Source organism: Aquimonas sp. (assembly GCF_044377145.1).
Lineage (GTDB): Bacteria > Pseudomonadota > Gammaproteobacteria > Xanthomonadales > Xanthomonadaceae > Aquimonas.
In genome coordinates, this window is the sequence record NZ_JBILJQ010000044.1 from 1 (window position 1) to 43,928 (window position 43,928).

Consider the following 43,928-nt stretch of genomic DNA (forward strand, 5'->3'; position numbering starts at 1 on the left):
GATCGACGATCTGCATGCTGGTGCCGATGTGCTGTTCCGCCAGCCGGTTGACGCCGCTGGCCATTTCGCCGAACGCGCCCGGATAGCGCTGCGCGTCGATGCGCAGGCTGAGCTCGCCGGCATCGTGGCGCGCAGTCATTTCGGTCTGTTCGGTCATGAAGTTTTGCAGCGCGCTACGCATGTCGAGCAAGGAAGCATTCAGCGTGCCGATCTCGTCGACTCGGCTGCTGTCGATGCGCGCGTCGAAGCGCCCGGCAGCGAGTTGACCCACGGTATGCACGGCTTCGGCCAGCGGCTGGCCGACCATCCGCCGCAGCAGCAGAACCGTAGCGATGACAACCAGCACCGATAGGAGCAAAGCGATCGTGAACACGGTCCAGCCGATCCGACGTGCACCCGCCAGAAGTTCATCCGCAGGCAGCTCGGCGCCAAGCGCGTAGCGGCCGGCGAACGCGCCGACCCGAATCGGGTAGTAGACCTGCACGGCTTCCGCGTCCCCGTCGCCGCCGATCTCGAACGGCCTGTCTTCGCGAATGCTCGCGAGCAGATCCTTGGCAAACTCGGCCGCGAAGGGTTTGCCCAGCAGCTCATCATTGCGGTCGGCCAGCAGATTGCCTTCGGGTGACACCAGGCGCAGACCGCCGCCCGCACCGACCCGGGCGCCGCCAAGCTGCGCCTGCAGCTCGCTCAAGCGGAAGTCGACCGAGACCTGGCCGACAAAGGCACCATCGCGCAGAACCGGAGTGACGAAGGTGGTCATCAGCACATCGACACCGTCGACCGGATACACGTAGGGCTCCAGCATCACCTCGGCGCGTGCGGCTCTTGGCACGACATAGTAGGCACCGTTGACCGGGTCTTCGTAGCCCTCGGAGCGGGCGCCCTCGATACCGCGCGGCGTGTGGTACCAGTACGGGATGTAACGCCCGCTGGCATCGTGCATGGCGTCGACGTCGGCGAACTCCGCATCGCGGCCGTCATAGGCATCGGGTTCCCACAGGGTGGCGATGCCGATGAACTGAGGGTGCGGGCTGAGCGCGGCTTTGAGGGTTTCGTTGGCGCGTGCGCGATCGGCGCGGCCGCCCCGTGATTCCGCATCGAGCACCGCCGCGACAGCTCGGGTCATCAGCGGCGCCTGGTTGAACTGGCCGGCGATGCGTTCGGCTTCGGCGCGGGCGGTCAGGTGCAGGTTCTCGAGCGCCGTGCGTCGCGCCACCTCGGCGGCCACCCGGTAGATCGCGATGCCGGTGACAGTGAAGCCTGCCACGGTCAAGAGGCCGATCAGAAGAGCCGCCTTGGCGCCGATACCGAGTGTGCGCATACGCATCTCCGTGGTCCCCACGAAGCCGCGTGCAATGCGTATACCGATGGATTCCCGGCGCGGGTGGCGGCGCGCCGGGTAGCGCAAGCCTTCAGGCAGGCGGTGGCGGTGGCGGCATCTGCGCGCGCAACCGATTTGCGGTTGCGCCAGCGCGGCGACGCGGCAGCAGGAACACCACCGCGCCGATCAGCAGCAACAAGCCCACAAGCCACAGCGGTCGATGCCACAGCCAACCGGTCGAGATCGCCAGCAGGCTGAATACGGCCGCCAGACAGAACGACACCACGGCCGCCAGGCCGCCGACCAGACGGCCGAGTAGAGGCACCCACTCGGCCAGCCGCACCAGCGGCCGCATGCACAGACCAAAGCCCAGCCAGAGCAGACCGAAACCACCGACCCGCAGTACCCAGGCCAGCGCGCTGTTGGCGCTGCGCGCGTCTTCGATCAGGGCCGGTGCGCCCTGCTCGCCGCGCGCGATCAGGAAGAAGGCCGAGTCCGATGCCACCGTTGCCGGGCGCAGCTGCTCGGATTCAAGCGCCGCGAGCAGGCTGACCGGGCCTTCGGGGATCTGCTCGAAGCGGACCCGCACATCACCCAGCGCCGGGCTCCGGATGGATTCGCCGCTGAACAACCAGCCGTCGGCCGCGCTGAAGCTCGCAGACAGATTCGGCGGCAGCTGGTCCGGCGTGACCGGCAGCGCATCCCAGCCGTCGATATCGGCGGCGATCAGCGGATCCAGAGGCCGCGCATCGACGCGCACCTCGGCGACCTTGAACTGTTCATTGCTGAACATCGGCGCCGGCGGATTGCGATGGCCGTCGGGCTGGTTGAAGTCGTTGCTGTTCTGGTAGTCGTCGCTCCAGGCCTGCTCGTAGCGGAACACCTCGTACTCGCGGGTGCTGCCGTCAGCGCGCTTTTCGCTGCGCTTCTCGCGCCGCTCGACCCACTGGTACATCTCGACCGTACGACGCAGGCCCAGCGCCTGCGCGCTGACTTCGAACACGGGGTCCTGTACCGGAGACGCGGCCGTCGCGCGGCCGCTGGCGTGGACCAAGGCCGCGCTGCCCTTCGCCTGAGCGACTGGCACCGACATCTGCGCGGCCGCCTCCAGCACGGTGGCGCGGCGCTGGGCGCGGCCTTCGTTCCAGAACTGCAGGCCGATCGCCACGGTGATGCAGGCGAGGCCAAACAGGGCGCCCGCGAACAGACCTTTCGGCGCGCCTTCGGCGGCGCGCTGCCGCAGCCCGGGGATCACCTTCAGTTCGCGATTTCGACGGCGAAGGCGTCGATCCGGTACTCGACTTCGGCAACCTCGCCCTTCGATTCATCGGCAAGGTGCTGGCGGTGCGATTCGCTGAGTTCCTTGCGCTCCAGCTGGCCCCACACCACGGCCTGGCCGGTGGCGTCCTTGGGCACATCGAACTTGTGATCGTGCATCATCACCCGCGCGCTGATGCCGCTGTCTTCCAGTACCATCCAGCAGCCCTTGTTCTGGCAGATCTCGACGATGCGGCCGCTGAACTTGTGGCGGCCGTCGGTGTGGGCATCGAAGCTGGCGATGGCCTGGGCGATCGGCGCGGCATCGCCCTCGGGCATCGGCTCAAGACCATAGCTGCCGGCGAAGGCAGCGAGCGGCAGCAGGCTGATGAGTGCGGCGAACAGAGTCTTGCGCATGATCGTCTCCTTGACGGTGCGGCCGGGCCGCGGATGAGGGTGAGCTGGGGTTGGCGCGAAGATAGCGCAGCCACGCGCGGCTTCAAGCAGCGAGGGCGAAGTTCGTCAGCGCGGCCTGCGGATCGGAAGCGCTGAAGCGTCCGGCCTCGTCCATCGCCACCGCCGCCATCGCGCAGCCGGTGTCATGGGTAAAGTACAGCCGCACGCCGCGCGCACGCATGTCGGTGAGGAAGGCGCGCTTCTCGTCGATCAGCATTTCCGGATAGCGGTCGTAGCCCATGGTCACCGGCAGGTGCACCCAAGGCGCGCCGGGAATGAGGTCGGCGCAGAACACCACGCCACCCTGCCCGTTCGGGCCAACGATCTCCGACAGCATCAGCCCCGGCGTATGGCCATCGCTGTAGTGGAAGCGCACCGCTTCACCCAGCGTGGCGCAGTAGTTGTCGTCGACCAGCTCCAGCCGCCCGCTGGCTTCGAGCAGGCCCGGCAGTTCGGCGATGAAGCTGGCGCGGTCGCGCGCGTGCGGGTGCTGGGCGCGCTCGAAACAGGCGTGGCTGACCACGAAGCGCGCATTCGGAAACAGCAGCCGCGGCGGCTGGCCGTCCGCCCACGGCGCAAGCAGGCCACCGGCGTGATCGAAGTGCAGATGGCTGAGCACGACCACGTCGACATCGGCATCGCTGAAGCCGGCTTCGGCCAGCGAATCGAGCAGCACGTGGCGATCTTCCACCACGCCGAACCGCGCCTTCAGTTTGGGCTCGAAAAACGCGCCGATGCCGGTTTCGAACAGCACCCGCTTGCCGTTGACGCCTTCGGCCAACAGCGCGCGGCAGGCCAGATCGATGCGGTTGTCGGCGTCCACCGCAACCCACTTCGACCACATCGCCCGCGGCACATTGCCGAACATGGCGCCGCCGTCGAGCTTCTGCGAATTGCCCAGCAGGGACCACAGTTTGATCGTCATGGCGCAGACCTCAACGGAAGATGGATTCGTCGCCGCCGCCGTCGGAGGCCTTGCCGACGCCTTCCCAGCGCGAGTCGGTGCCGGCTTCAACGGCGCCGGTGGCGCGGTTCCACACCACCACCTGCATATTGCCCCAGGGCCGTTCCGCCGCCGCGATGCTGTGCCCGCGCGCGGTCAGCGCTGCGGACTCGGCCGGCGACAGGGCTTCGGCTTCGACCGACAGCGTGTCCGGGAGGTACTGGTGATGGAAGCGCGGCAGATCGGCCGTGGCCTGGGCGCCGCCGCCATCGATCAGGTTCAGCAGGCCGAGGATGACCATGCTGATGATGCGGCTGCCGCCGGGCGTGCCAAGAATCGCAGTGCGCTCGGGGCTGACCAGGATGCTCGGGCTCATCGAAGACAGCGGACGCTTGCCCGGGGCGATGGCATTGGCGTCGTCACCGACCAGACCGAACGCATTCGGCGAGCCGGCCTTGACCGAGAAATCGTCCATCTCGTTGTTGAGCAGAAAGCCGGTGCCGGGCACCACCATCGCATTGCCGTAGGGCAGGTTGACGGTCTGCGTCACCGCGACCAGATTGCCCTCGGTGTCGAGCAGCGAGTAGTGGGTGGTATCGGGCCGCGCGCTCATGCCGACGCCGGGCAGCAGCGCGCTCGGGGTCGCCTGCTGCGGGTGGATGCCGGCGCGCAGGCCGGCCGCGTACTGCGGGCTCATCAGCAGCTCGACCGGCACTTCGACCTGATCGGGATCGCCCAGGTGCTGGGCACGATCACGGTAGGCGCGGCGCATGGCTTCGACCGTCAGATGGATGCGATCAACCCGCGACAGCGGCGCCAGATCGTAGCCACCGAGAACGTTCAACACCTGCGCAATCGCGATACCGCCCGAGGACGGCGGCGGCGCGGTAATGATGCTGTGCTCGCCGATCGACACCGTGAGCGGCGAGCGCTCGACCACCGCGTACTGCTGGAAATCCTCGATCGCCCAGATGCCGCCAGCCGCACGTACGCCGTCGACCAGACGCTGGCTGAGCGCGCTGCGGTAGAAACCGTCGTGACCCTCGGCGGCCAGTTGTTCCAGTACCGCGGCGTAGTCGGGGTTGGTCATGCGCGCGCCGGCGGCAGGCACCTGGCCATCGCGCAGAAACAGCGCGGCGGCGGCGGGGTCAGCCGCCAGCACATCCTTTCGGAAGCCGAGCATCAGCGCGTTCTTGCGACCGAAGGTCCAGCCCTCGCGGGCCAAGCGGATCGCCGGCGCCAGCGACTTCTGCAGCGGCAGGCGGCCGTACTTGGTCGCCAGATGCACCAAGCCCGCCGGCAGGCCGGGAATAGCCGCGGCCAAGGGGCCATCGATACTGCGGCGGCGCACCGGCGCACCGTTCTCATCCAGAAACATGTCCCGCGTCGCCGCCAGCGGCGCACGCTCGCGCGCATCGACGAACACGTAGCGGTCTTCGGCGGCGACATACAGCAGGAAAAAGCCACCGCCGCCGATGCCCGAGCTTTCGGGCTCGACCAGGCCCAGCGTAGCGCTGACTGCGACCGCGGCATCGAACGCATTGCCGCCGGCAGCCAGCACTTCCATGCCGGCATCGGTGGCCTGCGCGTTGGCACTGGCGATGGCCGGATGGCGCGGGTTGACCGCTGCCGCGCTGAAGGCGGCCAGCGACAGGCCGAGGCCCGCGACAAGGTGCAGGATTCTCAGGCGCATTGGGCCACTCCGGTCAACAAGGTGTATTTGATCAGGAGCTGCTCGCGCGACTCCGGATGGGCCGGATCGAGTTCGATGCACTCGACCGGACAGACTTCGATGCACTGCGGTTCGTCGAAATGGCCGACGCACTCGGTGCATTTCTGCGGGGCGATCTCATAGATCGTTTCGCCCTGGCTGATGGCGCCGTTCGGGCACGCCGGGGCGCACACGTCGCAGTTGACGCACAGCTCGTTGATGATCAGCGCCATGGGGGATTCAGGCCTCCGCGACAGCTGCCGCGGAGGCCTGCGTGCCTCACTTCATCTCGAAGAACACGAACTCGGCGCCGGAGGGCTGCAGCGCTGCCGCCACGCGCTCCTGGTCCTCGACCTTGCCGACGAACAGCACCCGCACCTGGTTGAACGAACCCGGCGAGGCTTCCTTGAAAGCTTCAATGATCAGGTCAGCCGTCTTGGCCGACTCCGGCGAACCGAAGGCCACCAGGTTGCCCGGCAGCACGCCGCGGCTGACCACGCCGGCGACGTTGTCGAGCTGGCTGTCGAATTTGGTCTGGAAGTCTTCAACGGTCGCCGCCGGGATGTAGTACATCAGCGGCTGCGAGTTCAGCTTCTCCGGCAGGTTGGCCTTGACCACTTCGGTCAGGTACAGCTTCCACGCGCGCTCATCGGTGGGATCGGCCGGAACGACCAGCTCGACCTTGGGCGCTTCAGCAGGCGCCGCGGCCTGCTCGCTCTTGCCGCAGGCGGCAAGGCCAAGCGCCAGCATCACGGACAGCGCCAGCGGGGCAATAGGGGTTGAGGTCTTCATGCAAGGGCTCCCAGTTAGGAATGGTTGTTGGGTTTCTGCATCGGTGCACGCCAAGGCGTGCGGACGCCGATTGTTCAGCCGCGTTTCCAGCGCCGTTTGAGCGCCGCATCCACCGCAGGGTGGACGAAACCTGAAACATCACCGCCCAGCCGCGCGATTTCGCGCACCAGCGATGAGGAGATGAAGCTGTATTGCTCGGCCGGAGTCAGAAACAGGGTTTCAACTTCCGGGATCAGATGCCGGTTCATGCTGGCCATCTGGAACTCGTACTCGAAGTCCGACACCGCGCGCAGACCGCGCAGCAGCACGCCGCCGCCGACACTGCGCACGAAATTCGCCAGCAGGCTGTCGAAGCCGGTGACCTCGACATTGGGGATATCGGCAAGCGTCAGCCGAGCCAGCTCGATGCGTTCCTCCAGCGGAAATCCGGGCCCTTTGTTGGGGCTCTCCGCCACGCCGACAACGATCCGTTCGAACAGCGGCGCGGCCCGCGCCACCAGATCGATGTGACCGTTGGTGATCGGGTCAAAGGTACCGGGATAGACCGCAGTGCGCTGCCGGCTGGAACTCATGGGTCGTCGGGGTCGCGAGGGAAGCCGGAGTGTAGCAGGGGCTGCCGGCGACACGGCCGGGGTGGCGAGCTCATGCGTCCGCGTCGGCATCGGCCCGGAACAGACGGCCGCAGGCATGCCGGGTGATCAACTCGCGATGCAGGCGCCAGCTAAGCGGTACGACGGGCGGCGGGCCGGGCGCGGCTTCCATGTACACCCAGGCGCGCGCGGCCAGATGCGCCGGCAGCAGTTCCAGCACGCGTTCGGTCAGGCCAGCGGCGAACGGCGGGTCGACAAAGGCGAGATCGAAGAGCTGAGCCGGCGCGCCTTGCAGCCAGCTCATTGCATCGCCGTTATGCACATCGACGGCGGCCTGCAGCCGCTGCGCGCTCTCGGCGAGGCTGCGCGCCACACGCGGTTCGCGCTCGACCAGCAACACCCGCTCCGCCCCGCGCGAGGCCGCCTCGAAGCCGAGCGCGCCGCTGCCGGCGAACAGATCCAGGCAGTGCCTGCCCGCGACCTCATGCATCAGCCAGTTGAACAGCGTCTCGCGCATCCGATCGCTGCTGGGCCGCAGGCCGGGCAGGTCGGGCACGGGCAGGCGGCTGCCACGCAAGCGGCCGCCAATGATGCGGATCTGGCCCTCAGCCGGGCGCGCCGCAGTGGATTTGGGCTTGGACATGGGGACAAAGGCTACCGCAGCTTTGAACCGTGGCTTGCGCCGCGGTTCGTTGCAGGCTCAAGCGCGGCGCAGGCTCCAGCAAGGCTGCTGATACCATTGCCGACCCTTCGGCTTCGCGCCCAACCATGTTCAGATTCTGGAAGAAAAAGCCTGCGGAACCCGCCAAGCAGGCGGCGGATGAGGCGCAGGTCGAGTCGGCTGCAGCTGAGCACGCAGTCGTCGCGCCGGACGCGGTCGCACCCGCCGTGGCCGAGTCGGTCGCCAAAGCGCCCGTCTCTGCACTTGACGCGCAGATCGCGGCCCATGCGGCGCCCGCACTCGACGAGCACACCCCTGTTGTCGCGGCTGAAAGAACTGCGGAAGCGCAGGCCGTGGCGCCGCTGGAGCACGCGCTATCCGTGATCGCTGCCCAGACCCGTCAGCCGCTGGCGGCCAACGCGGAACACACGCCAGCGGCATCGATGAGCGCGCAACCGCCCGCGCCTGCTGCCCATCTCGAACCTGCACCGCAGGCACCGGCGGCTACGCCCACCAAGCTGAGCTGGCGCGAGCGCCTTTCCGGCAGCGGCTTGGCGCGCAGCTTCGCCTCGCTGTTCGCGCGCAATCCCAAGCTCGATGAAAACCTGCTCGAAGAAATCGAAACCAGCCTGCTGACCGCCGATGTCGGCGTCAGCGCGACCGAGTCGCTGGTGTCGGGCCTGCGTCAGCGCATGCAGCGCCGCGAGTTCAGCGATGCGCGCGCCTTGATGGACGCGCTGCGCGGCGAGCTGCGCGCGCTGCTGCAGCCGGTCGCCAAGCCGCTGTTGATCGACGGCGCCAAACCCTTTGTGATCCTGACCGTCGGCATCAATGGCGTCGGCAAGACCACCAGCATCGGCAAGCTGGCCTACCGCTTCAAAGCGCAAGGCCGGCAGGTGTTGCTGGCCGCCGGCGATACGTTCCGCGCCGCCGCGGTCGAGCAGCTCAAGGCCTGGGGCGAACGCAACCAGGTCGGCGTGATCGCCCAGGGCAGCGGTGCGGATTCGGCTTCGGTCATTTACGACGCGCTAGCTGCCGCGCAGTCGCGTGGCGTCGACCTGCTGATCGCCGATACCGCCGGCCGCCTGCATACGCAAAGCGGGCTGATGGACGAACTGAGCAAGATCCGCCGCGTGCTTTCCAAACTCGACCCGAACGCCCCGCACGAGGTGCTGATGGTGATCGACGGCACCACCGGCCAGAACGCGGTCAACCAGGTGCGTCAGTTCCGCGCCAGCGCAGGTGTCACCGGCCTGGTGGTGACCAAACTCGACGGCTCGGCCAAGGGCGGCGTGGTGTTTGCGTTGGCGCGCGAGTTCGGCCTGCCGATCCGCTTCGTCGGCTTGGGCGAAAAGGCGGAAGACCTGCGCGAGTTCGAGCCGGCCGCCTTCGTCGATGCGCTGCTGCCGGAATCGCTCGGCGCGTGAAGGACAAGGCTCCGGCCCGACATCGGCGCTGGCCGATGGTCGCCGGCGCGATCATCGTCGGGCTGATTCTGGGACTGGCACTGTTGCGCCACTTCATGCAGCCGGAGCGGCTTTCGGCGAACCTGCTGGCGCAGGCCGAGGCCACCACCGGGCTGGATCTGGAGCTGGCCTCGGCGGCTGACATCTCGCTATGGCCAGATCTCAACATCGTGCTGCGCGGTTTGCAGGCGCGCACCGAGTCTGGCGCGCAACCGCTGCTCAGCACGGAGCGCGTTGAGCTGGCCCTGCCCTGGCGAACCCTGTGGGGCGGCGAGATCGAAATCACCGCGCTGCGCCTGTACAAACCGCGACTGGATCGCGATGCCTTGGCCAGTTGGCTAGGTGGCAGGCCGACGCCGGTCGGGCCGGCGGCACCTGCTCGGCTGCCACGGCTTGAGGCGGAATTGCTGATCAGCGAAGGCAGCATGGTCGGCCGCGAGCGCGATGCCTGGGCCCTGCGCGACATCGAACTGCGGCTGTCGCGACTGCTGCCGGATGAGGACTTCCAGCTCAGCCTGGCCCTGCAGGTGCATGGGGGTGAAACCCGAATCCCGCTGCAGCTCGAAGCCGGCGGCCGCCTGCATTCAACCGGCATGCCGCTGGAGCTGGCGCCGCTGGCACTGCGCTGGATCGACGCCAACGGTGACGATCTGCTGCGACTCAACGGCCAGCTCGAACTGGCCTGGCCACATCGTTTGACCCTGATGCTGAGTGGGCGCGGCCAGCACTGGCCGGAGTTCCTGCCGGCACTGCCTTCCACCGCCGGCGAGGCTCAGCTCGACTACGAGCTGGGCCTCGACTTCCGCGGCACCCCCGGTGGCATCGGGCCGTTGCAGCTGCGCTTCAGCCGCGGCAGCCTGCAGAGCAGCCTCGACGCCGATTTCGCCGAACTGCTGACCTGGTTCAGCCAGCCTGGCCAACGCCTGCTGCCACCGGCCCGTGGTAGCGCCAGCCTGCCCCTGCTGGAGCGCGACGGCCTGCGCGTCGAAGGTCTGCGTATCGAGCTCGGTGAGGACACCGGCGCCAACACTGCAACCGATGAAGGCTGAAGCAAGCTTCGCCCAGCGCCTGCTGCACTGGCATCGCCAGCACGGCCGGCATGATTTGCCCTGGCAGCACCCACGCACTCCGTATCGCGTCTGGCTGTCGGAAGTGATGCTGCAGCAGACCCAGGTCAGCACCGTGGTCGGCTATTTCCAGCGCTTTGTCGACGCCCTGCCCGACCTGCCGGCGCTGGCTGCCGCGCCACTCGATCAGGTGCTGGGGCTGTGGTCCGGGCTGGGCTATTACAGCCGAGCGCGCAATCTGCATCGGGCCGCGCAGCGCTGTGTTGAATGTCATGCCGGCGAACTTCCCGCCACGCTGGAGGGCCTGCTGGATCTGCCCGGGATCGGTCGCTCGACCGCCGGCGCGATCCTCGCCCAGGCCCATGGCCTGCGCTTTGCGATCCTCGACGGCAATGTCCGCCGGGTACTGGCGCGCTATCACGGCATCGCCGAATGGCCGGGCCTGCCGGCGGTCGAGAAGCAGCTCTGGCAACTGGCGGAATCGCATCTGCCGCACCACGATCTGGCCGATTACACCCAGGCCCAGATGGACTTGGGTGCCACGGTCTGCGCGCGAAGCAAGCCGCGCTGTCTGCTGTGCCCGCTGCAGTCCGGTTGCACTGCGTACGCGCAGGGGCTGACCGCCGTGATTCCCGTCGCGCGTCCGCGCACCGAAACACCGGTGCGCGCCACCCGCATGCTGGTACTGCAGGACGCCGCGGGCCGCGTGCTGCTGCAGCGCCGGCCACCGACGGGTGTCTGGGCCGAGCTGTGGAGCCTGCCGGAAGCGCCCGCCGAAACCTCGCTGGAGACAGCACTGGCGGGCTTGCCGGCCAAGCTCGACTGCCAGGCCGAAGCGCTCGCACCGTTCCGCCACACCTTCAGCCACTACCATCTGGACGTCCAGCCGCTGCGCTGGCGCAAGGCCGTCGCCGCAACCGCGGTGGGCGAAACCGGCCAAGCCTGGTTCAGCGCCAGCGAACTTGAACCGCTGGGCCTACCAGCGCCGGTGCGCCGGCTGCTTTCAAGCCTGCCCGACTGATCCGTCAACAATCGAGAAGACCCATGCCCCGTACCGTGTTCTGCAGCAAGCACCAGACCGAAACCGACGGCCTCGACTTCGCTCCGTGGCCGGGCGAACTCGGCAAGCGCGTGTTCAACGAGATCGGCAAGCCCGCCTGGGCCGAGTGGCTGGCCCACCAGACCCTGCTGATCAACGAAAACCGGCTGTCACCGATGGACCCGAAGCACCGCGCCTACCTGGCCGAACAGATGGAGAAGTTTCTGTTTGGCGGCGGGGCGGATGCGGTGGCGGGGTATGTGCCGCCGGCCGACGCCTGAGGATTCGGAACAGGAGAACTCTCGGCGAGCCCTCGCCCCCTCTCCCCAACCCCTCTCCCGCAAGGGGAGAGGGGCTTGAGAGCAGAGCCGCAAGAACGCTTTGGAAGTTCAGCGGGGACCGAGGTTCAGTCGAGAAACCGCAGGAGCGACGAGGCCGAACCCGCCGGCTGTTTGCTTCTAGCGAATCCCGAATCCCGGCGCTTCAGGCACAGACCGCCGCCAGCACCGGTCGCGATGTGCTGACCGGGGTGGGACGCTGGAGCTGCCAAACCGGCACGCTCTCGGGCTCGATCGGGCCCGGCCCGCTTCGGCGGTCGCCAGCCAGCCAGCGACGCACGGCCACGCGGTCACCGTGCGGTGCCAGCACAGCGAGCAGGCGCTCGACCGGCTGTGACAGCGCACGGTCGGTGCGCGGCATCGCCCAGGTGGTGCAGACCGGCAGCAGATGGCCAAGCGGCAACGCGATCAGGTCGGTGTCGTTCTCGTCGAGCGAGAGCTCGGCCAGGATTCCGACGCCCATGCCGCGGCGCACATAGCTTTTGATCAGCTCGCTGTCCTGCGCGGTGCAGCCAACGCGCAGGCTGAAGCCGGCGCTGGCAAAGGCACGGCGCAGGCTGGAACGCTCATCCAGGGTGCTGTCATAGCTGATCAGCGGATGGCGCGCGAGCTGCGAAAGACTGACCCGGCGCAGCTCGGCCAGCGGATGGTTGCGCGGCACCACCGCCACCCGCTGCCAGCGCAACACGGGCACCGCAAGCGGGCCGGGCGGGACATCGGTGGAGGTGCTGACCAGGGCGATATCGGTATCACCGGTGGACAGCTGGGCGAGCGCATCCTCGCGGCTGGCATGACGCATGCGAACCACCAGCTGCGGCTGCTCGTTCTGCAGAACGGCGAGCGCGGCGGGCAGGATGCTGCGGGCCAGGGTCGGGGAAGACGTGATGGAAAGGACACCGCCGTTGTCGCGCTTGAGCGACTGCGCGAGGGCACGGATCTGTTCGGCTTCGGCGATCATGCGGCGGGCGCGCTGCACGACTTCCTGACCTTCGGGTGTCAATGCTTCAAGGCTTTTGCCGCGGCGCTTGAAGAGTCTGAAGCCGAGCCCGGATTCGAGCTGGCGGAGCTGCTTGGACAAGCCGGACTGGGTGGCGTGGATGCGCTCGGCTGCGAGCGTCACGTTGAGGCCGGAGTCGACGATGGCAAGTACGGTGCGAAGTTGGGTCAGGGTCATGATGTCGTTCCGGGAGATCGCAAGGGACGCTGCTGGTTGCTGCTGTCGAGGGTGTACCAATTGGCGCTGGTAAAGCCGCAACCGCCTACGTAAGCCATGGCAATACAGAGCTTGCCGGTGTTAATCGATTTCATGGTCGTGATCTCTCGGTGTGAGCGCTGTGCGCTCGGGAAGGTGCGACATTGGTGTGCGGCTTGGTGCATCGCGTCATATGACGCGACAAATCGAACGTATAGGGTTTCTGTCAACTCTGCCAGCGATTTCACCTGGCATATGACCAAAGTGTTCTAAGGCCTGCGGCAGCTTGATTGTTGGGGCTCAATCGACGCGCCGGGTCGGCACACCGACATTGCAGACTTCGATGCGACCTGCGGGGTGGGCGAACCAGGCTTCACGGCGCGAGCGGCGGGATTCGATCCAGCGCTCGAAGCTGGCCGATTCGGTGTGCATCACCTCGTATTCGACCCGCTCCGCGGCCGGCAGCGCGCTGGCCTGCACCATCCGCCGGATCAGCGGCCGGGTCTGCTCGGGGGTGTAGAAACCGAGCGCGGCCTTGCCGCGCGGCAGACTGCTGAGCAGCTCGACGCCCTCCAGCACGCGGCCAAACAGGGTGACATTGCGATCGAGATGGCGCGGCGAGTGGCCGGTCACCACGTACAGCTGGGCCGCGCTGCCGCTGTCGGCTTCGTTGTCGCGGCCAGCGCCGAGCATGCCGTAGCAGTGCGCCAGCCAGACGCGGCCGCTGGCGGGATCGCGCGCCGCCGGAAAGCCGCGCACAAAGCCGGCCTCGGGCGCATAGACATCGCCATCCGGCACCGGCGTGAACCTGCCGACGGCATCCATCGCCTGATCGAACTCGGCCTTGAGTCGGCCCGCGGCCTCACCGCGCGGCTTGGCCTGTTCGGCGTCGTCGGCCAGTGGATCGCCCCACTGGGCGACGTAGTTGTCCTGCGAACGCAGCACGGCCAGGCCATCGAAATAGCCCTGCCCGACCAGGGACAGCAGCTGGGCGGCATGCGCCGGCGCGAACTCCGGCGCCAGCTCGATGACGATACGGCCGGAGTCGAGTTCAAGGTAGACGGTGCGCTCGGGGTCGACAGCGCGCCAGTGTTCGGGCGGGCTGTGAGCCAGCACTTCGGCGCTGGTCGGCGGCGCCGGCGGTGCTTCGTCCTCTGCCCGGACAGGCGACGCGAGAATCATCGCTGCGGCGAGCGCAACGAGGCGGAAGGCGGTCAACATCGGCGTGATTCCAGGAGCGGCGAAGACCCGCACTCTCGCCGATCGGAAGCCTCGGACTCAAGCGACGAAGATGCCCAGCGCCGCTGAATCCGCGGAAGCAGCAGCGGCGGACGCACCGTAGGCGGGTGCCGGTGATCCGCCGCGGCTCGGGCGCGCGGCGGCAGAGGTCATCGACCGCTACAGCCGCAGCGCCGGCCCTTCTAGCAGATCGAGCTGGTCACGCAGCTGGCCGAGCAGACGGTCGAAGTGCGAGCGCTCGCCGAACCAGGGAAACGCCGCCGGAAACGCCGGGTCGCGCCAGCGCCGCGCCAGCCAGGCGTTGTAGTGCAGCAGGCGCAGGCTGCGCAGCGCCTCGATCAGCACCAGCTCGCGCGGGTCAAGGGCGTAGAACTGCGAATAGCCCTCCAGCAGATGGCCGAGCTGGCGACGCATGTCCTCGCGACTGCCGGACAGCAGCATCCACAGATCCTGCATGGCCGGGCCGGTCAGACAGTCGTCGAAGTCGACGAACTGGATCTGCCCCTCGCGCCACAGCAGGTTGCCGGGGTGACAGTCGCCGTGCAGGCGCAGTTCGGCCAGCGGCGCGGACGCATCGAAGCAGTCCTCGATCGCATCCAGCAGCGCGTCGGCGGTCTGCTCGAACGACTCTTCCAGCTCGGGCGGCAGCCAGCCGCCGTCCATCAGCGTCGCCAGCGGCGCTTCGCCATGGCTGAGCAGATCAATCCGCCCGCGATGTTTGAAGGCGCGCTGGGCGCCGACCTGATGCAGGCGGCCGAGCGCCCGGCCCAGCTGCTCCAGCGTATCGGCTTGATCAAGTTCGGGCGCCAGCCCGCCGCGCAGTGGGAACAGGGCGAAGCGGAAACCGGCGTGGCGAAACAGGCACTCGCCGTCCACCACCAGCGGCGCCACCACCGGAATCTCGGCCTGCTCGAGCTCACGGGTGAACTCGAGCTCCTCGACAATCGCGGCATCGGCCCAACGGCCGGGCCGATAGAACTTGCCGACCACGGGCGGCGCGTCTTCCAGGCCGATCCGGAACACCCGGTTCTCGAAACTGTTCAGCGCGAACACATGGCCGCTGCAGGCAAAGCCGACCGACTCGACCGCGTCGAGCACCGCCGTGGGGTCCAGGTCGGCGTAAGGCAGCGTCGCATCGGCGGCGGATTCCCTGTCGGCGCGAGGCAGCGCCGGGTCGTCGGCGCCAGGGGGTTCAGTCGATCCCAAGCTTCTTCAGCTTGTAGCGCAGCGCTCGGAAGGTGATCCCAAGTTTGGCGGCAGCCTTGGTCTTGTTGTAGCGGCATTCTTCGAGCGCTTTCACAATCGCCTCGCGCTCGACCTGTTCGATGAAGTCAGTCAGCGGTTCAGTCGGTGAACGACCCGCCGGTGCCTCGGCGACAACCGGCGCGGCAGGCGCAGCGGCTGCCGCGGGTGCTGCTGGCGCTGAGCCCGGCTCGGGCGCGTACATCGCCAGCGCCCGCGGCAGGTGGAGATCGTCGGCGCCGATGCTGCCGCTGTCGCACAGGGCGACGGCGCGCTCAAGAATGTTCTCCAGCTCGCGCACGTTGCCCGGGAACGGATACGACTTCAACGCCAGCGAGGCATCTTCGCTCAGGCGATACGGCGGATCGCCGTTCTCCTGTGCCAGCCGCCGCAGGATGCTCTCCGACAGCGGCAGGATGTCACCACTGCGCTCGCGCAGCGGCGGCACCCGCAGCTCGATCACATTGATGCGGTAGTAAAGATCGTGGCGGAAGCGGCCTTCGGCAACCAGCTGGGCCAGGTTCTTGTGGGTGGCTGAAAGAATGCGCACGTCGACCAGTTGCTCGACATTGGCGCCGACCGGGCGCACCGACTTCTCCTGGATCACGCGCAGCAGCTTGACCTGCATATGGATCGGCAGCTCGGCGACTTCGTCCAGAAACAGGGTGCCGCCGTGAGCGGCCTGGAACAGGCCTTCCTTGTCGCCGTGGGCGCCGGTAAAGCTGCCCTTCTTGTGACCGAAGAACTCGCTTTCCATCAGCTCGGACGGAATCGCACCGCAGTTGACCGGCACGAAGGTGCCTTCGGCGCGCGGGCCCTGCTCGTGAATCAAACGGGCGACCAGCTCCTTGCCGACGCCGGACTCGCCGCTGATGTAGACCGGGGCCTGGCTGCGCGCGACCTTGCCGATGGTGCCGCGCAGCAGCTGCATCGCCGGCGATTCGCCCTGCAGCTTGTTGGCGGACAGCTGCAGCTGCGCACGGCGCTGCTCGCCGAGCTGCAGCGCGCTCTGCACCAGCCGCCGCAGCACATGCAGGTCGACCGGCTTGGAGACGAAATCGAAGGCGCCGGCCTTGAGCGCATTCACCGCGGCATCCACATTGCCGTAGGCAGTGATCATCGCCACCGGCGTTTCCGGGTACTTCTGCGCGATCAGCTCGATCAGGCTCTGGCCGCTGCCGTCGGGCAGACGCATGTCGGTGAAGCAGAGGTCGTAGCGCTGGCGGGTCAGCTGCTCACGGGCCGAGGCCAGGTCGGCTGCGGTCTCGACCCGCAGGCCCATGCGGCCAAGAGTAAGCACCAGCAGCTCGCGGATGTCGCGCTCGTCATCGACGATAAGGGCACAGCGCGTGGTCGACATAGGGCAGTCTGTAAATCCATGTGGCGCGCGAATACGCGGCCGGAAAACGTGAGGGTCGCCGCAGAATACGACACCGCTCGGCTCAAGTCTCCGTGCCGGGCGTGCCGAAACTGCGCGACTTCGCCAGGGTAATGCGGAAGCAGGCGCCGCCGGCCGGCACCGAAATGTACTCCAGCGCCGCCTGGTTGGCTTCGCACAGCTGGCGCGCGATGTACAGGCCGAGGCCTGTGCCGTGCTCGTGCGTGGTGAAGAACGGCTCGAAGATGTTGGCCGCCACCTTGGCCGGAATGCCCGGGCCGCGGTCCGTCACCTCGACCACCGGCGGGCCGTAGTCGAGCGGCTGGCGCGCGCTGACTGTCACGCGTGCCGGCTGGCCGGGCGTGCGGCCGTAGTTCAGGGCGTTGGTGACCAGCACGGTCACCGCCTGATGCAGTTGGGCGGGATCGACCACCGCGTACAGCCGGCGATTCGGCGGCGCCGCGATCAACTGATCCCTCTCCAGCACATGGCTGGCGAGATAGTCGTCGACGAAACCCTGCACCCACACCGAGAGATCGACCTGCTCGGGGCGCGAGCGTTCGCGTCGCGACAGGTTCAGCACGTTCTCGATGATCCCGTTCATGCGCTGGCAGTGCGACAGGATGATTTCAACCAGCCGTCGATCAGTGGCGGGAAGGTCGGGCGATTCCTCCAGCAGCTGCGCCGAATAGCTGATCGCCGCCAGCGGGTTGCGCACCTCGTGCGCGATGCTGGCCGACAGCCGGCCCAAGGTCGACAGGGTCAGCTCCTCGGCTCGCCGCGACACAAGGGTGGCGTCGTCGAGAAAGATCAGCACCAGACCATCGCTGGCGGAGAGCTTGGCGAAACGCGGAATCACTTCGATGCCCTCGACGCCGAGCTGCAGCGCCTCGCTGGCGCTGGGGCGGCCGCGCTGCCAGTCGGCCAGACGCCGCGACAAGGTCGGCGAAAGCGTGCCCAGATACTGCTCGGTCGGCGAAGGCTGGCCGAGCAGATTCCAAGCCGCTTCATTGCTCAGCTGCAGCTGGTTGGACGCATCCACCACCAGAACACCCGTACGCATGCGGCGGATGATCAGCTCGTTCAACTGGGCGAGATTGGCGAGATCCAACCCGCGCTGGGCCGCGAGCTGGCTGGTCTCGCGCATCTGCCGACCGAGCTGATGGCACAGCACTGCCACCGCCAGATAGCTGATGGCCAGCATCACCGCTTCGACCAGATCGCGCGAGGAATCCGGCTGGCCGAGCTGGGTGAGCAGGAACTCGCCCATGCCGCCCGCTGCCATCACCGCGGCCAGGGCGAGGCCGGAGCGCAGCGACAGCAGCAGAGCGCCGGCACCGATATTGACCAGCATCATCAGGCCGATGGCGGTGTCGATGCCGTCAGTGACATGGAAGAACAACAGAGCGATCGCGATATCGAGGCTCAGCCCCAGGGCAGCCTGGGTCGGCAGACGCAGGCGCAGCTGACCCGCCGCGACCACCAGCACCAGGCCCGCGACCAGATGACAGATCGCCGCAGCCTGGGCCAGCAGCGGGAACTCCAAGTGCACCATGTTGGCGGCGACCGGGCTGAACACCACGAACACCAGCAGCGCGCCCTCGAGCGCGCGGTACAGGGTGAAGAAATACAGCTCGCGCCGCAGGGCATGGTCACCGCTGTCTTCCTGCCCGGCCTGCGGCCCGTCCTCGCTCTCGCTCATCGACGCCCCTGCCTGCCCTGTGTTCGCCGGCAGTATAGGCGCCGGGCCGTCAGGCTCAGCCGCTGCAGCCGGCCCGCTGCAAGGCGTCGGCCGCGGCGGCTTCATCGGCATCGCTGCGGCAGTGCGCGCCCAAGCTGTTCGGACGCGCAAGGGCAGCGGCAAGAATCGCCATCGTCACGGCCGCTCGCGCGGCAAGCTGGGTACCTTGTGTGGCCTGCTCGGCGATTGTTTGCGCGCGCTGCATCCCGATCTGCAGGCCCGCAGCGGTGCGCTCGATGCCCGCGTGATCCCACAGCAAGTGGCGCAGGCGCAAGGCAGCCGCGGCATCCTGCGGCGCAGCGGCCTGGTGTACAGGCACGTGCAAGCGAGCCGGCATGATCGGGCGCGGAATCTGGGCCAGATAGCCTCCCACTGCACGCCCGTAGGCCATCCCCTCCAGCAGCGAGTTGCTGGCCAAGCGGTTGGCGCCGTGCACGCCGCTGCAGGCGACTTCGCCCACCGCGAACAATCCATCGACACTGCTGCGTCCGGCCGCATCCACAGCGATCCCACCCATGTGGTAGTGCACGGCCGGCGCCACCGGCAAGGGCTCGCTGCGCGGGTCGAGGCCATGCGCCTGCGCCAGCGCGAACACCGCCGGAAACCGCTGCGGGAAATCCGCACCCACCGCGGCGCGGCTGTCCAGATAGACCGGGCCCAAACGCAGCTGTCGATACACCGCGCGCGAGACCACATCGCGCGCTGCGAGCTCAGCACCCGCGGTCGATGCCATGAAGCGGCGCCCGTTGCTGTCGATCAGGATCGCGCCCACACCGCGCAGGGCTTCGGTCAACAGCGGCAGCGGCGCGGGATCAAGCCCGCGCACCGCGAGCGCGGTGGGATGGAACTGCACGAACTCGAGATCGCGCAGCACCGCGCCTACCGTGATCGCCATCGCCAGGCCGCTGCCGTCGGCGTGCAGCGGGTTGGTGGTGTAGCGGAACAATTGACCGATGCCGCCGGTGGCCAGGATCACTGCAGGTGCAGGCAACGCAAATCGACGCCCTTCGCGGTCCGCTGCAAGCACGCCGCGCACCGAGCTATCGGACTGCAGCAGACCACAGGCGCGCCAGCCTTCGCGCACTTCGATATGGGCTGCCGCCCGCACCGCCTGCGCCAGCGCGCGCATCACCTCGGCGCCGGTCGCATCGCCGCGCGCATGGACGATGCGGGCGCGGCCGTGTGCGGCCTCGCGGCCGAGGCTGATGCGGCCGTGCACGTCAAGATCGAAGCGCGCGCCGAGCTGCTGCAACCATCCGATCAGTTCAGGGCCGGCACGGGTCAATTCGGCCACGCGCGCGGGATCGCCATAGCCCGCGCCGGCGGCGAGGGTGTCCTCGGCGTGCTGGGCTGGCGAGTCGCCCTCGCCTATCGCCGCCGCGATGCCGCCCTGCGCCCAGTGGCTGGCACCATCCAGGCCCAGTCGCTCCGGCGTCAGCACCAGTACCCGCCGCGGCGCCGCGGCCAGTGCCGCGCTCAGCGCGGCGACTCCGGATCCAACGATGATGACCTCGGCGCGCATGCGGCTTACGCGGCCTCGCGCCGGCCGATATCGAGCATGCGCTGCACCGCCAGCCGTGCGCGACGCGCGACTTCAGCCTCGACCTGCACCTCGTGCTGGCCGGTCTGCAGGGCCTGCAGGATCTTCGGCAAGGTGATCCGCTTCATGTGCGGGCACAGGTTGCAGGGGCGGGTGAACTCGATGTCCGGGAAGTTCACCGCCACGTTGTCGCTCATCGAGCACTCGGTGACCATCACCACGCGCTTCGGCCGCTTGGCGTCGAGGTGGTGGATCATCGCGGCGGTCGAGCCGACGAAATCGGCCTCGGCCAGAACATCCTGCGGGCATTCCGGGTGGGCCAGGATGTGCACATCGCCCTGCGCCTTGCGGTAGTCGCGCAGCTCGGCGCCGGTGAAGCGCTCATGCACTTCGCAGCTGCCCTGCCACAGGATCACCTCGACCTGGGTCTTCGAGGCCACGTATTGGCCCAGGTACTGGTCCGGCAGAAACAGCACGCGATCGACACCCAGCGACTCGACCACATGCACGGCATTGGCCGAGGTGCAGCAGACATCGCTCTCGGCCTTCACCTCGGCCGTGGTGTTGACATAGGTCACCACCGGCACGCCCGGGTAGCGCTGGCGCAGCAGGCGGATATCGGCGGCGGTGATGCCTTCGGCGAGCGAGCAGCCGGCGGCAGTGTCGGGGATCAGCACCGTCTTGGACGGATTCATGATCTTGGCGGTCTCGGCCATAAAGTGCACGCCGGCCATCAGGATGATGTCGGCATCGACATTCAGCGCCTGCTGCGCAAGCGCCAGCGAGTCGCCGACGATATCGGCGACGCCGTGGAAAATCTCGGGAGTCTGGTAGTTGTGCGCCAGAATCACCGCGCGCTTCTCTTTCTTCAGGCGGTTGATGGCGTCTATATAGGGCAGGTGCAGCGCCCATTCGGTCTCGCTGATGACGGCGCGAGTGCGCTCGCGCAGCGCCGCATGGCGGGCAACCAGCGCGGCATCCGCGGCCGGCAGGGCGACAAGGTTGGACAGGCTCATGAGCACTCCGGGTTTGGCATCGTCGGGTTCGGCGCCTGATCGACGCCGCATGCACTTATGCTCGGCCTGAGCATAAGGAGGGTAATGCTAGGTTTGAGCATAAGTGGCGTCAAGCGCCACGAACGCGGGCGTTCATCCTCGCCAACGGGAACAGCACGGACAGACGGGCTCTCATGCGCTGAGCCAAGGCGCGCACGCGTGCACCTCAAATGCACCATAGCCCGATGCCACTGACGCTGTCGGCGAAGTGCGCCAAACAAGCTGCGCTTCGGGCACGTTCGATCCTGTCGCGCAGTGGCTCATCACAGCGCACCGGCTCGCCCTTGCCGGACGAGACTGAATACGTATTCAACGCAGGTGTATGAGGGCTGCAACGGAGCGAACGGTTAGCGTACGCCCGCAGGCCGCGGCGGTGGCCATGGAGATCGGCATGAGCGGCAGCACACTGCAGTGGGGTGTATTCATCGGGCTGACCGTCCTGGTCGCGGTATTGACCTGGTGGCGCTGCCGCAAGGCCACCCACGTGGGGGATGCCTCGCGCGAGTACTTTCTGGCCGGCGGCGGCCTGACTTGGCCGGTCGTCACCGGTTCGCTGCTGCTGACCAATCTGTCGGCGGAGCAGATCGTCGGCATGAATGGCGCGCAGATGGCCCTGGTCGCCTGGTGGGAGTTCGGCGCCGCCGCCGGCCTGATCGTGCTCGCCCGGCTGCTGATACCGCTGTACTACAAGTACAACTGCACCACCACCACCGAGCTGCTGCAGCACCGCTTCAACGATTCCGGCATCCGCGCAGGTGTTGGCGTGCTGTTCCTGTTCGGCTATCAGTTCATCCTGCTGCCGGTGGTGCTCTACACCGGCTCGGTGTTCATGAAGTCGATGTTCGATCTCGACTTTTCGGTGCTCGCGATCGCTGCCGCGTTCGCTGCAGCCGGGCTCGCCTACGCTGCTTTTGGCGGCCTGCGCGCGATCGCCATCTCCGACACGTTCAACGGCATCGGCCTGCTGGTGATGGGCTTGACGGTCACCGCGTTCGCGATGGCGGCGATCAACTGGGACTTGTCCGGCCTGCCGGCCGAGCGCCTGACCCTGATCGGCAGCAGCGATTCCGACATTCCCTGGACCACCCTGCTGACCGGCATGTTCTTCGCCCATTTGTTCTACTGGGGCACCAATATGGTGATCGTGCAGCGGGCGATGGCGGCGAAGTCGGTGCGCGAGGCGCAGAAGGGCATCTACGCGGCCGCGGCGTTCAAGATGATCATTCCCTTGATCGTGGTCTTGCCGGGCCTGATCGCGTTCAAGCTGTATGGCGATGTCGATGATGTCGCCTACGGAAGACTGGTCGGCGACGTGCTTCCGCCGTGGCTGTCGGGTGCGTTCGCAGCAGTCATCGCCGGCGCGGTATTGTCCAGCTTCAACTCCTGCCTGAACTCGGCGGCGGCCTTGTACACCCTGGACGTGCACGTGCGCTACATCAATCCGCAGGCCAATGTCCGGCGCGTGGGTCAGAGCGTGGCGGTGATCGCGACCGTGGTGTCGGTCGCCCTGGTGCCGCTGTACCAGAACTCGAAGAGCATCATCGCCACCCTGCAGCAGTTGAACGGGCTGTACTCGATGCCGGTGCTGGCAGTTTTCCTGGCCGCGGTGTTCTTCCGTCGGCCCGATGCCCGCGCGGCCAAGATCGGCCTCGTGTTCGGCGCTGCCCTGTATGCCTGCTTCACCTTCCTGTGGTCGCCGCTGCACTACCTGCATCTGATGTTCATCACCCTGTTCGCCTCGCTGGGGCTGATGCTGTTGATCGGCCGTCTGGCTCCGCAATCGACGCCACCCGCGGTCACGGCAACGGCGCTGGCGAGCTGATCAGCGAGCTCGCAAGCCGGCGGAGAGCTCGCCCTGCGGTTACCGAACGGTGGCGCTGATGCGCGCGTCGCACTCCGCTGCGGCCGCGACTGGACGCTACATCTTGTGTTGACCTGAGCCACCGACCCCCATATCTTGTGGCGGTCGGTGCCGCACCCCGGAAACACGGGTCGGCTTAATAGGGAAGCCGGTGTGATTCCGGCGCTGCCCCGCAGCGGTAAATGGAAACGACCGCCGTCACATGCACTGGAGCAGCAGCTCCGGGAAGCGACGGCCAGTAGGCGGTTCGGATCCACGCATCCGCGCCCTGTCCATAAGCCCGAAGACCTGCCGACAGCCGTGCGCAGCACACCCGCACGGTACCGGCATCAGGGCTTCCGCGGGGAAGCAGCCGGACGTCGCCGCGGGCTTGCGCCTGCGCCGCGCGTTCTGCCGTTCCTCCCGCTCAGTCCGTCGCCCGAGGGGGCGTCGCCGCAGCTGATTCCGTCCGCTTGCTCGCGGCCGCATGAGGCTGTGTCGGCGCGCTTTCGCTGCGCGGTCCTGCGAGGGACGGACCGCGACCCGTGCTTTCCACGGAGCGACTCATGAACGCGATTGTTTCCCCCGGCCGCAGCGTCGGCACCAGCGCTGCAGCCCACGCCGCGCCACCCGACCTGCAGCTCACGTCACCGCACTCGCCTGCTGGCATGCAGGTCACCAAGCGCAACGGCCACCGCGAGCCGGTCGACCTCAACAAGATCGTGCGCGCGGTCGGCCGCTGCGCCAAAGGCCTGCACTCGGTCGACCCGATGCGGGTCGCCACCCGCACCATCTCAGGCCTGTTCGACGGCGCCAGCACACGCGAACTCGACGAGCTGTCGATTCGCACCGCCGCCCTACTGACCGGCGAGGAGCCCGAGTACGGCCGCCTGGCCGCGCGACTGCTGTCGGCGGTGATCGAGAAAGAGGTCGGTGGCCACGAGATCCATGCGTTCTCGCAGTCGGTAGCGCAGGGCCACGCACTCGGCCTGATCAATCCGCGTCTGCTCAGCTTTGTGCAGGCGCATGCGCGCAAATTGAACGACAGCATCGAGCGCAGCCTCGATCGCGAGTTCGACTACTTCGGCCTGCGCACCCTGTACGACCGCTACCTGCTCCGTCATCCGCAGCAGCGCACCGTGATCGAAACTCCGCAGCAGTTCTTCATGCGCATCGCCTGCGCGCTGAGCGGCGGTGAGATCGGCGAGGCGCTGGCGCTGTACCAACGGCTGGCGCGGCTGGAATACCTGCCGAGTTCGCCGACCCTGTTCAACGCCGGCACCTGCCACGAGCAGCTGTCCAGCTGCTTTCTGCTCGATTCGCCGCAGGACTCGCTGGAGTCGATCTACCAGCGCTATGCCGATGTCGCCCAACTGTCCAAGTTCTCCGGCGGGATCGGCCTGTCGTACACGCGGGTGCGCTCGCGCGGCTCGCTGATCCGCAGCACCAACGGGCTGTCGAACGGCATCGTGCCCTGGCTGAAAACGCTGGATGCCTCGGTCGCCGCAGTCAACCAGGGCGGCAAGCGCAAGGGCGCGGCCTGCGTGTACCTGGAGCCCTGGCATGCCGATGTCGAGGAGTTTCTGGAGCTGCGCGACAACACAGGTGACGAGGCCCGCCGCACCCACAATCTGAACCTCGCCAACTGGATCCCCGACCTGTTCATGCGCCGCGTCGATGCTGACGCCGAGTGGTCGCTATTCGATCCCAAGGATGTTCCGCAGCTGACCGACCTGTGGGGGCCGGAGTTCGAGCGCGCCTACGCGGCCGCCGAAGCCGCGGGCCTGGCCAAGCGCCGGCTGGGTGCGCGGGAGCTGTACGCGCGGATGATGCGCACCCTCGCCCAGACCGGCAACGGCTGGATGACCTTCAAGGACGCCAGCAACCGCGCCTGCAACCAGACCGCGCTGGCCGGCCGCACCGTGCATCTGTCCAACCTGTGCACCGAAATCATCGAGGTCAGCTCGACCGACGAAACGGCGGTCTGCAATCTCGGCTCGATCAATCTGGCGCGGCATGTAGGCGCCGACGGTTTCGACTTCGACAAGCTTGCCGACAGCGTGCAGCTGGCGGTGCGCCAACTCGATCGGGTGATCGACCTGAACTTCTACCCGATCGATTCGGCACGCCGCGGCAACCTGCGCTGGCGACCAGTAGGGCTGGGCGTGATGGGCCTGCAGGACGTGTTCTTCCAGCTGCGCCTGCCATTCGATTCCGAGCCGGCGAAGGCGCTGTCGACCCGCATCGCCGAGGAGATCTACTACCAGGCGCTGTGTGCCTCGGTCGAGCTCGCGATCAGCCAGGGCGCGCATCCGAGTTTCGCCGAAACCCGCGCCGCTGCTGGCGAACTGCAGTTCGAGGCCTGGGGCATCACGCCCAGCGACCCGGCGCGCTGGCAGGCGCTGCGCGAGCGCATCCGCGAACACGGCCTGCGCAACTCGCTGCTGATCGCGATCGCGCCCACGGCGACCATCGCCTCGATCGCCGGCTGCTGCGAGTGCATCGAGCCGCAGATCAGCAATCTGTTCAAGCGCGAAACATTGTCCGGCGATTTCCTGGTGGTGAACCGGCACCTCGCCGAGGAGCTCAAGCGGCTGGGCCTGTGGACGCCCGAGATGCGCGACCACATCAAGCGCGCGGAAGGCTCGATCCAGGCGATCGCCGAGATTCCCGAAGCGCTGCGACAGATCTACCGCACCGCCTGGGAACTGCCGCAGAAAGCGCTGATCGATCTCGCGGCTGCGCGCGGCGCGTTCATCGACCAGAGCCAGTCGCTGAACCTGTTCATCGAGAACCCGAACATCGGCCAGCTGTCGTCGATGTACATGTACGCATGGAAGGCCGGGCTGAAGACGACCTACTACCTGCGCTCGAGGCCGGCGACGCGGATCGCCCAGACCACGGTGGCAGCCACCGCAGCGGTGGTGTGCTCACTGGAGAACCCCGAGAGCTGCGAGGCCTGTCAGTAGTTGTCGCTTTGATTCATTGGCTCCACGCCGGCAGCGCTGGCGTGGAGCCCTCGCCCGCCCCGCTCAAGCCCTATCGGACACCCCCATGACCACCCCATCACGACTGCTCGACCCGGGCTTCGACCTGACCCTGCGGCCGATGCGCTACCCGCAGTTCTACGACATGTACCGCGATGCCATCCGCAACACCTGGACGGTGGAAGAAGTCGATTTCGCGCTGGACGTGAACGATCTCAAGCACAAGCTCAGCCTGGCTGAACGCCATCTGGTCGAACGCCTGGTGGCCTTCTTCGCCACCGGCGATTCGATCGTCGCCAACAACCTGGTGCTGAACCTCTACCAGCACATCAACGCGCCGGAAGCGCGCATGTATCTGTCGCGTCAGCTCTACGAGGAAGCGCTGCACGTGCAGTTCTACCTGACTCTGCTCGACACCTACCTGCCCGATCCAGCCGCGCGCGCGATGGCGTTCGCGGCGGTCGAGAACATCCCATCGATCCGCCACAAGGCCGAGTTCTGCTTCAAGTGGATGGACTCGATCCAACAGCTGCAGCAGGTGAACTCGACCACGCAGCGGCGACAGTTCCTGCTCAACCTGATCTGCTTCGCCAGCTGCATCGAGGGCCTGTTCTTTTTCGCCGCGTTTGCCTACGTCTACTACCTGCGCTCACGCGGCCTGCTGCCCGGGCTGGCCGCCGGCACCAACTGGGTGTTCCGCGACGAATCCGGCCATATGGCCTTTGCGTTCGAAGTGATCCGGGTCGCGCGCGAAGAGGAGCCGCAGCTGTTCGATGCCGAACTCAACGCGCAGATCAGCGAAATGCTCGACGAGGCCATCGGCTGCGAGCTCGCCTTCGCCGAGGACGTCCTGGCCGGCGGCGTGGCCGGGCTGTCGATCCGCGACATGCGCGAGTACCTGCAGTACGTGGCCGACCAGCGCCTGACCAGACTGGGCCTGCCGCCACGCTACGTCAGCCGGAATCCGTTTCCATTCATGGATCTGCAGGATGTGCAGGAACTGACCAATTTCTTCGAGCGCCGCGTGTCCGCCTACCAGGTCGCCGTGGAGGGCAGCGTGGCGTTTGATCACGCGTTCTGATCACCTGCCTGCATGTACCCGAACCCCGCCGAGCTTGAGGCGCATCGAGCACGCATGGCACGTCGCTTTCTCGTCGCTCGGTCGCAGGCCGATTCGGGCGATACGCCGGCCGCGACTGATCGAAGGACTCCCTCACACAGAAGTCCGGCGCAAGAGGAATGCACTGTTCCGACAACGCGCACGCGCAGCATCAGTCTCGTCGCGGCACGCTCCGCGCAACGCTGATGTGCAGGGTTGCGGCGGGCGGCAAGGGATGCATGCAGAGTCCGCACGCGTACGAGTTTGGCCGGATGCCCGCGCCTTGATCAGCGCGAAGAACCCGTGACCCAGCGGCGCATGGGGGATTCGAAGCTCACGAAGGAGACGCGAGCTGCGAAGTAGACGAGGGCGATGGCCCCCAGCAAGCCCAGCGCGAAGCTCCCGGTGAAACGCTCGATCAGGCGCACGGAGGTGTGCATGATCAGGCCATGGAACAGATACATGAAGTACGACACCTGGCCTACCCGAACCAGGGTGGCGTGGTTGAGCAGGCGGGCGATCCAGCCTTCGCCGTGGGTGGCCAGTGCGCTCACTGCCAGCACTAACACGCCGATGAAAACCGTGTCGAACATGAAAGCGATGCCGAAGCGCAGCAGGCGATCGTCGCCGGTGAATGTGGTGCTCACGTACAGCATCACTATCAGGGCGGGCACCAGGCCAGGCGCTCGCAAACAGCTCGCCAGACGCGCCTGCCAAGCCGGCTGGCGCGTGAGCACGGCCAGAAGGCAGCCCATCAAGAGTTCGTCTGCGCGGGTGTCCAGGGCGCGGTACAGGTAGGCCTCGCTGGTGTCGGTAAACAGCACCAGACCCAGCCGCCAGAGCCAGATCGTGACGATGGCGATCACCAGCACGCGCTCGGGCTGCCAGCGCCGCCGCATCACCCATGCCAGCAGCAGAGGCCAGATCACATAGAACTGCTCCTCGACTGCCAGCGACCAGCAGTGCGACACGATGTGATTGGGCGCGCCGTTGAATGCCTGGAAGTAGTTCACCACGTACAACACGGCGGAAGCGACCGCGTCCCAGGGCACCGGTTTGCCGCGCACCAGCAGGATGCCGATCGCTACCACCAGATAGAGATAGAACGCGGGCATCAGCCGGCCGAAGCGACGCCTGTAGAAGCGCATCAGATCGATTCGTTCACTGCGGTCTATCTCGTCGAGCAGCAGGCGAGTGATGAGCAAGCCGGACAGCACGAAGAAGAGCTTGACGCCCAGGCTTGCCAGAGGCCCGAGCCAGGGAGACCAGGCGGGGTCTGCCTCGATGCCGTGACCGAGCAGGACCAACAGCACGGCAATGGCGCGGAATGCATCCAGGCCACGGATGTGCGTCGCCTGGATGGCAGCGCCGAGTTGGGGGCCGGTCAGGTCCCGCAGGCGGAAAGCAGGGGTGTTCGCGGGCATGGGTTGGCTGGGTGGTGAAGAGGTTCTAGCCCGGATATCTCACACCGGTCGCGGATGATCGTGCCGGAACCGTGATGTCTGGCGCCGCGCCGGAAGACGGCCAGTAGCCGTAGCTACTGGCCGACGCAAGGTGCAAGCCAAGCGCCGCGAGACCGCTGCGAGGGCCGCGAAGCACGAACATGCAGGCGCACAGAATGTCCGAAGCGGGGCACTCCCAGAACCCTTATGCGGCAGGAGATTCAGGGCAGGATCGGGCGGCGGTGGGAAGTATCCAGGTTAGTGAGACTGAGTCACCACGCTAGTGTAGTGATTCGTACTTGGCGGACAGTAGCTGGGAGTGATTCCGCTTGGCTGGCAAGGCGCGACGACGAATCAGGGCAGCGCTTTGGCGAGGAGTAGCGACGCCGCATCGATGCAGCTTGGCGTCGCGCCGATCGCACAGAACGCTTGCCCGCAATCTGTTCGCGCGGCCGCTTTGCTGGCAAAGTTCCGCCGCCGCTCGTGGGTCGTGCTCGACCTTTACGGGCCTGGCATCACCATTTCTCAGGGGGAGTCAACTGTGTATCGAATCAATATGGGTGTATTGCGCGCGGCTTTCGCGTTTTGCCTGGCGGCGAGCTTGTCGGCTTGCATGACAACGCGAGTGTATGTGGACCCGGCCCTGCCGACGGTCGGCAGGGAGGATGTGGGCAGCACGGAGACGCCAATGCCAGTCCAGCTGGCCGCGGAGTTCCGCACCAAGGGCAGCTCCAACGCCAGTGCCACTGCGTTGATGCGGCCGCGCGCGCTGGCTGTGTTGAACGAGTCGGGCCTGTTCTCGCGCGCGACTGAGGCTGCAGTCGAGCAGGGAGGTCGCTTGGTCTTGGTGATCGACAACGTGCCTCTGACCGACAATGCAGCGGCGAAGGGGTTTGGTACGGGTCTCACGCTCGGAGCAGTGGGCAGCATGGTCTCCGATGGCTACCAAGCCTCGCTGGTTTACACGCGAAACGGCGCCACGCACGAAGTTGCAGTCAAGCATGCGATCCATACCACGGTCGGCAATCACGCTGGGCCCGAGGGCCTGACGCCGATGACCATGGACGCAGCCGTGTACCAGATGATCGACCAGATCGTCTGGAATGGGCTGAAGCTATTGAATGCGCAGGGCGCGTTCGAATGAGCCCCGCGACCGTCTGGGTTCGCGGCGTCATCGTGGTTTCAGCACTCGCGCTTTCCGCCTGTGCCAGCGTTCCTGCAGTGCAGTACCAGACCTCACTCAACGCTTCGGTTGTGCTGGGTGCCGGCGAGCCTGCCCGAGGCGGATCAGCCAGTGCAGCCAAGGGCGTGAACGATCGAACGGTGGGCATGCGTGGGGCCGCGATGGAGTCGTCGAGCCCCGAGCGCACGTTCAGCAGCTTCATCCGTGATGCCGTCATCGCCGAGCTGAAGGCGGCCGGTCGCTATTCCGATGAGGCACCTCGACAGGTGTCGGTTGAGCTGTTGAAGCACGACGTCAGCATGGCCGGCATCAAAACCGGCCATGCGACGCTGACGGCCCGGTTCAGGATCGAAGACAAGGGCGCGGTCCGCTTTGACCGGGTTATCGAGGTGAGGCACGAGTGGGAGTCGTCCTTTATCGGAGCCGTTGCAATCCGGGCAGGTCTCGACAACTACCCTACCGCCGTGCAGCGTCTCATCGAGCAGCTTTTCGTCGACCCGGAGTTTCAGCAGGCGCTGCAATAGGCGTAGCTCGGAGGGGTGGCTTCGCACGAGACGAAGCCTGCCCTGATGCCCGGAGCGCCGGCGGTCAAGCCGCATGCGCGGACGCCGACTCCATAGCTCCGCGCGGCGGCAAACCCGGCGCGGAGCGTTCAGCGCACCAGACCGAACCATCGCAGTTGGATGCTCGCATCGGAGAGCTCACCGTGGCCCACCAGCGCCCTCGGCCTGCGAATCGTCAAAAAAACTGTCCTCTCGCAGTCGAAACTCGGCTCGACCCCCAAAGCCCGACAGGTTGCTGGAACAGCACTTACCTCACGCCGAGCTGATCCAACAGGAAGCTGTAGTACTCGGCCACTTCGTGGAAGCGCTGGAAGCGGCCGGACTTGCCGCCGTGGCCCGCTTCCATATTCGTGCGGAACACCAGCAGGTTGTTATCGGTCTTCTTGGCGCGCAGGCGGGCGACGTATTTGGCGGGCTCCCAGTACTGCACCTGGCTGTCCCACAGGCCGGTACCGACGAACATCGCCGGGTAGGCTTTGGCGGCGAGCTGGTCGTAGGGCGAGTAGCTCAGCATGTAGTCGTAGTAGGTCTTGTCTTCCGGGTTACCCCACTCGTCGTACTCGTTGGTGGTCAGCGGGATGCTGGCGTCGAGCATGGTGGTGACCACGTCGACGAAGGGCACCTGACTGACAATGGCGCGGTACTTTTCGGGCGCCATGTTCGAGACCGCGCCCATCAGCAGACCACCGGCGCTGCCACCCATGGCTGCGACGCGATCGGCCGCGGCGAACTTCTCGGCGACCAGGAAATCGGTGACGTCGATGAAGTCGGTGAAGGTGTTGACCTTCTTCAGCAGCTTGCCGTCTTCATACCAGCTTCGACCCATTTCCTGACCGCCGCGGATGTGGGCGATGGCATAGACCATGCCGCGGTCGACCAGCGAGATCACGTTCGGGCTGAAGGCCGGGTCCATGCTGGCGCCGTAGCTGCCGTAGCCGTACTGCAGCAGGGCGCCGCTGCCATCGCGTTTGAAATCGGCACGGTGCAGAACCGTCACCGGCACCTTGACGCCGTCGCGCGCGGTTGCCCAGATCCGATCGGTCACGTAATTCGTCTTGTCGAAGCCGCCGAGCACGGGCTGCTCTTTCAGCAGTCTGCGTTCGCCGGTGACGACGTTGAGTTCAAAGGTGGTCGCCGGCATGGTCAACGAGGTGTAGGTGTAGCGCAGCCAGTCGGTACCGGGCTCCGCGTTCATCGCCAGACCCATGCTGTAGGCCGACTCATCGGCAGCCACGTACTGCTCAGCGCCGTCGTGCTTGCGCACGCGCAGGCGCGTGAGGCCGCCGGAACGCTCACTCACCGCGATGAAGCCGTCGAACAGGGCGAAGTCGCTGATGTAGACCGCGGGATCGTGCGCGATCAGGTCCTTCCACTGGCTGCGCGCGCGGATGTCGTTCTCGCTGGCCTCCATCAGTTTGAAGTTGGTGGCCTCCCAGTTGGTGCGGATCACCCAGCGGTCGCCGAGGTGATCGGCGGTGTACTCGAAGTCGCGCTCGCGCGGGGCGAGGATCTCGAAATCGCCGGGAGCTGCAGCCGGCGTACAGCGCGTCTCATCGGACACCGTGCTCGATACCGAGATGCAGATGAACTTTTCCGAGGTGGTGGTGCCAACGCCCATGTAGAAGGTCGAATCGCGCTCCTCGTAGACCAGCCGATCGGCCCCGACTTCGGTTCCAAGGCTGTGCCGCTTGACCCGCTTGGTGAGCAGGGTCTCGGCGTCGTTCTCGACGTAGTAGAAGCTCGCGCTGTCGGCGGTCCACGCAAAGCTCTCGGAGAGGCCATTGATCTCGACCGGCAGCAGCTCGCCGGTTTCAAGATTCCTGATCCGCAGCGTGTATTGGCGGCGGCCGCTGGTGTCTTCCAAATAGGCCAGCAGCTTGCCGTCGGGGCTGACCTCAAAGGTCGCCACTTGATAAAAGCCCTTGCCCTCGGCCAACGCATTGACGTCCAACAGGATCTCTTCAGCGGCCTGCATGTCGCCCTTGCGGCGCGCATGGATCGGATACTCGCGGCCTTCCTCGAAACGTGTGTAGTACCAGTAGCCCTTTTCGCGATAGGGCACCGAGCTGTCGTCCTGCTTGATGCGGCCGACCAGCTCGGCGTACAGCGATTCCTTCATCGAGGCCAGCGGTGCCAGCATGCTGTCGGCGTAGGCGTTCTCGGCGCTGAGGTAGGCGAGCATTTCCGGCTGTTCGCGGCTGTCGTCGCGCAGCCAGTAGTACTCGTCATTGCGGACCGCACCGTGCGGGGCACGGACTTCGTGCGGGCGCTGCTCAGCCACGGGCGCGGCGGCTTGGCTCGCACCCGGCGTCGCGCTGCCAGCAGCGCCGGCATCGACAGGATCCGCAGCGCGCTGGCAGCCTGCCAAGGTGATGATGGCGGCGGCGAGCGCGCCGAGCCGCAGCAGGCGTTGGTGCATCAGGTTCATGGTGCGGTCTCCATCCATGTGAAACCCCGGCGCGGAATCCCGGCCGGGGTGGGGGGTGCGAGGTCAGCCGGCGAGTCTACGCCGGCCGAAGGACGCGGCTGGCTCAGCTCTTCGGGAACAAGTGCTGACGCAGATAGCTGTAGGCAATGGCCTGCATGTAGGCGCGTTGACCATTGTCGGCTGCGCCACCGTGGCCGCCCTCGATGTTCTCGTAGTAGTCGACATCGTGGCCCTGCGCCTGCATACGCGCGAACATCTTGCGCGCATGACCCGGATGCACGCGGTCATCGCGGGTCGAGGTGGTGAACAGCACCGGCGGATACTTCGCATCGGCCTTGAGGTTCTGATACGGCGAGTACTTCTGCAGGAACTCCCAGTCGGCGGTTTCGGGATTGCCGTACTCGGCCATCCACGAGGCTCCCGCCAGCAGCAGGTGGTAGCGCTTCATGTCCAGCAGCGGCACCTGGCAGACCACGGCGCCGAACAGCTCCGGGTACATCACGGTCATGTTGCCCATCAGCAGGCCGCCATTGCTGCCGCCCTGCATGCCGAGGTGGGCGGGGGCGGTGATGTTCTTGGCGATCAGATCGCGCGCGACTGCAGCGAAATCCTCATAGGCCTTGTTGCGGTTGGCCTTCAGCGCCGCCTGATGCCAGCGCGGGCCGTACTCGCCACCGCCGCGGATGTTGGCCACCACGTACACACCGCCGTCCTGCAGCCAGGCCCGACCGACCGCGCCGGAGTAGGTGGGCGTCAGCGAAATCTCGAAGCCGCCGTAGCCGTACAGCAGGGTCGGATTCGTACCGTTGGCCTGCAGGCCTTTGCGCGCCACCATGAAGTAGGGCACGCGGGTGCCGTCATCGCTGGTCGCGAACGACTGGGTGATCTCGTAGCCGGAGGCATCAAAGAAGGCCGGCATTTCCTTTAGCTTGAGCTTCTCGCCCATCAGCTCACCCAGCGACAGGGTGCTCGGGGTGAGGTAGTCGGTCGAGGTCAGCCAGACTTTGTCCGAGGTGTCGGCGTCGAAGGCGCTGACGGTGACCGTGCCGAACGCCGGCGCACCCGGCAGTGCCGTTGAAGCCCAGGCTTCGCCGGCCTGCGCGGCCGGGGTCAGCACGCTGAGCCGGTTCTTGACGTCTTCCAGCACGTTCAGCACCAGGTGATTGGCGGTGAAGGTGTAGCTGGCCAGCGAGGTGCTCTCCGAAGGGGTGAACAGCACCGTGTAGACACGTTCGCCGGCCATGTAGGCATCGAACTTGGCCGCAAGCAGGCTGCCGGCGGGGTAGGTCGAAGCGCCTTCGGTCAGCGGCTCACGCAGCTCCAGCAGCAGCCAGTCCTTGCGCACCGATTTGTTGGCGCTGTTCGGTGCGTCGATTTTGCTCAGCGCCCCGTCCGCGCCGATCACGTACAGCTCGTCGTTGTAGAAGGCGAGCGTGCGGGAGACGAAGCTGCGCTCATAGCCGGGCGTGTCGTCATGCATGGCGGCGATGTACATGTCGCCGGCCTGACCCTCGTAGACGACCTCAGCGGCCGACAATTCGGTGCCGCGCTTCCAGCGCTTGGCGATGCGCGGATAGCCGGAAGAAGTCAGCGAGCCATCACCGAAATCGGTATAGACGAACACCGTGTCGGCATCGATCCAGCTCATGCCGCCCTTGGCTTCGGGGCGGTAGTAGCCGTCACCGATGAAGGTCCGCGTGGCGATATCGAATTCGCGGGTGACATTGGCATCGGCACCGCCGCGCGACAGCGACAGCAGGCAGCGGGTGTACTCCGGACGCAGGCACTCAGCGCCTGCCCAGACCCAGTTCTCACCCTCGGCCTTGTTCAGCGCGTCGAGGTCCAGAATCACTTCCCAGGCCGGCGTTGCGCTGCTGTAACTGTCCAGCGTGGTTCGCCGCCAGAGGCCACGCGGGTTCTGCGCGTCCTGCCAGAAGTTGTACAGATGCCCGCCCATCTCGATCACGTAGGGGATCTTGGCGTCGGAATCGAGGATCGCGCGCAGGTCGTCGCGGAGTTTTCCGAAACCCGGCAGGCTCTCCAGCGACTGTTTGGAAGCGGCGTTCTGCGTCCGTACCCAATCCAGCGCTTTCTCGCCTTCCACATCCTCCAGCCACAGGTACGGATCTTCGACGACATCGGCCGCCGGGGCGCTGCTTGCTGCGGTTTGATTCATGGCCGGCGCCTCCTGCGCCTTCTCGCCGCAGCCGGCGAGGATCAGAGCGATTGCGGTAAGGCCCGCCAGACCCGTCAGGCGGGCCGTTGTGCTGACAAACATTTGGTGTCTCCCTGAGTGTGGCAGGCAGCCTAGGGCCGCCGTTCTGGATTGACTGAGTCCCGGAAGTCACGCGGCCTGAAGGCGCAGGGCCTGATTCAGCGATTCGTGCGCGCCCATGGGCGGTTGTGCGCGCAAACAACGCGATCGGGCCTTCTATTCGCCCATGAACCTCCGGTGGGCATTGACCGACATGATGATGCCGAAGCCGGCCAGCAGCGACACCGCTGAGGTGCCGCCATAGCTCATCAGAGGCATCGGCACACCGATCACCGGCAGCACGCCGGAAATCATTCCGCTGTTCAGCAACACGAACAGAAAGAAGGTCATCGCCAGCGCGCTGCCAACCAAGCGTGCGTAGGTGTCGCGCGACTGCGCCACGATGAACAGGCTGCGGCCGATGATGAACAGGAACAGGGCCAGCACGCCGACTACGCCCATCAGGCCGAACTCTTCGGCAAACACCGAGAAGATGAAGTCAGTCGTGTGCTCGGGCAGAAAGTCGAGCCGTGACTGCGTGCCCTCGCCCCAGCCCTTGCCGAAAACACCGCCGGAACCCACCGCGATCTTCGACTGGATGATGTTCCAACCGAGCCCAAGTGGGTCGGCTTCGGGGTCCAGAAAGGTGAGAAAACGCTCGCGATGGTACTCCCGCAGCAGCGGCCAGCCCAGCGGTGCCAGCACGGCTGCGATGCCTACGAGTAGCGCGATCCGGCGCCAGGCGAGGCCTGCCATGAAGATGCAGAACGCGCCCGAAAATCCCACCACCAGGGCCGTACCGAGGTCAGGCTGAACGGCAATCAATGCCACCGGCAGGCCGATGATTCCGCCGCACAACAGCAGGGTCCCCCAGCCCGGTGGCAGCGACCCGCGGTGCAGCAACCAGGCCACCATCATCGGCAGGGTCAGCTTGAGCAGCTCACCGGGCTGCACGAAAAACACGCCGAGATTGAGCCAGTGCCGTCCGCTGCGACCGGTCCCGAACACCGGCACCAAGAGCAGCAGAACCAGGCTGGCGGCGAACAGCCACGGGGTCCACAACCGAAGCTGCTGCGGCGGAATCAGCGCGATGACCCACAGTGCCGCGAAGCCCGCGGCGAACCGCGCTGCCTGCGCCGAGAACAGGGCCGGCGCGCCGCTGGTAGCGCTGTGCAAAGTCAGCAACCCGATCGCCGACAGCAGCAACAAGGCAGCCAACAGCGGCAGGTCGAGCCGCGGCAGCAGCCAACCCAGTGGGCCGCGGCTGGCGCCGAAGTGGGCGTTCATTGCGGCTCCCTCAGCACCCAGGCATCCAGAATCTTGCGCGCCACTGGCGCCGCGGTTCGCGATCCGGACCCACCGCCTTCGACCACGACCACCAGCGCGATCGTGGGTGCGTCGGCCGGCGCAAACGCGACAAACAGGGCCTGATTGCGCTGATTCGCTGCCAGCCGCGACTGGTCGACTTCGGCATCACCGCTACGTCCCACCCGCTGCGCAGTTCCGGTCTTGCCGGCAATGCGATACGGCGCACCGACCGCGGCCGCGCGAGCGGTCCCGGAGGGGCTGTGCATCACCGCCTCCATACCTTCGATGACCGCCTGCAGGTTTTCAGGGCGGGATACCAGGCTCAGTGGCGGAGCCGTCAGCGGGACCGGCTCGATTTCAGCGTCGAAGCCACGCTGGGTCGCCTGTAGAAGATGCGGCTGAATCCGCACGCCGCCCGCAGCGAGCGTGGCCGTGGCGTGGGCGAGCTGCAGTGGCGTGGTCACCCAGAAGCCTTGTCCAATGCCTGCGATGACGGTCTCACCCGGATACCAAGGCTGATTGCGGCTGGCGCGCTTCCAGGCCGGCGTAGGCAGGATGCCGGTCGATTCGCCGATCAGGTCGATGCCGGTCCGCGCGCCGAAGCCGAACTGGGCCATGTAGCTCGATAGCCGTTCGATGCCGAGATCCATCGCCAGCGTGTAGTAGTAGGTATTGACCGACTGCGCCAGCGATTCGCGCAAGTTGATCGCGCCGTGGCCACCACGCCGCCAGTCGCGGTACTCGCGCTGCTGGCCTGGCAGTCGATAGGCTCCGCTCGAGAACACGGTGTCGGTGGGGCGGCGAATGCCCAGCTCCAAACCGGCGAGTCCGATGAACGGCTTGAGCGTCGAGCCCGGCTCGTAGCCGCCCAGCAGTACTCGATTGAACAACGGGCGCCCCGGCGCCTGCAGCAGGTCGGCGTAGTCAGCGCGGCCAATCCCGTTGACGAACGGATTCGGGTCATAGCTGGGCAGGCTGACCATGGCGAGAATGTCCCCCGAACGCGGATCTATGGCCACCGCCGCTCCGGACGCACCTGCAAACGCGGCAACCATCGCCTGCTGCAGTTCAACATCGAGGCTGATGTACAGGTGTTCGCCCGACTCCGCCGGTTCGCGGTTCAGCACCCGCAGCGTACGGCCCTCGGCATTGATCTCAACCCGTTCGATGCCGACCTCGCCGTGCAGGCGCGATTCGTAAAAGCGCTCGATACCCGATTTGCCGACGTGGGTCGCGCCGCGATAGCGCGCCGCATCCAGCAATTGCTGGTCGTTGGTATCGATCCGCCCGACGTAGCCAACCACGTGGGCGAGAAGATCGCCGTAGGGGTAGCGGCGGGACAGGTAGGGCACGACCTCAACCCCGGGGAACTCGTGCCTGCGCACCGCAAACGCCGCCACCTCGGACTCGCTCAAGGGGAACTTCAGCGGTACCGGCTGGAAACGTCGCTTCGCCGCGCGCGCATCGGCGAAGCGCAGCAGGTCCTCGTCGCTGAGGTTGATGACCCCCGCCAAGGCGGCCAGGCTCGCATCGATATCGGCGACCTGCTCCGGAATCAGCTCCAGGCGATAGGCCGGAACGTTGTCGGCCAACAGTCGCCCGGCCCGGTCGTAGATCAACCCGCGAGCGGGCACGATCGGCCGGGAGCGGATGCGGTTGGCCTCGGATTGAGTGGTGTACTCGTCGTGTCGGTAGATCTGCAGATAGGCGAAGCGCAGCCCGAGCAGGATCAGGGCGAGTCCGGCCACCACGAATGCGAGCAATGCTCGTCGTCGAAACAGGCGCGCTTCGGAAGCGGGTTCACGCAAACGCTGCCCGCGTGCCATCGGCTCAGCTGCTCCGCTGGCGCGCGCGCAGGCGCAGGCCGTCCAGTGCCAGAAAGAGCCACGGCCACAGCAGCATCCCCGTCAGCGGCGCGATCCAAAACGCGGCGGGCGGCATGCCCTCGCCCGAGAAACCGCGCACCATCAGCACCACGATCCGGTCGTTGAGCAGAATCGCCAGAACGGCCAGCGCCTGCTGCCAGAGCGTGAAAAACCGCAGGCGCGGTCTAAAGCGCAACACGATGAAGGCCAACATACACAACCTCAGCGCATGCTCGCCAAGCAAAGTGCCATGCAGGAGATCGGCGGCCAAACCGATCAGGAAGGCCACGCCGAGACCGACGCGCTCAGGGTCTTCAAGCAGCCAGTAGCACAGCACCAAGGCCAGCCAGAACGGTTTGAAGGCTGCCACCGTGCTCGGCAGGGGCAGCAGGCCGAGTATCAAAGCAACCAGCAAGGACAGTGGGAACAGAGCTGTGCTACGCCAGCGCATCAGCGCACTCCTCCGGCTTGAGCGGGCGAGCTGAGTTCGAGCGGTGGGCCAACTTCCGGGGTGGCTTCGGTCGTCCACAACAGCAGCAGCTCGCCGCTGCGATCGAGTTGAGCCGCCGGTCGGGCGCTGGCAACCAGGAACAATCGGGTGTCGTCGGCAGCGATAGAAGTGACTTCGCCGACGGCCAGCCCGGCCGGGAAGCGCCCACCGATGCCCGAGGTCACCAGGACATCGCCGACCGCGATATCGGCGCTCTGCGGAATGTTTGGCAGCAGCAGCTCATCGGTACGCCCCGTGCCATAGGCAATGGTACGCAGGCCGGTGCGTACGACCTGCACCAGTACGCTGTGGCTGGGATCCGAGATCAGCAGCGCGGTTGAGCTCCAAGGTGAAACATCAAGGATCTGGCCGACAACACCACGCGAGTCGATCAATGCGAGCCCTGGACGCGCGCCGCGTCGCTCGCCGGCGTCGATCAGAATCCGGTGTCGGAAGGGATCAAGATCCACGTTCAACACGCTGGCCAGCTGCACGCTGAGCAGGAGGCCGCGCGTACCGCCAAGAAGATCGCGCAGTCGCTGGTTCTCCTGCTGCACCGCGTAAAGCCGATCCAGCCGGGCCTGCGCGACCAGCAACTGCTGCGACAAAGCATGCCGCTCGTCCAGCAGATCGCTGTGGCTGGTGAATGCATCGCGAGTCTGCACGGCAAGCTGGGCCGGCAGGCCGGCCAACAGATACAGAGGCTGCGCGAGTGCGCTTCCGACAGCGCGGATGCGTTCAACCATCGCAGTACGGTGGTCAGCCACCATCAGTGCAACAGCCACGAGCAGGTAGACCAGCAGGCGCAGCGGACCTGCACCTGCTTCGCTGAACAACCCCGCGGGCGCTCGATTGCCGATCAACTGTCCAAACCCCGCCGCCGCATCGATGATCGTTTCCCGGCCAGCGCCACGGGCCTGCCCTGCCGCAATGGCGGACTACTCGGGCGCGAAGAAATCGTTCCCGTGCATGTCGATCAACTCAAGTGCACGGCCGCCGCCACGGGCAACACAGGTCAGAGGATCATCGGCCACGTGCACGTGCAGGCCGGTCTCGTCCGAAATCAGCTTGTCCAGATCCCGCAACAGCGCGCCACCGCCGGTTAGCACGATTCCGCGTTCGGCGACGTCGGCGCACAGCTCCGGCGGCGTTTGTTCCAGTGCCGCGCGCACGGCACTGGTGATACCAGCCAGCGGCTCGTGCAGGGCTTCCAGAACTTCGTTGGAGTTCATGGTGAAGTTGCGCGGCACGCCCTCGGCCAGATTGCGGCCCGAGACCTCTATCTCGCGAACTTCGGCCTGAGGAAACGCACAGCCGATTTCGATCTTGATCTTCTCGGCGGTGGTCTCGCCGATCAGCGTGCCATGGTTGCGGCGCACGTAGCTGATGATCGCTTCATCGAAGCGGTCGCCACCGATGCGCACCGACTGCGAGTAAACGATGCCATTGAGCGAGATCACCGCGACTTCAGACGTGCCGCCGCCGATGTCCAGCACCATCGCACCGCGTGCCTCGTGCACCGGAATGCCGGCACCTATCGCGGCCGCCATGGGCTCTTCGATCAAGAACACCTCACGCGCACCGGCTTCCTCTGCGGATTCCTTGATCGCGCGGCGCTCCACCTGCGTCGAGCCACACGGCACGCAGATCAGCACGCGCGGGCTCGGCCGCAGGAACCGCGAGCGGTGCACCTTGCGGATGAAGTGCTTGAGCATCTCTTCTGTTGTGCTGAAGTCGGCGATCACGCCGTCCTTCATCGGCCGGATCGTGGTGATGTTGCCTGGCGTCCGACCGAGCATGCGCTTGGCTTCGTGTCCCACCGCGGCGACTGATTTGTGTGAGCCCGGGCCACGGTCTTGGCGGATCGCCACGACAGATGGCTCATTGAGCACGATACCCTGATTGCGTACGTAGATCAGGGTGTTGGCGGTGCCGAGGTCGATCGACAGATCGTTTGAAAACAGGCCACGCAGGCTCTTGAACATGAGGACACGGACTTCCGGTGAAAAGCACGCAAGGGTAGCAAGGGGGCCTCGCAGCGGCAAGAAATCTCATACGGCCCGGACAGCTGCGGTTCCCGCTGGCGCACGCATTCGGACGATTCCGAGCGTGCCGAATGCGCCCGCATGCTTCAAACTACGCGGCCTCGTCGCTGCCATCCCCGGCTGCGACATTGATACACGCCGGATCATGGGCATCGCACAGCCGAGCTGTGTTGCCGGACGGCACAGCGTCGGAGAATTTCATGGCGGCATTGATCTGCGGCTCACTCGCGTACGACACCATCATGGTGTTCCAGGACCAGTTCAAGAATCACATCCTGCCTGACAAGGTTCACATCTTGAACGTGTCGTTCCTTGTGCCGCGTATGCGCCGGGAGTTTGGCGGCTGCGCGGGCAATATCGCCTATAACCTCAAGCTGCTGGGCGGCGACCCGATCCCGATGGCGACAGTGGGCCAGGATTTCTCTCCGTATCGGGAGCATTTCGATGCGTGCGGCATTACGTTGAAACACGTGAAGGAGATCGAGGATCTCTACACCGCACAGGCGTTCATCACCACTGATCTCGACGACAACCAGATCACAGCCTTTCATCCCGGCGCGATGATGCGTTCCTACGAGAATCATGTGCGCGACGTGGCTGACGTCGAGTTCGGGATCGTCGGCCCCGATGGCTACGAGGCGATGCTGCAGAACTCGACCGAGTTTGCCGAAGCGGGCATCCCCTTCATTTTCGATCCCGGCCAGGCGATGCCGCTGTTCAACGGCGAGGAACTGCGCCGCATGATTGAACAGGCCACCTACGTCACCGTTAATGACTACGAGTCGAGCCTGCTGCAGGAGCGTACGGGCTTTTCTTCGAAGGATATCGCCGAGCGTGTCAAGGCCTACATCATTACCCGTGGGCCGAAGGGCTCAGAGGTCCATTCAGGCACAGGCCTGATGCAGATTCCTGCCGCCAACGCCATGCGCGTGGTGGACCCTACAGGTTGCGGCGACGCCTACCGTGCGGGACTGATTTTTGGCCTCATGCAGGGCATGGATCTTTCGACTTCGGGCCGAATCGCGTCGCTGATGGGTGCACTCAAGATCGAGCATCTAGGCCCTCAGAATCAGCGCTTCGATTACGCTGAATTCTCAGAGCAATTCCGTCAGCAATTCGGCTACGCCCTGCGTTGACGCAAGGGTGATGCACCCGAGAGCGTCATGAGTAGTGCTCAGGAGATCCCTGAAACGCACTCATTCCGGGTGCGGGTTGGGGCGGATTCGCGCAAGTGCGAACTTCACCCATCTGTGGAGACAGCACCCGTGGCTCCTCTCCCGCAGCCCGCTCGGCCGGGTACTCGGCCTGCTCGCGCTCAGCGAGCGCGTCGATCGTCGCCTTCGCGTGCGCAAGCACCAGCGGGCGATCCTCGCGGCGCTTGATCTCATTCGGCAGCTTGACGCCATCGGGAGTCGCGCTCGTGTCCGCGACTTCCTCCAACGCCAGACGTTCCTGCACTTCGGCGTTGAGCTGCGCTTCGATCTTCTCGGCGTGGGCATTCGACAACGCGCTCCGCTCTGCGCCTTCACTGCTCCGCTGTGCGGCTAACTTGGGCGGTCAGACCATGTGGTTTCAAAACAACTGCATGTCCCACCTCAAACGCAGCAGTGTTCACCGGCCGAACATCGACGCCCGCATCCAACAGCCCGTCGACCAGCCAGTACCCGGTCCGTTAACGCCAGCGCAAGGAACGGTGCAAGTGCCTGCAGCAGCGGCTCCAGGCTTTTTGCACAAACGCCTTTCGAGTGCGACGGTCCTGTTCGTCGATGACGGACAGCTCGGCTGAAGGATCGGTTCCTGCGTAAAGCCCGGAGAGCAGCGGAGCAAGCTCCGCTCTACTGATCCGGCACCAAGAAGATCGAGCATTTTCGGCACAGCGCGCCGGTGACGCACGCCATGTGCAAGCCTCGCGCTTCAAACTTCAGCTGCCCGCCTGAGGTGGCCCGCACCGGCCAAGGATTACCACGCGGGTCGCGAATCATCACCGCCGGCAGCCGGCCGATCAATATGCAGCATCCCGTTTCTGGGCAACACAGCGCCGGCGCGGGTGAAAGGGTCCCTTTCCCCGGAAGCGTGGGCGAAATCACCATCGACTTCCCTTGATTGGTAGGACACCGGGCAACTGTCGGGTGTCATCTGTTGAGCATTCACTGTAGTGGCGTTCTCGGGTCCAGCAGCCTGCTGGGCTTGGGGCGAGCCATCAGTGATCGTCCACTCACCCTCAAGACGAACCCACTTCATGTTCATTCAAGCCGTTCTCTCCGCCTCTCTCGCCGCCGCCGTAGCTGCAGAACCCAGTGTCGACCTCTACCCAGCTCTGGACCCAGCAGCGCACAAGCTCCTGAGCGAGACGGTCCCGGGCTCAAGCGGGTGGTCCGAGCGCGAGGACGGGGTCTATTTCGGCCGCATGCAGGATGGCAGCAAAGTGCGCCTACTGACCGCAGACGGCATGGACGTGCGCAAACAGGAACTGCACGCGATGCTTTCATCGGCGAAGCGGTCTCCCACCGCGAACAAATCCAGCTACGCCTGGATGCAGCAGGAACTCGAAGCCCTTGATCGCATGCCTTTGAACAGGCAGAAAGCTTCGCAAGGGGATCTTCGCCATGCTTCGATCTGCGGGCTCCTCAACGAGACGCGGGGCACGTTTTCGGCGGATTTCATTCCCTACTTGAACTTCTCGGTCGCGGGCGGGGCATCGATCGTGCGGATCCCACCGTTCGGTCCGACAGTGCCGCCACGCCGTCTGATCAGTCATGGCTGGGCCTCGCATGGCGTTGGCGTGCCCTCGCAAGGGCTTTTCGCGGGCCAGTTCGACGACTACTTCACCGTGATCTCCTCCAATCCCGTCAACGGAAGCTGGGTGGTCCCAGAGATGCGAGCCTGCGAGATCCAGATCGATGCCACCATCTCGGTGGGCTGCACCGCGGAATCGCCCACACCCTATTCATACTTCAGCGTCCCGCGTTGGCAGACGTGCGAAGGCCTGGTGGAGGGAAGCCCGATCAACGTCTGGTAACGGATCAATGCTCTTGCGCTGGCCAAGGACGGCCAGCGTGAAGGGTGATCTGCGAACGTTCCCGAACAGCACCGCTCATGGGCGACCCAAGTTCCGCACTTAATCGCGCAAGTGATTGATTTCCCGACGCCCGGGCTGTAAAAAATGCCACTACAGCTTTACGGCGACCGCAGTTCGAGGGCCTCGAACAGGCTGAGTTGCTCGGGGCTGGTTTTGCTCAATCCCGAGTAGCTGCGCTCGCCGATCGTGGCGCCCTACGTGTCAACCTCCTACCCAACAGTTGTTCTCGGTTTTTATAGATAACAATTGTGGGGCGGTTTGAGGAGGTTTCAGTGAGCAAGGCAGGCATCGAAGTGGAGACAGATCCGCAGCTTGAA

General features: G+C 66.0%; 35 protein-coding genes, 1 pseudogene and 1 riboswitch. Of the genes and pseudogenes, 11 read left to right on the top strand and 25 right to left on the bottom strand.

The window, feature by feature from the left end:
* From ACIQ7H_RS13615 to rsmD, 9 genes are all read right to left on the bottom strand, one after another.
* A partial coding sequence (locus ACIQ7H_RS13615) for a HAMP domain-containing protein (RefSeq protein ID WP_395792361.1) occupies window positions 1-1,321 on the bottom strand: 1,321 nt, incomplete at its 3' end.
* Window positions 1,322-1,412: 91 nt separating this feature from the next.
* Complete coding sequence (locus tag ACIQ7H_RS13620) at window positions 1,413-2,576, bottom strand: TMEM43 family protein (protein WP_395792363.1); 1,164 nt, start codon at window positions 2,574-2,576, stop codon at window positions 1,413-1,415.
* 2 nt (window positions 2,577-2,578) lie between these two features.
* Window positions 2,579-2,995 carry a DUF4920 domain-containing protein gene (locus tag ACIQ7H_RS13625; protein ID WP_395792365.1) on the bottom strand — a complete coding sequence of 139 codons (417 nt, stop codon included), beginning with the start codon at window positions 2,993-2,995 and terminating at the stop codon, window positions 2,579-2,581.
* Between the two features lie 82 nt (window positions 2,996-3,077).
* The gene (locus ACIQ7H_RS13630; RefSeq protein WP_395792423.1) at window positions 3,078-3,953 is read right to left on the bottom strand and encodes an MBL fold metallo-hydrolase; all 876 of its coding nucleotides are present in this window, start codon (window positions 3,951-3,953) and stop codon (window positions 3,078-3,080) included.
* Window positions 3,954-3,969: 16 nt separating this feature from the next.
* A complete protein-coding gene (gene ggt, locus ACIQ7H_RS13635) occupies window positions 3,970-5,670 on the bottom strand; it encodes a gamma-glutamyltransferase (RefSeq protein WP_395792367.1) in 1,701 nt (566 codons plus the stop codon).
* Window positions 5,661-5,921 carry a YfhL family 4Fe-4S dicluster ferredoxin gene (locus ACIQ7H_RS13640; RefSeq protein WP_395792369.1) on the bottom strand — a complete coding sequence of 87 codons (261 nt, stop codon included), beginning with the start codon at window positions 5,919-5,921 and terminating at the stop codon, window positions 5,661-5,663. The genes ggt and ACIQ7H_RS13640 overlap by 10 nt, the downstream gene beginning before the upstream one ends.
* Before the next feature lie 46 nt (window positions 5,922-5,967).
* A complete protein-coding gene (locus tag ACIQ7H_RS13645) occupies window positions 5,968-6,480 on the bottom strand; it encodes a hypothetical protein (RefSeq protein WP_395792371.1) in 513 nt (170 codons plus the stop codon).
* Window positions 6,481-6,554: 74 nt separating this feature from the next.
* Entirely contained in the window at window positions 6,555-7,052 is a 498-nt protein-coding gene (gene coaD / locus ACIQ7H_RS13650; RefSeq protein ID WP_395792373.1) for a pantetheine-phosphate adenylyltransferase, read from the bottom strand.
* Between the two features lie 70 nt (window positions 7,053-7,122).
* Complete coding sequence (rsmD, locus tag ACIQ7H_RS13655; RefSeq protein ID WP_395792375.1) at window positions 7,123-7,713, bottom strand: 16S rRNA (guanine(966)-N(2))-methyltransferase RsmD; 591 nt, start codon at window positions 7,711-7,713, stop codon at window positions 7,123-7,125.
* A 125-nt stretch (window positions 7,714-7,838) separates the two neighbouring features.
* On the opposite strand from rsmD, the gene ftsY reads away from it, so the two are divergent.
* From ftsY to ACIQ7H_RS13675, 4 genes are read left to right on the top strand one after another with little or no spacing between them, the layout of a single operon-like run.
* Entirely contained in the window at window positions 7,839-9,158 is a 1,320-nt protein-coding gene (gene ftsY / locus ACIQ7H_RS13660; protein WP_395792377.1) for a signal recognition particle-docking protein FtsY, read from the top strand.
* Window positions 9,155-10,246, top strand: coding sequence for an AsmA family protein (locus ACIQ7H_RS13665; protein WP_395792379.1), 1,092 nt, complete (start codon window positions 9,155-9,157; stop codon window positions 10,244-10,246). The genes ftsY and ACIQ7H_RS13665 overlap by 4 nt, the downstream gene beginning before the upstream one ends.
* Complete coding sequence (mutY, locus tag ACIQ7H_RS13670) at window positions 10,236-11,285, top strand: A/G-specific adenine glycosylase (protein ID WP_395792381.1); 1,050 nt, start codon at window positions 10,236-10,238, stop codon at window positions 11,283-11,285. Before ACIQ7H_RS13665 ends, mutY begins: the two co-directional genes overlap by 11 nt.
* A gap of 23 nt (window positions 11,286-11,308) precedes the next feature.
* A complete protein-coding gene (locus tag ACIQ7H_RS13675) occupies window positions 11,309-11,584 on the top strand; it encodes an oxidative damage protection protein (protein WP_395792383.1) in 276 nt (91 codons plus the stop codon).
* Between the two features lie 202 nt (window positions 11,585-11,786).
* Here ACIQ7H_RS13675 and ACIQ7H_RS13680 read toward each other — a convergent pair whose 3' ends face one another.
* From ACIQ7H_RS13680 to nadA, 7 genes are all read right to left on the bottom strand, one after another.
* On the bottom strand, window positions 11,787-12,815 hold the full coding sequence (locus ACIQ7H_RS13680) for a LysR substrate-binding domain-containing protein (RefSeq protein WP_395792385.1): 1,029 nt from the start codon (window positions 12,813-12,815) through the stop codon (window positions 11,787-11,789).
* A gap of 318 nt (window positions 12,816-13,133) precedes the next feature.
* Entirely contained in the window at window positions 13,134-14,054 is a 921-nt protein-coding gene (locus ACIQ7H_RS13685) for a peptidylprolyl isomerase (RefSeq protein ID WP_395792387.1), read from the bottom strand.
* Window positions 14,055-14,231: 177 nt separating this feature from the next.
* The gene (locus tag ACIQ7H_RS13690) at window positions 14,232-15,278 is read right to left on the bottom strand and encodes a serine/threonine protein kinase (protein ID WP_395792389.1); all 1,047 of its coding nucleotides are present in this window, start codon (window positions 15,276-15,278) and stop codon (window positions 14,232-14,234) included.
* Window positions 15,265-16,674, bottom strand: coding sequence for a sigma-54-dependent transcriptional regulator (locus ACIQ7H_RS13695; RefSeq protein WP_395792391.1), 1,410 nt, complete (start codon window positions 16,672-16,674; stop codon window positions 15,265-15,267). The genes ACIQ7H_RS13690 and ACIQ7H_RS13695 overlap by 14 nt, the downstream gene beginning before the upstream one ends.
* Before the next feature lie 82 nt (window positions 16,675-16,756).
* Window positions 16,757-18,394 (bottom strand): ATP-binding protein, encoded by a 1,638-nt coding sequence (locus ACIQ7H_RS13700; RefSeq protein ID WP_395792393.1) that lies wholly within the window; start codon window positions 18,392-18,394, stop codon window positions 16,757-16,759.
* A 55-nt stretch (window positions 18,395-18,449) separates the two neighbouring features.
* Window positions 18,450-19,955, bottom strand: coding sequence for an L-aspartate oxidase (locus ACIQ7H_RS13705; RefSeq protein ID WP_395792395.1), 1,506 nt, complete (start codon window positions 19,953-19,955; stop codon window positions 18,450-18,452).
* 5 nt (window positions 19,956-19,960) lie between these two features.
* Window positions 19,961-20,989: a quinolinate synthase NadA gene (gene nadA / locus ACIQ7H_RS13710; protein WP_395792397.1), complete on the bottom strand. Its 1,029-nt coding sequence runs from the start codon at window positions 20,987-20,989 to the stop codon at window positions 19,961-19,963.
* Window positions 20,990-21,419: 430 nt separating this feature from the next.
* On the opposite strand from nadA, the gene ACIQ7H_RS13715 reads away from it, so the two are divergent.
* The 3 genes from ACIQ7H_RS13715 (at window position 21,420) to ACIQ7H_RS13725 (ending at window position 26,936) form a co-directional block, all read left to right on the top strand.
* On the top strand, window positions 21,420-22,850 hold the full coding sequence (locus ACIQ7H_RS13715; protein WP_395792399.1) for a solute:sodium symporter family transporter: 1,431 nt from the start codon (window positions 21,420-21,422) through the stop codon (window positions 22,848-22,850).
* A gap of 128 nt (window positions 22,851-22,978) precedes the next feature.
* Window positions 22,979-23,200, top strand: a riboswitch (cobalamin riboswitch).
* Between the two features lie 336 nt (window positions 23,201-23,536).
* Window positions 23,537-25,837 carry a ribonucleoside-diphosphate reductase subunit alpha gene (locus ACIQ7H_RS13720; protein WP_395792425.1) on the top strand — a complete coding sequence of 767 codons (2,301 nt, stop codon included), beginning with the start codon at window positions 23,537-23,539 and terminating at the stop codon, window positions 25,835-25,837.
* Between the two features lie 85 nt (window positions 25,838-25,922).
* Entirely contained in the window at window positions 25,923-26,936 is a 1,014-nt protein-coding gene (locus tag ACIQ7H_RS13725; protein ID WP_395792401.1) for a ribonucleotide-diphosphate reductase subunit beta, read from the top strand.
* Between the two features lie 305 nt (window positions 26,937-27,241).
* Here ACIQ7H_RS13725 and ACIQ7H_RS13730 read toward each other — a convergent pair whose 3' ends face one another.
* A complete protein-coding gene (locus ACIQ7H_RS13730) occupies window positions 27,242-28,378 on the bottom strand; it encodes an acyltransferase family protein (RefSeq protein ID WP_395792403.1) in 1,137 nt (378 codons plus the stop codon).
* Between the two features lie 337 nt (window positions 28,379-28,715).
* Here ACIQ7H_RS13730 and ACIQ7H_RS13735 point away from each other — a divergent pair, with 337 nt between their 5' ends.
* Window positions 28,716-29,540, top strand: coding sequence for a hypothetical protein (locus ACIQ7H_RS13735; protein ID WP_395792405.1), 825 nt, complete (start codon window positions 28,716-28,718; stop codon window positions 29,538-29,540).
* Window positions 29,537-30,103 (top strand): hypothetical protein, encoded by a 567-nt coding sequence (locus tag ACIQ7H_RS13740; protein ID WP_395792407.1) that lies wholly within the window; start codon window positions 29,537-29,539, stop codon window positions 30,101-30,103. Before ACIQ7H_RS13735 ends, ACIQ7H_RS13740 begins: the two co-directional genes overlap by 4 nt.
* Before the next feature lie 286 nt (window positions 30,104-30,389).
* Here ACIQ7H_RS13740 and ACIQ7H_RS13745 read toward each other — a convergent pair whose 3' ends face one another.
* The 7 genes from ACIQ7H_RS13745 to ACIQ7H_RS13775 form a co-directional block, all read right to left on the bottom strand.
* Window positions 30,390-32,570 carry a S9 family peptidase gene (locus ACIQ7H_RS13745; RefSeq protein ID WP_395792409.1) on the bottom strand — a complete coding sequence of 727 codons (2,181 nt, stop codon included), beginning with the start codon at window positions 32,568-32,570 and terminating at the stop codon, window positions 30,390-30,392.
* Between the two features lie 103 nt (window positions 32,571-32,673).
* Entirely contained in the window at window positions 32,674-34,746 is a 2,073-nt protein-coding gene (locus tag ACIQ7H_RS13750; RefSeq protein ID WP_395792427.1) for a prolyl oligopeptidase family protein, read from the bottom strand.
* 255 nt (window positions 34,747-35,001) lie between these two features.
* Entirely contained in the window at window positions 35,002-36,111 is a 1,110-nt protein-coding gene (rodA, locus tag ACIQ7H_RS13755; RefSeq protein WP_395792411.1) for a rod shape-determining protein RodA, read from the bottom strand.
* Window positions 36,108-37,895 (bottom strand): penicillin-binding protein 2, encoded by a 1,788-nt coding sequence (mrdA, locus tag ACIQ7H_RS13760; protein WP_395792413.1) that lies wholly within the window; start codon window positions 37,893-37,895, stop codon window positions 36,108-36,110. Before mrdA ends, rodA begins: the two co-directional genes overlap by 4 nt.
* A 67-nt stretch (window positions 37,896-37,962) precedes the next feature.
* On the bottom strand, window positions 37,963-38,451 hold the full coding sequence (gene mreD / locus ACIQ7H_RS13765) for a rod shape-determining protein MreD (RefSeq protein WP_395792429.1): 489 nt from the start codon (window positions 38,449-38,451) through the stop codon (window positions 37,963-37,965).
* Window positions 38,448-39,323 (bottom strand): rod shape-determining protein MreC, encoded by an 876-nt coding sequence (gene mreC / locus ACIQ7H_RS13770; protein ID WP_395792415.1) that lies wholly within the window; start codon window positions 39,321-39,323, stop codon window positions 38,448-38,450. Before mreC ends, mreD begins: the two co-directional genes overlap by 4 nt.
* Window positions 39,324-39,425: 102 nt before the next feature.
* Window positions 39,426-40,472, bottom strand: coding sequence for a rod shape-determining protein (locus ACIQ7H_RS13775; protein ID WP_395792417.1), 1,047 nt, complete (start codon window positions 40,470-40,472; stop codon window positions 39,426-39,428).
* A gap of 260 nt (window positions 40,473-40,732) precedes the next feature.
* Between ACIQ7H_RS13775 and ACIQ7H_RS13780 the strand changes: the two genes are divergently transcribed.
* Entirely contained in the window at window positions 40,733-41,668 is a 936-nt protein-coding gene (locus ACIQ7H_RS13780) for a carbohydrate kinase family protein (RefSeq protein WP_395792419.1), read from the top strand.
* A gap of 153 nt (window positions 41,669-41,821) precedes the next feature.
* On the opposite strand, the pseudogene ACIQ7H_RS13785 reads toward ACIQ7H_RS13780, so the two are convergent.
* Window positions 41,822-42,047, bottom strand: a pseudogene (locus tag ACIQ7H_RS13785) (IS5/IS1182 family transposase); the annotation flags it as partial.
* Window positions 42,048-42,771: 724 nt separating this feature from the next.
* Here ACIQ7H_RS13785 and ACIQ7H_RS13790 point away from each other — a divergent pair.
* Entirely contained in the window at window positions 42,772-43,551 is a 780-nt protein-coding gene (locus tag ACIQ7H_RS13790; RefSeq protein ID WP_395792421.1) for a hypothetical protein, read from the top strand.
* The last annotated feature ends 377 nt before the right edge of the window (window positions 43,552-43,928 follow it).

Bases quoted from the DNA above. Each gene is read 5' to 3' on its own strand.
- ACIQ7H_RS13720 (WP_395792425.1), top strand. From the start codon at position 23,537: ATGCAGGTCACCAAGCGCAACGGCCACCGCGAGCCGGTCGACCTCAAC.
- coaD (WP_395792373.1), bottom strand. From the start codon at position 7,052: ATGAGTTCCAGCCGGCAGCGCACTGCGGTCTATCCCGGTACCTTTGAC.
- ACIQ7H_RS13715 (WP_395792399.1), top strand. From the start codon at position 21,420: ATGAGCGGCAGCACACTGCAGTGGGGTGTATTCATCGGGCTGACCGTC.
- ACIQ7H_RS13705 (WP_395792395.1), bottom strand. From the start codon at position 19,955: ATGCGCGCCGAGGTCATCATCGTTGGATCCGGAGTCGCCGCGCTGAGC.
- ACIQ7H_RS13730 (WP_395792403.1), bottom strand. From the start codon at position 28,378: ATGCCCGCGAACACCCCTGCTTTCCGCCTGCGGGACCTGACCGGCCCC.
- ACIQ7H_RS13675 (WP_395792383.1), top strand. From the start codon at position 11,309: ATGCCCCGTACCGTGTTCTGCAGCAAGCACCAGACCGAAACCGACGGC.
- ACIQ7H_RS13645 (WP_395792371.1), bottom strand. From the start codon at position 6,480: ATGAAGACCTCAACCCCTATTGCCCCGCTGGCGCTGTCCGTGATGCTG.
- ACIQ7H_RS13695 (WP_395792391.1), bottom strand. From the start codon at position 16,674: ATGTCGACCACGCGCTGTGCCCTTATCGTCGATGACGAGCGCGACATC.
- ACIQ7H_RS13750 (WP_395792427.1), bottom strand. From the start codon at position 34,746: ATGAATCAAACCGCAGCAAGCAGCGCCCCGGCGGCCGATGTCGTCGAA.
- ACIQ7H_RS13680 (WP_395792385.1), bottom strand. From the start codon at position 12,815: ATGACCCTGACCCAACTTCGCACCGTACTTGCCATCGTCGACTCCGGC.
- mutY (WP_395792381.1), top strand. From the start codon at position 10,236: ATGAAGGCTGAAGCAAGCTTCGCCCAGCGCCTGCTGCACTGGCATCGC.
- rsmD (WP_395792375.1), bottom strand. From the start codon at position 7,713: ATGTCCAAGCCCAAATCCACTGCGGCGCGCCCGGCTGAGGGCCAGATC.
- ACIQ7H_RS13640 (WP_395792369.1), bottom strand. From the start codon at position 5,921: ATGGCGCTGATCATCAACGAGCTGTGCGTCAACTGCGACGTGTGCGCC.
- rodA (WP_395792411.1), bottom strand. From the start codon at position 36,111: ATGAACGCCCACTTCGGCGCCAGCCGCGGCCCACTGGGTTGGCTGCTG.
- ACIQ7H_RS13790 (WP_395792421.1), top strand. From the start codon at position 42,772: ATGTTCATTCAAGCCGTTCTCTCCGCCTCTCTCGCCGCCGCCGTAGCT.
- ACIQ7H_RS13775 (WP_395792417.1), bottom strand. From the start codon at position 40,472: ATGTTCAAGAGCCTGCGTGGCCTGTTTTCAAACGATCTGTCGATCGAC.
- nadA (WP_395792397.1), bottom strand. From the start codon at position 20,989: ATGAGCCTGTCCAACCTTGTCGCCCTGCCGGCCGCGGATGCCGCGCTG.
- ACIQ7H_RS13700 (WP_395792393.1), bottom strand. From the start codon at position 18,394: ATGAGCGAGAGCGAGGACGGGCCGCAGGCCGGGCAGGAAGACAGCGGT.
- ACIQ7H_RS13780 (WP_395792419.1), top strand. From the start codon at position 40,733: ATGGCGGCATTGATCTGCGGCTCACTCGCGTACGACACCATCATGGTG.
- ACIQ7H_RS13725 (WP_395792401.1), top strand. From the start codon at position 25,923: ATGACCACCCCATCACGACTGCTCGACCCGGGCTTCGACCTGACCCTG.
- ACIQ7H_RS13625 (WP_395792365.1), bottom strand. From the start codon at position 2,995: ATGCGCAAGACTCTGTTCGCCGCACTCATCAGCCTGCTGCCGCTCGCT.
- ACIQ7H_RS13740 (WP_395792407.1), top strand. From the start codon at position 29,537: ATGAGCCCCGCGACCGTCTGGGTTCGCGGCGTCATCGTGGTTTCAGCA.
- ftsY (WP_395792377.1), top strand. From the start codon at position 7,839: ATGTTCAGATTCTGGAAGAAAAAGCCTGCGGAACCCGCCAAGCAGGCG.
- ggt (WP_395792367.1), bottom strand. From the start codon at position 5,670: ATGCGCCTGAGAATCCTGCACCTTGTCGCGGGCCTCGGCCTGTCGCTG.
- ACIQ7H_RS13685 (WP_395792387.1), bottom strand. From the start codon at position 14,054: ATGTTGACCGCCTTCCGCCTCGTTGCGCTCGCCGCAGCGATGATTCTC.
- ACIQ7H_RS13745 (WP_395792409.1), bottom strand. From the start codon at position 32,570: ATGAACCTGATGCACCAACGCCTGCTGCGGCTCGGCGCGCTCGCCGCC.